This is a genomic window from Mucilaginibacter sp., from assembly GCF_041660805.1.
GTDB lineage: Bacteria > Bacteroidota > Bacteroidia > Sphingobacteriales > Sphingobacteriaceae > Mucilaginibacter.
On the sequence record NZ_JBAZVP010000034.1, the window covers coordinates 1 to 50,532 of the forward strand.

Sequence of the window (50,532 nt, forward strand, 5' to 3'; positions counted from 1 at the left end):
CCATGAGCACACAGCTGCCTATACCTTTTAGCTGGAAAGACGGGTATGTTAACTTTACTGTTAAAGACCTTGATGCTTTTAAATCTGTTCTTATCAACAGGTAAGTTATGAAATATTGATGCAGGGAAAAGTAACTGTTTATACCAAATTAAATTCCTTGTTTAGTATAACGGTTATTTTTTTGAGTGCCGATACCAGGTGGGCATCCACGGTTTTTACAGAGATATTTAAAATTTTAGCTACTTCTTTATAACTAAAGCCATCTTCCTTTATTAATTTAAACACCAACTTAGCCTTGGGAGGCAATTGGTTAATACTCTCTTGTATTTTCTGTTTAAGCTCTGTACTGATCAGGATTTGCTCCGGGTTATCATTATTTAATAAAAGGTCAATATCTATGTCTTCTAAACCTACATTGTCGTATCTCGAATTTTTCTTTTGGATGTTTAATGACAGGTTTCGCGCAATCATAAAAGCATATGCATCAACATTATTAATTACTTCAAGTTCTGTACGTCGTTCCCATAATATAAACATAACATCGCTTGCTACTTCTTCGGCAAGCTCGCGCGATTTAAGCAAGCAAAACGAAAACCGCATTAATGAACGGAACAAATGATTAAACAGAATCTTATAAGCAGTCTCGCTATTGTTTACAGCTAACTCCTTAATAGCTTCTGCTAAGAAAGGAGACTTCTTGAGCATAGGTTAAATATTGGCAACCAAACTTACTGATTTCAGTTCTCTAAAATAGTAGTTATTCGGTAATAAATGTAAATTAAGGCTTCGGTGAAAACCTTTTATGCGATTTTTTATGTTCGGCGATCAAATAATTATAATAATGAAAACAGACCTCACCATAAAAAATGAAAAGCCTTTCAGCTTTTCATTTTAACGGACGTTGTTGTCAGTAGTTTAGCTCCACATCCTATCCCATGAACGCTTCTCATTCCACTCAGGTGTTGGCGCGAAAAAGGTTTTGTCCTTAGGATCAAGATGCTGTTTTAACACTTCTTCATTTAACTCAATTCCCAAACCCGGAGAATTTGGAACGTTGGCAAAGCCATGCTCTATCAATGGTTTTTTATCAACGGTTTTTACATAGCTTTCCCAATATGGCAGGTCTATATTGTGATGCTCAAGCGCCAGTACGTTTTGTGTGGCAGCAGCGCAATGTACGTTAGCCATAAATGCCACAGGTGTACCTGCAAAGTGCATGGCCATAGCTACCCCTTTTTCTTCGGCGTAATCACCAATTTTTTTGGTTTCCAGCAAACCTCCGGATGATGAAAGATCCGGGTGGATAATGTCAACAGCATGGGCATCTACCAGTTTAATAAATTCCTCTTTCAGGTAAATATCTTCGCCGGTGCAAATTGGTGTTTCAACAGACGCTGAAATTTCTTTTAACTGATCTGTAAACTCCCACGGAATAACATCTTCCATCCAGGCTAATCTGTATGGTTCCAGTTTTTTAGCCAGGCGGATGGAGTTGTTCATATCAAAATGGCCAAAGTGGTCTGAAGACAAAGGAACATCGTAGCCAACCGCGGTACGAACTTTATCTACGTACTTTGCAATTTCATCCAAACCTTTATCGGTAATCTGTACCTGGGTAAACTGGTGCTTGGTATTGCCATGTGTCATCGGCCTATCGTTCCACTGGCTGCCTTTGGTTTTCCAAAAGTTAGAGTTAACAGTTGTTCCGGGAATGTCTTTAATTAGTTCAATACCCAAATCCATTTTTAACCAGGTATACCCTTTTGTTACCAGCCTGTCTTTAACCTTAGCGCTAAAAACGTTGCTGTCTTCTTCTTCGGGTGTATCGGCATACAACCTTACGGTATCGCGGTATTTCCCACCCAATAACTGATATGCCGGTACATTATAAGCCTTGCCCGCCAAATCCCACAGGGCCATTTCAACACCGCAAACGCCACCTGCCTGCCTGCCGTGAAAGCCAAACTGTTTTATCGCTTTAAACAGCAACTCAACATTACAGGGGTTTTGACCCAATAAACGGCTTTTAAGCATCAGCGCGTAACGGACGTCGCCGCCATCCCTTACTTCTCCCAGGCCATAAATACCCTGGTTAGTATCTATGCGGATAATTGGGCACCTGCCAACTGTTGTTAGCGGTACGCAATAGCGCATATCGGTAATTTTTAACTCGGAAGGTGAGCTGTTGCGGTTTACCTTAGAGGTAGACTGCGCAAGCGTGTCTTCCATTGGTGCAAACATAAACCCGCTTAGTGCCAAACCTCCGCCCAGGGCAGATTTTTTTAGAAACTCGCGGCGGCCATCAGGTTGCGCTGCAGAATCGGATTCTGTTTGTTTTGATGAATTGCTAGTAAGATGCTTTTTAAATAAGTTTTTCATTGTGTATCAGTTTAAAAAATTACCATATTCTGTTTTCTATTTATCCCAAAAAATGCGGGTTGCCATATTATCGGGGCCATTATGTGTTATAGCCGCCGTATAATTTGCGCTATTTACAGATTGCTCTCTTAAAGGATACTGCAGGCGGCGAATAAACCCTCCTTTAACAGCCGGATCTGCATTGGGGTATGGATTAGGTGTAAGTACAGGAAACCCGCTGCGGCGAAAGTTTGCCCATGCCTCATTCCCATTCAAAAATGATGATACCCAATATTGCGTATTTATTTGCTCTAATGCTTTGGTTGGATCAAACGGGCTTGCAACAAAATAAGCATTTTGCGCAGCAGGCGATATGGTTGCAGTTGCGTCATATTTAGCCAGCTGGTCCATATGTGCCTTCACACCTGCGGCATATAGGGTTGATACCGTGCCTGTAGCCCAGCCCCTTTGTACAGCTTCGGCCAGTAAAAGCGTAGTTTGTGAGTAGGTAACAAAAAATTCAGGAATATCAATTTTACCCAATGTGCGGCGGTTTACCTGCGAATACAGATAACCCGCGCCAGACCTGCCCGGGAAACCCGGAGCACTGGCCATAGTTGATTCATTATAGCCGAAAGGCATACCCTGCTGATCTGCCGGATTGGTATTCTCGGCACCAACAGTAGCTAAAGGGCTGGCCGGGTTGGCATACTTAACAGATATTACATTAAGCCTTGGGTCTGAAGTTGCCTTAAGATAATTTACAAATGGCGCGCCTAAATAAATATTACCACGCTCCGTTGCCTGGAACCAACTACCTGTAGGGTTGTTAAATGTACTGTTGAACTGTATAAAGGCGTTATCATCATTAGATTGCATTAAACCGCCCGCTACTGCTATAGCAACGTACTTTTGTGCTTTTGCAGCATCAACTTTTGTAAAACGCATAGCTGCCCTTAACAATAGGGAGTTTCCCAGTTTTTTCCATTGTGCAATGTTGCCTTTATAAAAAAGATCTGCTGCTTCAATGGGCTTGGTAGCATCAAGCGCTTTAGTGGCCTCATCCAGTTCTTTCAGGATATCGTCATAAATATCCTGCTGGTTATCATACTTAGGCAAGTTAATACCTTCCAGATAGCCTTTCCCTGCCTCTGAATAAGGCACATCGCCATAGGTATCAACCAGTAACATAAATTCATAGGCTTTTAAAATACGCTCCATATTATACAGGTTTGTGCGCAATGGGTTATTCTTAGTTTGCTCTATCGCAGCAATCAATAGTACTACCGGGCCTCCGGATTGGCCTCCGGTTGGGCCTTTAAATAAGTAGTTGAAAACGATATTAGAGTTTGCATCAAAATATACGTTGTGGTTGCCGCCTTCAAGTACACCGGTACTGGGTGTGGTTATTTGCTGTACAATTTCCGGCTGATAATAATACGCTGGCAGCGCAGTATTTAGCTGTGCATTTGAAAACAGATAAACCGGATCTGATGATAGTGCAAGCACCGGATTGGTATTTACTTCCTCAAAATCTTTTTTGCAACTGTTTAATCCTGTTATTAAACAGATTAAAGCGAGTATTATATAATTCTTTTTCATTGGTTTTAATTGAGATTTACAGTTTAACATTTAAGTTAAGGCCAAAGCTGCGTGTGGTTGGCAGCGTGTGCGATTCAATACCCTGCAGGTTATCTGATGCTGAAACGTTAGCTTCAGGGTCAAGGTTATCAACAAATTTTTTGATCATCAGCACGTTATTGACCATAGCCGAAAGATTCATGCTTTTAATAAAGGTTCCCTTAAACAGCGATGACATATCATACCCAAGTGAAACAGACCGCCACCTAACAAAACTTGCGTTGTATACAAATGGGGTAGCAATATTGGTGCTTCTGTATTGAGAGTAAAATGTTTCTGCTTCTACCGCTGTAGTGTTTGGCGTTCCGTCGGCATTTACACCGGGGAATACTACACCGCCTTCGCGGCCGGGTAATGATGCTTTAGATAAACCTTCGCGTAAAAAATTAAGGTTGGAGTTAGATATCAGCTTTGCACCGGCTTTAAAATCAACCTGGGTATATAACCTGAACTTTTTGTACCTGACGGTATTGCTCCAGCCACCAACCCATTTAGGGATACCGCTGCCAAAAGTTGTAAGGGCTCCCTGCTGTGGTAAACCATTAACGGTGATAATACGCCCTTGTGCATCGCGTTTGTAATCATACCCTCTAAGTGAAGCTAATGGTTTGCCCACTTCTTCAGATACAGTACCAAAGTACTCGCCTGTACCTACATCAAAACGTTGCTGCCCGTTGGCAAGTGATAATACCTTGCTGACATTATAAGAACCATTAAAGGCTGTTTCCCAATTAAACCTGGTTGTTTTTACCGGCACTAAAGTTAGCAAGGCTTCAATACCTTTATTTTGCAGTTTACCAATGTTAACCTTTGTTTGGTTAAAGCCGGATGCCGCGGAAATATCAACGTTCAAAATTTCGTCAATTGTGTTTTTCTGATAAAAAGCCATATCAAGGTTTACCCTGCTCTTAAACATGCGCAGCTCTAAACCTATTTCCTTTTCCTTTACTTTTAATGGCCTTAAAGCGTTATTAGGGCTTACATCGCTTGATATATATCCTAAGGCATTTGAATTAAAGGTGTTGGCATTAAGTGCATAATAAAGGCTGCTTGAGTAAGGATCGGTATCACCGCCCACTTCTGCATAAGCTAATCTTAACTTACCATAATCTAACCATGACGGGGTTGATTTGCCCAACAATTCACTAAACACAAAGCTGCCGCTTACTGAAGGATACAGGTAGCTGTTTGTATTAATATTAAGGGTAGAGAACCAATCGTTACGTGCCGTTGCGGTTATATATAAATAGTTTTTAAACGAAAACTCGGCAGACCCATAGAAGGAGTTAACCCGTTTTTTGCCATAAGTGTAATTAGGACTTTTAACCTGCCCGTTACCTATTGTATAAAGGTCCCTCACAAAAAAGTTATTTACAGCGGTAGACATGTTATCATACACCTGCTGCATAGCGTTGCCACCGGCGGTAACATCTATACCAAAATCGCCAAAGGTATGCTTTGCACCCAGTAAAAAATCGAGGTTACGCTCACGGAAGGTCGCAACATCCTGATAGTAATAACCATTGTAGCCAATAGCAACAGCACCAATAGAACGGGTACCTGTAGGCCTGTTGTAGTTATAAGGACGGGTAAAATAATCCTGCCCTACACGTGCCTGCAGATATAGCCAGTCTGTAAACTGATATTTTACAGATGCGTTACCAAAAAGCCTGTCGCGATGTACGTTTTCAAAACGTTGTAAAGTTACCCAATATGGGTTATTACGGTTTGTAAAACGCGCCAGCGGCATTTCGTTACCACCGGCATCTTTATAATTTTTTAACCATTCGGGGTTAATACTGTTTGCTAATGTATAAATGGTGGTGTTAGCATTCATATCCTGTATCCCTATCTGTGGCGGGTTATGATTAAACTCGTTAGAGTAGTTGGCGTTTAGCTGTACAGATAGTTTAGGTGTGAACTTATAATTTAAACCCAGGTTAAAAATTTTCTTGTGATAATCTGAATTTGGCATTATGGCATTGGCATCCATATTATCAAATGATAACCGGAAACTGCCATTATCATTACCGCCTGATAGTGCTATAGAATTTGAGAAATTTGTACCTGTACGATAAAATTGTTTAATGCGGTCTTTAAACGGAGAGTACGGGTGTGTAGAGCCATCAAACTGAATAATTGGCGCGCCATCAAATTTAGCCCCAAAACTATGTACACCAGAACTTTGTGCATCAGCAAGGGTAACCTGCCGTAAACCGTTTTCGCCCTGCCCATATTCGTATTGGAAGTCGGTATAATCCAGTGCCTGTTCAGCCTGGAAATTTGAGTTATATTCAATGCCGATGCCCTGATTTTTAGCCCCGGTTTTGGTTGTTATAATAATAGCGCCGTCCTTAGCCCTAAAGCCATATAACGCGGCTGCGGCAGCACCCTTTAATACTGTTATGGATTCAATATCGTCCTGGTTGATGCTTTGTAAACCATCACCCTGATCTGATGAGCCACCTGTTGGGTTACCAGTTCCGTTTCCGCTTGAGTTACCTGCAGATATAGCTGTATTATTAATAGGGATACCATTCACTACAATTAGCGGTGAGTTATTGCCGCCAAAAGACGATTGCCCGCGGATCCGTATTTTGGTGGAACCACCCGGGCCACCTGCCGGCGGAGACACGTTTAAACCTGCCACCTTTCCTTCAAGGCTGTTACCTACGTTGGTTGTTCTGTTAACAGATAGTTGCTCGGGGTTTACTGTTGAGGTTGCATAACCCAGTTTTTTCGATTCGCGCTTTATACCCAGGGCGGTAACAATTACATCGCTTAACTGGCTGCTGTTTTCCTGCAGCACTATAGTTAAATTGCGCCTGCTGCCAACCAGTACTTCTTGCGCGGCAAACCCTACAAAGGATACCTGCAATACGGCCTGGTCGCCTGCTACCCTGATACTAAAGTCGCCTTTTACATCAGTTGTAGTGCCTTGTGCTGTTCCTTTAATTTTGATGGTAACACCAGGCAAAGGTTCCCCGTTTGGGGCTTTTACATTTCCGGTAACCTGTACAGGCCCATTTTGTGCATATACCTGAACACTCAGGCAAATGCAGGAAAGTAAGAAGATAAATTTTTTGTAAAGTTTTAGCTTCATTGGTTTAGTTTTATTGGTTCAAAAAGTTTATTCGGCAACCGTTTTGCTTTTTAAAGGCAATAAAATGTCCCGCCCCTCCTAAAAGAGGCGCTGTTAAAATTCCGTTAAAAGCAAAAAAGTGGTTTATAATTCCGATCGATTAAAAAAGAGCAAACGTGGCCATCATTTACAACTATTCTAATCTTCATGACAAACTTATGTAATTGACCCCCTACAAAAATTTATTATAAAAGCAAATTATTGTAATATATTAACATCTTCAATTAACCCCCATATTTAGATTTTAGATCACAAAATCAGGGAAACACATACACACCTTACTGATTAACAGCCAGTTAAAAACGGAATAAGTGTTAAAAGTACACTATAAAATAAGCTCGAAGCGGGCACTCTTTTATACAAAATATCTGTTTTTTGTTTAAAGCCTATTTTTAAATCCGATCAATATATCCTAATTTCAGTTTCTTATATAACCGATTTAAACCATGAAAGCTACTTTAAAAAAGGCCACTCCTAACCCGGAGCAGTCTTTTAATATCCATAAAGATACAGGCCATGGCATGTTAAGTCCCTGGCATTATCACCCGGAATGTGAACTGCTTTTAATTAAACGAAGTTGTGGCACATGCCTCATCGGCGATCATGTAGGCCCCTTTAAACACGGAGATCTTTTTCTGTTTGGGCCAAACCTTCCGCATACCTTTCGTCATGAAAAAAAATACATGGAACGGGTGGATGAAAAAAGGGGCGAGACAGTGGTTATATTGTTTGAAAACAATACCTGGGGAGATGCTTTTTTAAGCTTACCGGAGATAAGCCCGATATTTAAATTGCTGAATACCAGCAAACTGGGATTAAGGATAAAAGGTGAAACACGCAAAAAGGTGGCCCGGATAGCGGACGATATGTTGAATGACTGCCCCAGCAGGAAACTAATCAATTTACTATCGGCCCTGGAAATAATTACGGCAACCAAAGAATATGATTTCATATCCTCTAATGGGTTTAACCCCGGAATTAACAGCGTTGATCAGGGGCGTATCAATACAATTTTTGAATACACATTTAATAATTTCCACAAAAAGATAGCATTGGTTGACGTGGCGCAGGCTATTAATATGAGCAAACATTCTTTTTGCAGATATTTTAAGCTAAAAACAAAGAAAACATATATTCAATTCTTAATGGAGGTGCGTATTGGGCATGCTTGCAGATTGTTAGTAGAAGAAGAATACAACATGGCCGAAATTGGGTATGCCTGCGGGTATAATAACATATCGCATTTTTACCATCAGTTTAAAACGCTGACTAAAAAAAACCCGTTGGATTACAGGCACCATTATTTAAAAACCGAAGAAAATAAATTGTTAATATAACACAATCGTTTGCTCTGATAATGATATACCAAATGTTGTAACATTCTTTAATTTTGTGAAGAGATGTTCAGTTGGTTATTGCCCTCTAATAGCCAAAAACATTATGCTGAAGAAAACCATATTAATATTCAAAGATCAATAATTGCTTTCGCCGCTCCAATGATCGTACACATTTTATGCCTTTTTAAAAAGGCTATATGGGCTGCAATGCCTTACTATTTTTTATAGATTAAATAATGCAACAATATATATTAGGGATTGATATTGGTACCGGAAGCACAAAAGGTGTTGCCATGGATTTGGCCGGCAAAGTAATTGGCACCTCACAGCATCATTATGAAGTTTACCACCCGGAACAAGGTTTTAGCGAGCAGGACCCGGAACTGATCTGGGAGGCATTTGTAAAATGTATAAAAGATATAAGTGTTGAACTTGGCGCCCCACCCGATGCAATAAGCTTAAGCAGTGCAATGCACAGTGTGATACCTGTTGATAAAGATGGGCACGCCATTAGCGAAATGATGACCTGGGCCGACGTACGAAGCGAAAGCATTGCCACTGAAATAAGAAATTCCCCGCAGGGAGAAAGCATTTACCATATTACAGGTACGCCTATCCATCCTATGTCTCCGCTTTGTAAGTTGATATGGCTCAGGCAAAACAGGGAAGAAGTCTTTAAAAAGACACATAAATTCATTTCTATTAAAGGGTACATATGGCATAAGCTTTTCAATGAATTCCAAATAGATTATTCTATAGCATCAGCCAGCGGCCTTTTTGATATCATCAATTTGCACTGGAGCGCCGAAGCCTGCCAACTTGCAGGTGTTACCGAACAACAACTCTCCAAACCTGTTAACACAAATTATTCAAGGCATGATATAGATCCAACTATTTCAATTTTGCTTTCCATACCTGCAGATACGCCTTTCTTTATAGGCGCCAGTGATGGTTGCTGCGCCAATTTGGGCAGCCATGCTACAACTCCTGATACGGCAGCCCTAACCATAGGTACCAGCGGAGCGGTAAGGGTAACAAGTCCAGTGCCTATATACAATTATAGCGCTATGACCTTTAACTACCTGTTAGATGAAAAAACCTTTGTAAGCGGCGGTGCTGTAAATAACGGTGGCAATATCGTAGACTGGTTGTTAAAAATGTTTTTGAAAAAAGGGGAAGTAGTCGATCAGGATTATGAAGATTTATTTAATGCTATAGATCTTATACCGGCAGGAAGCTCGGGAATGATTTTTTTACCTTATTTAAATGGCGAACGGGCACCCATCTGGGACGCAAACAGCAGTGGATCGTTCCTTAATATTGGCCCGGAACATGAGCAGGGACATTTTTTAAGGGCCGCTATTGAAGGGGTTTGTTATGCGTTAAATGATGTATTAAAAAGCCTGGAATCTCAGTCTGTAAGTATTAAACAATTAAATGTAAGCGGGGGCTTTATCACTTCAAAAACCTGGCTGCAAATACTTGCAGATATTACCGGTAAAACACTTTTTGTACTTCAGCTTGAAGATGCTTCGGCTATTGGGGCAATATATTTGGCGATGAGAGAACTATATCCCGGAAAGAATTATTCGGATAATAACAACATACGGATTGAGCCAAACAGGAAAAATCATCAATTGTATGCCACTGCCTTTTTATATTATAAAGAGATCTATTCAAAGATAAAGGAGCCCATGAAACAGCTCCATGAGTTAAATTTCTGATTAATTTACTTTTAACCAGCCTGTAATACTCATGCGTGGTTTCGCAGTAATTAGTACCTCATGCTCCAGCTCCGTACTTTTAAAGAATACGCTTTTACCGTTCATTGGCGCTATATGCTGCTCATGGTCATGGTGATGAATGCACAGCTCACCGCCATCTGCCAGTACCCAATCTGCATTTAAATACATGATCATGGAGTACGCCCTGTTACCGTTGTTTTGAAACTGATCCAGGTGCCTGGTATAAAAGCTGCCTTTTTCATAAAGGGTATAATGAAATTCGTAGCCGGTAATTCCGGTGTAACAGGTGCGGTTCAGGTACTCAATAAAACCATCCATCAAATCAAAAAAAGAGTTTTCATGCGGATCGTTATGCTTGCGGTCGAGCCAGTAAATGCTGTCGCCTCTAACCAACTTATTGTGTACAATCAATTTTTCGTTCCCCGTACCTGCCGCGTGTAGCAGTTTATCTTTAAACAAAGCGGTCAGGTTATCCTTTAAATGACCGGATAATGTCGCGCTCAAGAAATTTTCTGATACACCAACATTTGTATCCAGGTAGGTGTCAATAAAAGAACTAAAGGTTTTTTCCAAAGTAGGTGCATCACAGCATGTGATTATGCATTTTGGTGAAGGTATACTTAATAAATGGGATAACCCTTACAGCTGCAACCCATCCGTCAAAACCATTCCCGTCAAAATAAGTTTAACTAACCATATGCAGTATTCATCAAAGCAGCAGGCTACACCATTAATGATAGGTGCCGAGGTTTTTATTGAACCAGGTCAAAAATCAGAAGAAATTGATACCTGGTTTTTGCGGCTAAAAGAAGCCGGGATGACCATTACCCGCATCCGTTTGTTTGAAAGCTACATGCACAAACCCAACAGTGCCTGGGATTATTCTTTATTTGACATGGCCTATAAAGCTGCCGAAAAATATGGCATTAAGGTTTATGGCAATCTGTTTCCGGCTACTGCTTTTACAGACCTGGGCGGATTAAAGTTTCCACGGGATGCGGAACATTTTAACGCCATTGCTGTGTACATAAAAAATGTAGTTACGCATTTTAAACAGTTCAAATCCTGCTACGGTTGGGTGCCGGTGAATGAGCCGGGTGTGGGGCATTTCCCGCAGGAGCAGTTTGCTGCAGATAAATATGCCGAGTGGAAAACCTCACAAACCGTTGCAGAATATAATAGCCAGGGCTATGACCGCTTTGATTTTGCCGATGAGCGTTTTCATCTTCATTATAACACCTGGTTTTTGGAATGGCTTACCAATGAGATCTTGAAATATGATCCCGGCAGCATTATACATGTAAACAATCACGCCATATTTAAAAACGTGGCCGAATATGATTTCCCTGAATGGCGTAGTTTTCTTACCAGCCTTGGTGGTTCTGCGCATGCCAGCTGGCACTTTAATTATTTTAACAGGGAACAATATGCTTTGGCCATTGCCGCCAATTGCGAGATCATCCGCTCGGGGGCGGGCGATATCCCCTGGTTCATGACCGAGCTGCAGGGCGGCAACAATACTTACAGCGGCTTTTTATCGCTTTGCCCAACCGCCGAAGAAATTAGTCAATGGTTATGGATAGCTATCGGGACAGAAAGCAAGGGCGCTATATTTTGGTGCCTTAACCCGCGCTCATCAGGCATTGAGGCCGGTGAATGGGCCATGCTTAACTATCATGATGAACCGTCTGACAGGTTGGAGACGGCTGCCGGGATCACCCGTGTAATTAATGAGCATATCAACTTTTTTGAAAATGCAAAGGAAGTAGAATCCGGCATTAACGTGCTGTACACTCGCGAATCGTTATGGGTAGAAAAGAAATTGCAAACCGGCGGTAAAAGCTACGAAGGGCGCGATGAAGGCGGGGTAATGAAATCGGCGCTGGCCTATTTTGAGGCATTGAGCGAGGCCGGGGTTCAGGCCAATTTTAAAGAAATAAGCGAGTTTGATTTTACAAAGGATAGCTACAACGGCTACTCGATTATACTGGCACACCAGATAGCCATCCCTTCAAAATACTGGAAACCATTGGAAGCTTTTGTGCAAAAGGGCGGCAGGCTAATTGCCGATGGGCTAACTGGTTACTATGATGAAAATGCTGTTTGCCTGATGCGCGTGGGCTTCCCGTTAAGGGATCTGTTAGGTGGCGATGTGCTGGAATACAAGGCCATTGATATAATTGAACAACTGGTTATTGGCGGCATTCCCCTGCCCGCCTACCAATGGAAAGGAATTTTGAAAGCAAGCACGGCAAATATTCTGTCTGAAACTAACAACTATACATCTGCCCTGAAAAACACTTACGGCACGGGCACAGTTTACTGGATGCCATCGCTTATTGGCTTAGGCAGCAGGATACAAAACGACTACACTCCGCTTAATCGTTTCCTGGCAAGCGTATTAAATTACACCAACTTACCTTTTATGTTCGAATCGCCGCAACAAGGGTTGTTAATGAAGGTGCTTTATTTTGAGCAAAGCCTGGTTACCATCGTCATCAATAAATCCGCAGAGAAAAAAGAGTTTAAACTGATAGCGCGAAGTCCCCAATTAATCCCTGCTGTATTATTTGCCAATAAAAACGGATCGGCACAAGGCATGAACATCTGTATTGATACCGAAGAAACCCTGGTGATAAAATGGATGTGAAACAAAAAAAAGGGCGCGATATGCGCCCTTTTTCTTAGTTAAGGAGTCAAGTTTAGTTTGTTTGTTTTTATAGTTCTTCGTCGTGCTGACTAACGTCAAGACCGATCAATTCTTCTTCAGGAGTTACACGTAACGGGCTGATAAGGTCTGTTACTTTTAGCAGGATAAACGCACCTATAAATGCAAATGCAGATACAGCAACCAGGGCTATCAGGTGTTTAACAAATAAAGCTGTTTCGCCATATGCTAAACCCTCAGCACCCGCGCTGTTCACAGCCTTAGTAGCAAATATACCTGTCATTAGCATACCTACCATACCACCTACACCATGGCAAGGGAATACATCTAAGGTATCATCAATGTTGGTTTTGCTTCTCCAGATAACTACCAGGTTACTTACAACCGCGGCAACTATACCAACTATTAATGAACTTGATACGGTGATGAAACCGGCAGCAGGGGTAACCGCTACCAAACCTACAACCGCGCCAATACATGCGCCAACAGCCGATGGTTTTTTCCCTCTCAATATATCAAAGAAGATCCATGACATGGCAGCAGCAGCAGATGCAGTAGTTGTAGTGGCTAAAGCGGTTGATGCTAATTCGTTAGCGCCTAATGCAGAACCCGCATTAAAACCAAACCAGCCAAACCATAGTAAGCCTGTACCTAAAATTACGTAGCTGATACGAGCCGGTGTATGGGCTTCTTCTGTGCCGGTACGCTTTTTAAGATATAATGCAGATGCCAAAGCGGCCCAACCTGCAGACATGTGTACAACGGTACCACCCGCAAAGTCTAATACTCCCATTTTAAAGAAGTAACCTTCTGGATGCCATGTTGCGTGTGCAAGAGGGATATAGATCACAATAATAAATAGTGTGATGAAAATAAGATATGAGTTAAAGCGGATACGCTCAGCAAAAGCTCCGGTTATTAACGCAGGTGTAATAACCGCGAATTTTAACTGGAACATAGCAAACAATACAACCGGGATAGTTCCCCATGATACACCTAAAGTGTTTTGCATCATAAAGAATGATTTTGGGTTACCAATTAATCCAAGGCCGCCAACGTCTTCACCAAATGCCATGCTGAAACCAAATACTACCCATATAATAGTGATAAGGCCCATACATACAAAACTCTGTAACATGGTTGAGATAACGTTTTTCTTACGCACCATACCGCCGTAAAAGAATGCCAGACCGGGTGTCATTAATAATACAAGAGCGGTTGATATTAGCAACCAGGCAGTGTCGGCTTTATCTATTGGGGTTTTAGATGGCGTTACTGTAGTGCCCGGGTACATGAACGCCAGGATAACTACAATGACCAGTAGGCCGAAAGGTACAATTTTTTTCATTTTTTAAGTTTTGTTTTAGTGATAAGTTATAAGTGTGTTAATTGTATTTACATTATTTTAAACAGTAAGCTTACCTAAACATTACCAAAATGAATGGTGTGGCAGCATAGTCACCGGCGCTGGCGCGTATAAGGCCTTGCTTGTATTTTTATTATTTATTAAGTATGACCGCTCTTCTGTTAAAGCAAAAGAATGCCGCTCAACTTTACTTATTTCGCCAAAGCGGAAGTTATTATTCGCATTATTCAACTTTACAACATAAAACTTCGCGGTTTCAGCGGTATTTTTTGCATTTATTTTGCCTTTAGAAGAGAATGCTTTAGTTAAAATAGTTTTTTGTTTAAAAACGGCTGATATGAATATAGTTATTGCATCAAATAGTAAGAGAATTATTAAAATATGTTTTACTTTTTTTAATTGCATAAGATAAAAATATAATATTAAAATCATTTTGTCAATAAAAAACGTAATTTTTTAATATTTTATTTAATAATTACTTTAAAAAATGCGAACATTAACTATTTTTCAATAAAAAACCGACTAAAAAGATGGGTTTTATTGTTAAATTAAAAATTCGTTAAGAATAATGGAGCGGTTGATTTTAAAAGTGAACAGATAGTTGACTTTTATAATTTAAGCTAAAGATTGAACAGTGATAATTGAGAAGATGTGGGCTTTGCGGGAATTTCAGGTAACGTAAAATTTGAAAGTGTAATACCCAATAGCCTTATCCTGCTATTTTCAGGATCTGTGGCTGCCAACAACTTTTGGGCGGTGCTTAATATAGTATCGGTATCATCTAAAAAATATGTGAACGACTGGCTGCGGGTAACCTGCCTAAAATCGTTGTATTTTATTTTGAGGGTAACAGTGCGGCCCTTTAGCTGGTTTTTAACCAAACGGTTATTTACCACCACTGCTATTTTTTCGAGCTCAGCATTCATTTCCTCAATGGTGGTTAGGTCATATGCAAAGGTATCCTCGGCCCCAACAGATTTTGTTTCGCGATGCGGCTGTACTTCGCGGTTATCAATGCCCCTAACTATTTGGTAGTAGAATGTTCCGGCTTTGCCAAAATGATGCTTTATTTCTTCCTCGGTCAGCCGTTTCAGGTCGGCGCCGGTATGCAAGCCCATTCGTTTCATCTTATCCGCAGTAACACGGCCCACGCCATAAAATTTTTCAACCGGCAGGTTCTCAATAAAGCTCTCAACAGCCGATGGGCCGATAAAAGTAAGTCCGTCCGGCTTTTGCAAGTCTGAGGCTACCTTGGCAACAAATTTATTTACAGATACGCCGGCAGATGCGGTAAGGTTCAGCTCATCTTTTATGGCCTGCTTTATTTGCTTAGCAATATCAATGGCCGAGCCTATGTTCATTTTATCCTCAGTAACATCCAGATAAGCCTCATCTAAAGAAAGGGGTTCTATCAGGTCAGTGTACCTGCCAAATATCTCGCGGATGTGCTGTGAAACCTCTTTGTATATCGCAAACCTCGGCCTTACAAAAATAGCTTCAGGACAAAGCTTAAGTGCCTGTTTTGATGGCATAGCCGAGCGCACCCCAAATTTACGCGCCTCATAGCTCGCGGTGGCTACCACACCTCCCCGCCCTTCGGGCAGGCCGCCCACTACTAAGGGCTTGCCCCGGTATTCAGGAAAGTCGCGCTGTTCAACAGATGCGTAAAATGCGTCCATATCAATATGGATTATTTTGCGCCGTGTCTGTATTACATTTTCTTCCACCGTTTATACCTAACAAATATTAAGCTATTTATTTAATTTACCTTTGATAAAGATAAAAAGCAGGTAATATAAATACTATGTCGTCTCACCATATTGTACGCGAAAAACAGGAACCCGCCCTGCTGGTGCTTGGCCTTGATAATTTTTCTGATGAAATGCTGGGCCAGCTGCTGGAGTGGAGCCCAACACTGATCACCACGCCACTTACTGCCGAACAAATAAATTCCCAGGGCATTAAAGTAGATATAATAATTGCTGATGGGGCCGGCCTTAATCTACAATCGGATGTAAGATTGATCCCTGCCGCCAATACCCCGATAAAAGCCGCGCTTGATTTTTTATTAGCGAACGATTATAAGGCGGTAAACATTGTTACAGATAATGTAACATTAAATGAGTTTATACCTTACGCCGATAAAATAAACCTGGTGATCTTCTCCGGCAGCCAAAAGATCTACCCGGTAACCCCCGGCTTTAGTAAATGGAAACCTGCAGGAGAGCTTATTGAAATATTATCTGTTGCGGATAGCTTGGAGGTAACCGGATTAGAACCCATGGGCAATAAGAGCTATAGAACTATTTTGGATGGTTTTTTTACGCTGCGTTTTGATGCGTCTTTTTTATTTATTGCGGAGGATATTTGAGATTTACGCCGCTGGCTTATCCTAATAAAGAAGTATTCAGCCACTGGGTTCCAGCCCACAGATGTTCGGAATATTTGTATTTACACCAAGACTCCTTCCTTGGGGAAGGGTGTGGCTGCCTGTGAAGTGGCGGGTAGGGGTTATTACGCCAATGCCTATCTCATAAACCCCTGCCTGCACCCTCCCATTGGGAGGGAATCGCACATTGCCACCGCTTTTTCGTATTCCGAACACCTGTGGGCTGGAACCCAGCGGCTGAGAATATGTGTTATTTGTCATCGCTAAGCCACTTTGTAAAGCAAGCTATCAGATGGCGGGCTTTTTGTTAAAATATAATTAAATATTAATTAAACCGTTGATGTGTTTTTAAGTCTATAAATGCAATCAGCGCAGTTGGCTGACCTATTATAATTCTTTCATCATGAATATGGCATATAAAAAATTTGTAACATTAGCTTTCAGCGGACTATTAGGTTTGTTTTTAGCTCTTCCTGCCAGTGCCCAACATAGAGGTGGCGGCGGCGGTGGCGGTGGTCGTTCATCAGGTGGTGGCGGCGGCGGTTTCAGTCGCGGTGGTGGTGGTGGCGGTTTTAGCCGTCCGTCAGGCGGTGGCAATATTAGTCGCCCATCAGGTGGTGTTGGCGTAAGCCGTCCATCAGGCGGTGGTTTTAACAGGCCGTCAACATCAGCAGTTGCCCCGCAACGTGGCGGCAACGTTTCACAAGGCGGTTTTAACAGAGGTGTTCGCCCGGGTAACAATGGTGCAATCGCTAATAATAATGGCTTCCAAAACAGAGGTTCATATGGCCGTGGCGGTTTCAATAATGGTATCTCAAGAGGTAGCATAGGTAACCGTTCTGCATTTGGTAATCGTTCTGCTTATGGTTACCGTGGCGGCAATTATGGCCGTAACTACGGCCGTGGCAGTTATGGTCGTGGTGGCTATGGCTACAGGCCGCGTTACTATGGCTCACGTTATTTTGGTTACGGTTTTTATAACTACCGTGGTTACTACAACTCATACTATCTGCCAAGAATTGGTTTTAGCATAGGTGTATTACCTTTTGGCTACTATCCGTTCTTCTATGGCGATTACCAGTATTACTATAGCGATGGTTTATACTATCAGCAATTAAACAACCAATATACTGTGGTTGAGCCACCAATTGGTGCAGCAGTAAATGCATTACCATCAAAGGCTGAACCTATTACTATCAATGGTGAGCAATATTATGAATCAAACGGTGTTTACTACCGTGCGGTTACTAAAGATGACGGTACCGTTGTTTACGAAGTGGCTGGTAAAGATGGCGAGCTGAACACTGATGGCGGTGGCAGCAGCGGATCATATGATGAACCACAGCTGCAGGTAGGCGATGTTGTTAAAGAGTTACCTGACGATAGCCGTAAAATAAAAGTGAATGGCGAAAAATTATATGTATCTCCTGACGGAACTTATTTCCAGGAACAAACAGATGCAGATAATAACAAAGTTTACAAAGTTGTTGGCCTGTCTGGCGAAGAACCGGATGACGATAATCAACAGAAATAATATTTAAGTAATAATTTGTAGAAGGGGTAGATGCCATAAAGGTATCTGCCCTTTTTTATTTATGGTATTGCTGTAAAAGTATTAGTGCTAAACGCGCGGTTTATATAATTTTACCATACCATGATCAAACAGCAGGAGCTTACTGCATATGTTAAAAACCTTAAGGGGTAGTAGCTGTATTTCAAATTTATACAAACATTTTAGGGTAATGTTTATTGATTATTATAACACACAATAATTGATAGATATGGAAAATCATGATCACAGAGCGCTTATCCAAACATTATTGGACTGCGTGGCCGCCTGCGAAAATTGCGCTAGCGCTTGCCTACACGAACAAGATGTTCAGCCTATGGTAAGATGCATTAGCCTTGATCACGACTGTGCCGATATATGTTCGCAAGCTGCAAGGTTGCTTGAACGTAATTCAGAGATAGCCCACCAATACCTGGTACTATGCGAAGAGATATGCCGTATGTGTGCCCGGGAGTGTAGTATGCACCAGCATCCACATTGCCAGGAATGTGCCGAAGCCTGCTTTATTTGTGCCGAAGCCTGCCATGCCCACCATCAACCTATTACACAAGAATGAGCAAATAACAAGCTGTTATAAAAACAAAGCCGCTTTCAAATTGATAAAGCGGCTTTGTTTTTAGTTATAATTATATCAGTTTATCCGCTGTTATAGGCAAATCGCGTACACGTTTACCGGTGGCGTTATATACCGCGTTGGCAACAGCTGCCGCCATGCCAATTAAAGCGATTTCTCCCATGCCTTTTGCACCCATCTTGTTTATTTGAAGATCGGGTTTGTTCACAAACAGGGCCTCTATCTGCGGGATATCAGCATTCACAGGTACGTGATAATCTGCAAAGTTGTTATTCACATAACGGCCATAGCGGTGGTCTATAACCCCCTCCTCCATCAAAGCCATACCTATGCCGCCTATTGCCCCGCCAACTATCTGGCTACGGGCTGTCTTCGGACTAACAATAGTTCCCGAATCAGCAACACAAACTACCTTATCTATTTTAACTACGCCGGTTGTTGGGTGTACCAATACTTTTGTAAAATGCACCGACCATGACTGCATAGAATACTTTTGCCCGTCGGCCCCAAGCGACGATTGTACCGTAACATCTAGCGATGGCAGGTTATGGTCTTTTAGTATTTTGGCGTAATCGAGCTTATCGGCACCACCGTTACCCATTAGTTTCTGAAATTTTTGTTTCAGGTCTGTACAGGCATCGTACACAGCGCCGCCCACAGTGGCAGTAGTGGCCGATCCGCCTTGCATAGGTGCATCCGGCAAAGAAGATTCGCCCATTTCAAATTTAATTTTATCCGGCGAGATACCCATCCGCTCTGCAGCTATCAGCGTCATTGCGGTTCCTGTTCCGGGGCCTATGTCGCTCACCGCGGTTTGCAGGGTAAGTATGCCATCAGCCGCCATAACGGCTTTAACGGTTGCCTTATCGCGGTAAGCGCCAAACATGCCGCCGCCCATTCCGTAGCCAACCAGCCAGCCATTTTGCATAGTTTGTGCCGGCTCTACCTTGCGGTCTTTCCAGCCTATTTGTTTGGCGCCCATTTCGTAAGCTTCATCCAAATATTTACTGCTGTAGGGCTTGCCATTGTCAGGATCTGTTTTTGCATAATTGATCATCCGCAGTTCAATCGGATCAACCTTCAGCTTGTAAGAAAGCTCATCCAGCGCCGATTCTAAAGCGAAAGCACCCGTTGCTTCACCGGGGCCGCGCATCCAGGTAGGTGTACCCACATCAAGCGATACAATTTTATAGTGAGTGGTTACATTAGGGCAGGCGTATAATCCCTTGCTTGTGTTTATTGGGCCTTCAGCAAAATCTTCATATGACGATGTTTGCCCGGCAGCTTCATGGGTAATGCCAACCAGCTTGCCATCCGCGGTAGCGCCAATACCTATTTTTTGCCAGGTATAAGGGCGGTATCCTACAGAGTTGAACATATCCGGCCTGCTTAAAACCAATTTAACCGGGCGCTTAACAACCTTTGCGCCAATTATAGCGGCAACTTCATGTGGCCATACCTGCAAGGCACTACCAAAAGCCCCACCCACAAATTGCGAGTTCACCTGTACATCTTCTTCTTTTAGCTTAAATACTTTGGCAATATCTCCGCGGGTAGCTTTCACGCCCTGGGTCTTGTCCCAAACGGTTAGTTTATCGTCGCTATCCCATTTGGCAATAATGGCGTGCAGCTCCATTGGGTTATGAAACTCGTTTGGGATAGTGTACTCCTGCTCCAATTTGATCGGTGCATTTTGCCAGGCATCCTTTGTGCCACGACTAAATTCCTTGCCGCCCCATGGCTCGGTTCCTTTGCTCAGATCCTTTGGTGGTTTGGTATCATGCGCCTCTTTATTGTAAGTTGCTTTTACTAATGATGCACCATACTGGGCACGCTCAAAAGTATCCGCGATAACCATGGCAACAGGATGGTTATTAAGCATAATTTTATCATCATAAAACACCTTTAGCGGGCCGCTTTTTGCTTCCGGCTTGGCCGGGTTTTTAGCCACCTGATACCCCGGCACCTTGGGTGCATTCAGGTACGTGACAACAGCCAGTACTCCCGGCGCTTTTTCTGCCGCTTTGGTATCAATAGATGCTATGCTGCCCTTGGTTATGGTGCTGCCTACAAGTACCGCGTAGGTCATGCCATCTAACTTATATTCGGCAGAGTACCGGGCGCTGCCGGTAACTTTTGCCCTGCCATCAACACGGCTTAAGCCATCGGCAGAGGTTGGTATTGCTGAAATGGTTGCTTCTTTAATCATGATTTTAAACTAAGCCTGACGCGTGTTTTAACGCCTCGACAATTGTTGCCGGGGCAAGTTTTAATTTAAATGCATTGTATTCGTGGCCTTTGGCGCCCTGCATGGCAATTAAGGCAGCCGTTTTAAAGCTGTCTTCTGTAGCGGGTTTGCCGATAAGCGCTTTTTCGGCATCAAGCAGGCGCCACGGTTTGTGTGCCACGCCACCCATTGCCAAACGCGCCCTTTTGATAACACCATTTTGAATATCAAGCGCAGCAGCTACCGATACCAGCGCGAAAGCATATGACTGCCTGTCGCGAACTTTCAGGTAATAGCTGTTTTTGGCGAAGTTATTATCCGGGATCTCTACCGATAATATCATTTCGCCTGCTGCAAGGCGGTTATCCAGTTCAGGAGTGTCGCCCGGTAAGCGGTGGAATTGGGTAAAAGGAATTCGTCGGATACCTTTTTTGCCGGTTACAATAACCGTAGCATCCAACGCTGCTAAAGCAACGCACATGTCGCTTGGGTGCACCGCTATACATTTATCGCTCACACCAAAAATGGCATGCATGCGATTATAGCCTTCCATAGCGCCGCAACCTGTGCCGGGCGCTCTTTTATTACAAGGCATTGCCGTGTCATAAAAATAAACACACCTTGTACGCTGCATCATGTTACCACCAACAGTTGCCATGTTACGCAACTGAGGTGATGCGCCCGCCTTAAGGGCCATTGATAACAACGGTTGCAGCTTAATTACCGAGGCGTTTTCTGACACCACACTGTTAAGCGCTAATGCTCCAATATGCAGGCCGCCTTTTGTAGTGCTAATCTCTTTTAAAGGGAGTGAATTAATATCAACCAACCTATCAGGCTCGGTTACACCCTTCTTCATCAGATCTACCAGGTTGGTGCCTCCGGCTATGATCTTAGTGCCGGGCTTGCCAATGGCTGTTAGGGCTAATGCCTGTGTGGCCGGTTTTACGTAGGTAAACTGTTTCATACTGATAGCCCTCCGTTCTTCACTTCTAAAATGGCATTTACAATATTTGGGTATGCCCCGCAGCGGCAAATATTGCCGCTCATATATTCTCTTATTTGCCCCTCTGAATTGGCGTGCCCCTCTTTTATACAGGCCACTGCAGACATGATTTGCCCCGGGGTGCAGTATCCGCACTGGAAGCCATCATGTTTCAAAAATGCTTCCTGCATGGGGTGCAGCTCGTCGCCTTTGGCAAGGCCTTCAATAGTAGTAACTTTTTTGCCGTTTGCCATTATGCCCAATGTTAAGCAGGAGTTTACACGCGTGCCATCAACATGAACGGTGCATGCCCCGCACTGGCCGTGGTCGCAACCTTTTTTGGTGCCGGTTAGATCAAGCTGCTCGCGCAAAATATCAAGCAGGGTTGACCGTGGTTCGACTGAAAGTTTGTAAGCTTTGCCATTCACTTCCATCTTAAGCGGCATTTTCTCTAATGCGCCTGCAATTTTCTCGTCAATATGTTCATCAGCAGCTTTTAATGCCGTTACGGGCGTTAAAGCCACGGCAGTTAACAGACTTGATTGCTTTAAAAAATTTCGGCGCGATGGGTCTTGCAGGTCCGGGTCCTGAAGTGTGCCCGGGCAAATTTTTTCATTTTCCATAGGTAATTGGCTTAACAACGTGAATTTACCAGTTTAAAAGCATATAAATCAAGCAAATGTGTTATTTATAATGATACTAAAAAGCACCGCTATGATAATTATTACCTTTGCAATTATGATTGATGTTGTTTTAAAGAAAGGTAAAGAAAAAGCGGTGCTGCACAGGCATCCCTGGGTATTTTCAGGCGCTATAGAAAATGTAAAAGGTAAACCTGCCAATGGCGAGATAATTCGCCTGCTTGATGGCAAAAAAGAATTTATGGCCTACGGCTTTTACAACGATCAATCGCGTGTTGCGGTACGTTTGCTGGAGTGGGACGAGAATACCCCGGTTGATGATAACTGGTTCAGGGAAAAAGTACGGACAGCCGTTGCCGGTCGTGCCCATATTTTAGCGGATGGCAGTACCGATACCTGCAGGCTCATTTTTAGCGAATCTGACTATCTGCCCGGATTGATAGTAGACAAATATGCCGATCATTTGGCTGTTCAGGTGCTAACGTCTGGCATGCAAGCTGCTATGCCGGTTATAATAGATGAATTAAAGGCTTTACTAAACCCCGCCAGTATTTTTGATAAAAGCGACGCGGCATCACGTGCGCACGAGGGTTTGGAAACCACTAATATATTATTGGCCGGGAACGAACCGCCCGAGCTGGTAATGGTAAAAGAGAACGGCATTAGCTACGGTATTAACATCGCCGAAGGCCAAAAATCGGGCTTTTATTGTGACCAGCGGGATAACCGCCTGGTATTGGCAAGCTATGCTAAGGGCAAAAAAGTATTAGATTGCTTTTGCTACACCGGTGGCTTTACACTAAACAGCTTCCAGAATGGTGCCGCGCAGGTTACCAGCGTTGATAGCTCGGCACTGGCGCTTGAAACTTTGAAAGAGAATATCCGCCTGAATGGCTTTGAAGATACTAAGCACGACGCCATAAAATCTGACGTGAACGTACAGCTCAGAAAATTCAGGGACGACGGTGATAAGTTCGACGTGATAGTGCTTGACCCGCCAAAGTACGCACCGTCACGTTCGGCATTAGACAGGGCCTCGCGCGCTTATAAAGATCTGAACCGGCTGGGCATGCAGTTACTGAACAGCGGTGGCCTACTGGCAACTTTCTCCTGCTCGGGCGCTATGGATATGGAAACCTTTAAGCAGGTATTGGCCTGGGCCGCGCTTGATGCCGGTAAGCAGGTGCAATTTATTCACCAGTTTCACCAGCCCGAAGATCACCCGGTAAGGGCATCATTCCCTGAAGGGGAGTATTTGAAAGGGCTTTTATGCAGGGTTTGGTAGCCCCCTGTATAGGATTGTTATTTGAATGGGTATAAATACGGCCGGAAGCCTTACAATATTAGTCACCGGTGGGAACCAGGGTTTTGCAAAAAGAAAACCCATTTATACTTATAGCGTGAAAAATGCCGAAATAAATTCAGCCCGGCTTGATGGTATGCCAACGCAATATCGGACAACGGAGCTTTCACTTCGTTGTTCGATATTGCTGATCCGGGAATTTCATTATAGAAATAAGCAGTAGTATCTAAGTAAAGGTTATTCTAAAGTGATCTGTCTTTTAATGCTTTCCTCTAATGAAATGAACGTCTCTGTGCGTTGTATACCCTTTACGCTTTGGATCTGCTCGTTTAATACTTCGCGCAGATGGTTCGTATCATGGCATACAATTTTGGCGAAAATGCTCCAGCTCCCGGTGGTGTAGTGCAGCTCAACAATTTCCGGAACCATTTTTAGTTGCTTCACCGCTTCGTTATACTGCGACCCCTTCTCAAGGAAAATTCCAAGGAAAGCGGTAACATCGTAACCTAACTTTTGCGGATTAACTTCCAGGCTGGCACCTTTAATTACACCCAATTCCTCCAATTTCTTCATCCGCACGTGTATGGTTCCGCCGGAAACGATCAACTCTTTTGCTATTTCCGTGTATGGAGTGGTAGCATTTTTCATCAATATTGATAAAATCTGAATATCCAGATTATCAATTTCTAAATTTTGGGGTTTCCTGTGAGGCATAAATTTTAATATCTATATTGAAATACAAGTTTAATTAAAATAAAAATAAAAATAAAAATATTTTGTTGAAATATTTGCAAGAAATGATCAACTCTCATAGATTTGTATAAAGCAAATGACAATTGCTCTATCGTTCTTTAAAGACAAACATTGTTGGGTGGTGAAATTTTTGGCAGACACACCTCCTTGTCCCGGTGGCGGAGATCATGGAAAACCCGAAGCGGGCTAACCACTCTGTGAAGGTTCGAACCCTTCCCCAACAGCACTCTAAACGCAAGGTTTAGATTACATCCTGTAGGATGGTGAAATTTTTGGCAGACACACCTCCTTGTCGCGGTGGCGGAGACTATGGGAAACTCTTAGCAATAAGAATAACCACTCTGTGAAGGTTCGACCCCTTCTCCTACAGCTCTTCTCATAATTTAGGTTTATAATTGGTTAGTAAAAGCCCCTGCCCATCAGGGGCTTTACTTTTTTAAAAGATTTTTTAAACCGAAAGAAATAATAATAAGTTTATAAGCATCATTGACAAATCTGCTTACAGAGGCAATATCGTTGTATGCAATAACATTTAAGCATTAGGCCTGCCTGCGTTATACATTAATGAGAAAATTGCTCTTGCCCCCTCCCTGATGCCCTATCGGAATGAAGAAAAAAGCCCCCCGATTATGGGAGGCTTGTAAACAGTAGGTTTGGTAAAAGCTAATCCTTCTGTATCTTATAACCTTCAACAACTCCAGCTTTTTTTATTAAAATAGTATCTCCGGCCATCGTTTTGTCCTTCAATTCAGCAATCCGTGTACGTATCTTGCCATTTTCTTCATAATAAATTATATCCCCAACATTAATCTGCGGCAATTTTATGTTCACAACCGACATATTAGGAGTAGATTTTTGCTGCGCCGCTTTCGATGTGGTTTTGTCAATCGTCATCCTTTTTTCTTTAGCCTCCATAACGATTGCCTTGTTGCTAACCAAGGTCTTCGTTGTTGAAGAATTAGCGGATAAATCTGCGCCGGCATCGCTTGTTAAAGGGTCGTTAAGATTAGATTTAAGAGGCGGTATAAATTCGGTATAAAGTTGTGGTGTAGTAGCAATCAACTTATTTGAAACTACATTCTGTACTCTTATAGAGTCTGTCAGCGGTTGTGAGTCGCTGTTGTCAGCCAGGGATTGGTGGGGGTCAAATGTAGCAGACAACTTACCACGAACCGTTACATAAACCACCAACGCTGAATCTGTAGTAAAAACCTCTGTTACATTAACCGGATCGAAATTGCCGGTCAGATTCATTAGCTGAAGCGGGATTTCAAAATGTTTAATGGTATCTATAATATCTCTATAGTAAGAGTTTACATTAAATTTAGTATTCCTGGCAATTTCCTTGTTAAGCGCTTTTTCAACAAAATCGATCTCGGCAGCGGACTTTAATATTTTTAATAAAACATTTCGGGTTTCAATGGTAAAACCTATTTGATCGAGGTAAAAATAATTTTTAACGTTGTCATACGCCGGTAATGCGGAAAGATAAATAGTAAGTACTTTTTTATTTTTCTTCTTTTTAACGATATCTATTCCGACTATTAATTTTTTATCACTCGGATAAATTTGAACATTGCTCACCCCGAAATTCTTTCTCGTCAAATAGTTTTGTATTATAGGAGTTGACACCCGTATTTGTTTGATAACATTATTAAGCGCTGAATCAACAATAGGAGTGGCTACTGAATAATCAAGATTGCCAGCTACAGAGATATTTACCTGACTATTAATAACCGGTTTAACTGAAAAAGGAATGGGTTTAGGTGTTATCACCAACGGGGTATCTGTGTTATAGTATAGATTAGGTCTGGCGGTTAAACCAATATTAAACAACAACTTATTGTCTGCTCCTGAACCTACACTTGTAAACGGTGACACATATGTTTCAGATATATTTGACACCAGCCAAACCTTCTCAGATACCGCCATTGGTTTCTGAATTGTCATTGTAAGCTGATCGTATTGTTCTTTAAAGGAGAGATTTTCGCTCCCTTTTTTTATTGCTTCCGAGAGTTTCTCATTAATGATCTTATGCACTTGTTTTGAAAGTACCTCTTTTAAAATAAATAATTTAGGATTTAATATAGCCTGAATGTTCAATGCTTCAACCGCTCCGGGAATACAAATTTTGGTGAACTCCAGTTTAGTATCGCCTTCAATAAGGTCAAAATTAAATTGCTTATTGTTATTAATCGATAATTTGCCGTTTACATCAATTTTAGCCTCTACATCGCAGCTTAGGACACCTTTTAGTTTTATTGACGGACCTAATGGAACCGTTGCCTGCTCATAGTCGACACTTATATGCACCTTTATGTACGTGGTTGTTTTTACTACGTTGTCATCAAATCTGATATCTATGTTAGTAATATCAGCATTGTACTTTACTTCTCCACTGGTTGGATAAACCTTGTCGATGAATTTAGTTATTGGTTGTGACACATAACCATATACCGCCACCTGCGGTTCAATCCACACCTTTGTTGCCTTCCACGCTTTTTTTATCACATTTTTCCAACATTTATGCCACTTCCATGGTGTTGTCCAACACTTAAAACTTTCTTTCACTGTTTCACTAACCTCTACCATTACATCCTTCCAGTATCCCGGTTCATATGGCTTAAGAAGAGATCTTACCATCTCTTCAGCGGTTATTTGTTCTGTGGCTAACAGCTTTATATTGATTTTTCCTGAGCTGCCTTGAGCTACCGGGTTGTGAATTTGGTTGAAAACCTCTCGCCTAACGTCGTGAGCAGCTAAATATACACTTGCCTGGATTACGGAACTATCCAATTTGGGATAAGCTGCAGTATTACTCGAGCGAGTAGGTTTGGCTATTTTGTAGCTGCAAGAAGCCATGAATACAACCACAATTAAAAGTAAGTAACTCTTTTTCATACATTTAAATTAAATAATGTAGGAATAAAGCTATGGGACTTCCTGATATTTATTGCCCGTGTTTTAACGGTATTGAACGAGTAATATCACCCATAAAATGATGATCACGGACACGAGGGCACAAAAGAAAGCAATGCATTATGCAAAACGTTCGCATCCGGCAAGACGATTGCCACGTCGCTACGCTTCTCTCAATGACATTTAGGTGGATATATAACAAAAAAGCTCCGGTAAACATACCGGAGCTTTGCATTTGAAACTATTATCAGTTTAAAAGAACTTAAACCCAACCGTTAATGCCCAAAGATTTTGGCGCTGGCCGTAGCTTTCGTTTATTTTGGTGAGGCCGCCTTCATAGCGCAGGTCGGCAGTGATGTGGCCTATGTCTACTCCGGCACCAGCCTGGTAACCTAAGGTGCTTTTGCGATAATCGCCAAAGTCATTAAAAGCACCGTTTACATTATCGCTAAAATTTTGATTTTTATCCAGCACATAGCTATAAACCGGGCCGGCCATTATTCTGAAATTCAGGTTATCGCCTCCAAACCCCTTGCCTATTAATAAAGGCACATTTAAAGTTGTAAAGGTTACCTTTCCGTTAGCGGTAACGGTACTATTGCTGTTTTGAAAATCAAATTTACCGCCACTGCTACCTAAATAAAGTTCGGGCTGCAGGTAAAGGCTTGTACCAAAGCGGGCAAATAAACCTGCCTGGTAACCGGTAACTGATGATTCACTTACGTTATCAGTATTAATTTTTGAAAAGTTAACACCGGCCTTAACGCCTAATGATTGTGCTTTAGCCCCAACTGTGGCCGCTACTATTACAATAGCTATGCATAAAAAACGCTTTTTCATAGTTTTAAGTTTGGTTAAACATATTGGTTGAACAATATAAGTATAGATGTGGTTTGCTGCTAAAAGTTTAACAGAGCCAGCATATTAAACGTGAGCAGCAGTGTATTTTTTATATTTTTGCTAAAATAATTTGTTTATGGCAGAGATAACTATCAGTAATAAAGATTGGGAACGCATTAAAATTAAGGTGCAAAGAAAATATAACCACCTTACAGATGAGCAGTTACAATATACCGAAGGACAGGAAGAAAGCCTGATTACCCGGATAATGGAGCTGGTTAACCGCGACAGGAATTATGTGGTGTTCACCCTTAAAAAAGCGTTGGTGAATATTGATAATAACCGCCTTTAAAATAAGTTAATGATTATAAAAATTAAAAGGCTTTTTGTATTTTTATAATTCAATGGGTGTAAGGATGTTAAAGGACAATAAGATTAAGAAGAATTACGGGAAGCCGGCGCTGTTTGCAGGTGTGTTGATATTGGCTACATTAACATGGAGTTTTAATGACGACCTCTTCCAGATATCTAAAAACCTGGATGTTTTTGCTTCGGTTTATAAAGAAGTGAACATTAATTATGTTGATGATATTAATTCGGCCAAGCTGGTTAAAACCGGCGTTGATGCCATGCTGGATGGCCTTGATCCCTATACCGAGTTTGTACCTGAATCTGAAATAGAAGATTATAAGCTGCATTATGTAAGCACCCAATACGGCGGGATAGGCGCCAGTATTTTCCCCCGCGACAACAAAATATTCATATCTGATGTATTCACCGGCTTCCCGGCACAACGGGCAGATATTCGGCAGGGTGATCAGCTGGTGAAAATTAATGATATTGATCTCACAGGCAAGAACAACGATCAGGTTAGTCAGCTGCTTAAGGGCTCAAAAGGTGCCAGCATTAAATTAATGATGAAACGTGATGGCGAAGCGGCTGTTGAAAAAAATCTTGTCCGCGATGAGATAAAACAACCAAACGTAGTTTATTCCGGCATGGTTGGCGGCAATATGGGTTATATAAAACTGAATAAGTTTTTAGAGAACTCGGCCGATGAAGTAACCAACGCCTTAGTAGATATTAAAAAGAACAACCCTAACGGAGTAATATTGGATCTGCGATCAAACGGTGGTGGTATTTTGCAGGAGGCTGTTAAAATTGTAAACCTGTTTGTTCCAAAAGATGTAACCATAGTATCGCAAAAAGGAAAAATCAAGGAGAAAAATTTTACTTACACCACCGTAAACACACCTGTTGAACCTACCTTGCCCTTAGTGGTATTGGTTAACAGCCGTTCAGCGTCAGCATCAGAAATTGTAGCCGGGGCATTACAGGACCTTGACCGCGCTATTATTATTGGCCAGCGCAGTTATGGCAAGGGGCTGGTACAGCAAACGTTTAACCTGCCTTATAATAGCCTTGTTAAAATTACAGTTGCTAAATACTATGTGCCGTCGGGCCGTTGTGTACAGGCGCTGGATTATACCCACCGTAAGGATGATGGCAGTGTTATAAAAGTTGCCGATTCATTAATACATGAATACAAAACAAAAAATGGCCGCTCTGTTTACGATGGCAGCGGTATTTATCCTGATATTTTTGTTAAGCAGGACCGCTTTGCCAATGTTACCCAAACACTGGTTAGCAAACTGCTGATATTTGATTATGCCACTTTATACCGCAATTCGCACCCTAAACTGGCCGATCCTAAGCAGTTAAACCTAACTGATGCCGAGTATAATGATTTTATAAAATACCTGGCAGGTAAGAATTATACCTACAGCACTGTTTCAGAAAAATTACTTAATACCCTTAAAACAGAAGCCACCCGCGAAAAACAATACAACGAAATACAGGCCGAGTATGATGTTTTGAAAGCCAAACTGGCGAGCACCAAAAAGAACGACCTCCTAACGCATAAGGCCGAAATAAAACAAGTTCTGGAGAATGAAATAGCATCCCGCTATTTTTATGAAAAGGGCCGCTATGAGGCTAATTTCAAGTATGATAAAGAACTGGCCCAGGCCATAAAAACCATGCAGGACAAAACGCAGCTGGCATCTATATTAAAGGGCGAGGGCAATTTTAAGGTTATTGGCAAACCGGTACTGGCCATGGCTGGTAAAAATGCAGCAAAAGATACCACTATAGCAGAGTAAGTTTGGAAAGTAAGGGTTATTTCCGCCTGATTTCCTGTCTTGCTTCTTGGATCCTGTCTCGTGTATCTTAATTCTTGTTTCTTGTACTTCTCTCTGTAATATCGCTGTTATAATGATGTTTGGTTAAACTATGCCGGTTATTGACTGTCATACCTACCAAACATACAAATTATGAAAAAGATCATTTTAACAGCCGCAATATTCGTAAGCCTTTTAACAGTTAAACAGGCAAATGCGCAAATAAGTATTAGCTTAAACATTGGTAGCCAGCCCGAGTGGGGCCCAACCGGTTATGACCATGCAGATTATTACTACATGCCTGATATTGATACCTATTATGATGTACCAGCACATCAGTACGTATATTTAGAGAACAATATATGGGTACGCAGGGTAGCATTGCCACCACGTTACAGCAACTATAACCTATATAGGGGTTATAAAGTAGTAGTTAATGAACGCAACCCTTGGTTACGCAACAATGTATACCGCACTAAATACGCGAATTACAGGGGCCGTACTGGTCAAACTATCATCCGCGATAGCCGTGATGCCAAATACCGTAACCATTGGACAGGCGACCGCAAAGAGATACGCAAGGACCGGAAAGAAGTACGCAACGACAGGAAAGAACTGCGTAATGATCGTAAAGATTATCGCAAGGACCGGAAAGACGACCGTAAAGATGACCGTAAAGACAATAAACAACATGGCCGTCCGTAATTATATAATATGTTAAAAAAAAAGCAGGCTCCTTTTTGGAGCCTGCTTTTTTTGTGTCGTAATTGTAAAGAGATCCTTAACCCAGCCCAGGATCGGGCAATCCCATAAACGCATCTATCGCCGCTACTGCCCTGTCATACCGCTCAGGGCCTGTGCCTGATATCAGCACGTAATTAGCATTAAGATCTACCAATTCCTTATGCCAAACCGCCATAAAATGTTCGCGCATGTGCGGGAAATCACGCAGTGGGTCTTCCTGCCAGGGCAAATCAATGTTTAACAACAAGTACAGATCATACGGGTGCCTGGGTAATTCATCAAGCACTTCCTGCGGCGAACGGCCAAACATTTGGTCGCTCCATATTTTTACGGTGATGAAGGTAGTATCACAAATCAGTATTTTATCCGCCTTTGGCGCAAGTTCTTTTTCCAGCTCTATTTGCCCGAAAAACATATTTATCTCATCCTGCCAGGTAGGCGGTTCAGTAAGTCTGGCGCAATAATCACGGGCATATTCCGGTACCCAAACCGTATTATAATGGTTGGCTAAATAGGCTGACATGGTAGACTTACCCGTTGACTCCGGACCAACTACAGCTATTTTTTTTACGTCGAATTTCGAACTTTCAATTTCGGATTGCTCCATTCTGTACTAATTTATAATCTTCATAATATCTTCAAATCCGAAATTGAACATTCGAAATCCGAAATCAGTTCACCTGTCTCTTCCAGTCCTTCTTCCAGTCAATATACCCCATAATGGCAATGCCTACATATATGGCGTACATTACTGCGGTAAGGTGCAAATCTTTATAAATGTATACCCCTATGTAAATAATATCTACAAAAACCCATATCAGCCAGTTCTCTATCACTTTTCGTGCTAAAAGCACCTGGGCAACAAGGCTGCAGGCGGTACAAAAGCTATCAATGTAAGGGTACGATGCAGTGGTATATTTTAATAACGACCCTAATATAAAGGTGAACAGTAGTATAGCCGGTATGGCAATAATTATTTCTTTTTGGGTAATGCGTGTTACAGGAGGCTTTTTTTCGCCCGCGGGTTTTTTGCTCCAATAATACCAACCATAAATATTCACTACAAAGAAATATACCTGCAGGCCCATATCTGCAAAAAGCCTCGCCTCAAAAAAAATGAAAATATAAATGGTAACACTGATGATAGCAATGGGCCAGTTCCAGATGTTGTTAATGGCAGCCAGGTAAACGCACAATAAGCCGGTTATTACACCAATTACTTCCAGCCAGTTTTGATGCTGCCACCAATCCTGCAGCATATGTACAATTTGCATGGTGTAAATATAAGTTTTTGTATGGCCCAAATAACAGAATATGTAAATGTGGGCCAGGTTGCAATCCTTTTACCAATACATAGCCGCTTAGCATGTGAGGCAAAATCATTAACCCGCTTTAAACAAAAAGCCCGGCTTTTGGCCGGGCTTATATTAACTTAAATCACTTGCTTAATTATTGTACTTCAAAAACGTTACTGAAGCTTCCACCATCAGGATAGTAACCGGTGATGATCAGTCGTCCGTTTCTTAGGTTGGTAATTACCTTGTCCATATCAGCAACGCTGCTTATTGGCTGTTTGTTGATAGAGGTAATGATTGACCCTACCGGAATTTCGGTATCATCAAAAATACCACCCGGGCGAACCTGGGTAACCATAACACCTGAGTTTACTTTGAATTTAGCTTTTTGAGCCTGGCTTAAAGGCTGGAAGCTTGCACCCAACTTGTTAAACAATTCAGATGCTGATTTTGACACCGCTGCGGCTTTTGGTGCAGGGGCATCAGCTTTAAGTGTAACGGTAAAATTTTTCTCGCTGCCGCCTCGTAAAACGGTCAGGTTAATTTTATCGCCCGGCTGTAAGCGGCCAACACGTTCTTGCAAATCTGATGATTCGTAAACGGTGTTTCCTTCAACTTTAGTGATAATATCACCTGTTTGTAACCCTGCTTGTTGTGCACCACCACCCGGTATCAGGCTATTTATGTATAACCCGTTTGTTTTATCGGTTTTAATGCTTTGTGCAACTTCTGCATCGCTTAGGTCGGCAAAGCTTATACCAATGTATCCGCGTTTAACAGAACCGAATTTTTTAATGTCATTTAAAACCTTTTTAGCCAGGTTAACCGGGATAGCGAAGCCATAACCCTCATATGAGCCGGTATGTGATGCAATAGCCGCGTTAATACCTATCAATTCGCCGGCTGTGTTTACCAATGCACCGCCGCTGTTACCAGGGTTAATGGCGGCATCGGTTTGAATGAATGACTCAATACCTTTTTTTAACGAAGGCTCTTGTTGCCTAACCGGGAACGGGCTGTCTTCATCGTCGTTACCGCGGCCAACAATACCAAGGTTACGGCCTTTAGCACTAACAATACCTGCGGTTACTGTTGAGTTAAGCTTAAAAGGGTTACCTACGGCTAACACCCACTCACCCACTCGTACAGCATCAGAATTACCTAATTTTACTATCGGCAGGTTGGTTGCCTCTATTTTAATAAGGGCAAGATCCGTGTTAGGATCGGTACCAATTACTTTGGCCAAAAAACTACGGTGATCGTTGGTAACAATCGTAATTTTCTCTGCTTTTTCTACCACGTGGTTATTAGTTACAATGTAACCATCAGGAGAAATTATAACACCTGATCCTGATGCCATCTGCGGGCCCCGGGGGCGCATACGCTGGCCGAACATCTGTCCAAACATTTGCTCGAACTGATCCTGGCTATCTTCTGACTTACTTGCATAAGTTGTACGAATGTAAACTACCGCGGGTGTAACCTCGGCTGCGGCCTGTGTAAAATCAACCGAACCGGCTGATGATACCATTGCTGTTGTTGACGGATTAACCGAATGGTTACTGGCAAAATATACCTTTTGTTTGTCTTCAAGGCTCATATTGTCGGCATACTTGTTCTCAATAACTTTGTATACGCCTAACGCCATGGCACCACCTACAAAGGCGGTTAATAATGTTAAACCAATTTTTTTCATATGTTTATTCACTTTCCTTTTACGGTTTGTATTATTTGTATAACAAATTTAATACCATATAGACGATATTATCAATGATAAGTTATATCCTATTTTGTTAAAATTTGTTAAATTGAAATAAACCTAACCTAATTTTTGTTACGCCCTGTTATAGTTATCTTTGCTGCATACTAATATAACAAACGCTGTGCATTTAAAGTTTTATAAATACCAGGGAGCCGGAAATGATTTCATCTTAGTTGATAACAGGCAAAATGCTGCAAATCAGCTTAGTAAAGAGGTTATTGAAAAGCTATGTGACCGGCGTTTTGGTGTAGGTGCCGATGGCCTGATGCTATTAGAGGGCCTGGAAGGTTACGATTTTAAAATGGTTTACTACAATGCCGACGGTAACGAGGGCAGCATGTGTGGTAATGGCGGGCGCTGTATTGTTGCTTTTGCTAAACACCTGGGTATTATTACAAAAACGACAAAATTTCTTGCGACCGATGGCCCGCATCATGCCAAAATTTCAGAAGATGGCAAATGGGTAAGCCTGCAAATGATAGATGTAAAAGAAATTACCCGTGACGGTGAGGCTTATGTATTAAACACAGGTTCACCACATTATGTAAAATTGGCAGCTGATCTTGCAAATAAGGATGTTTACAGTGAAGGCCACGCTATCCGTAATAATGCCACTTATAAAACAGATGGCATTAACGTAAACTTTACTGAAAAGGATGGCGATAGTTATTTTGTACGCACATTTGAACGGGGTGTTGAAAACGAAACCTATGCCTGTGGCACGGGTGTAACCGCTGTTGCATTAGCTATGGCAAAACATAACCAGCAGTTTGGTACTATAAGCACGCCTATAAAAGTTTTAGGCGGCAAGCTCAATATCCGCTTTGATCACAATGGTGACGAATTCAGCAATATATTCCTGGAAGGCCCTGCGGAGTTGGTTTTTGAGGGAGAGATAGATCTTTAAGAGATCATTGGGCAAATTTCTATGGTGCTTTCCTGGAGCGTTAATGATCTGATAATGTAATGATCTTAAAAAATTCATACCCGAAAATTTTCAGGTATGGATTTTTTAGTTTACGTTTGAATTTTTTGTTGATGTAGCTTTCATTAATTTTTTACCTAAAGAAAGTTAATGTTACGCGTAGACAGCAGCAAACCATGCCAAATAATTTATGCCATTGCCCGGCATGATTACCTGTCGTACGTTATTGAGCCGCATGTTGTACAGCTTAATCCCAACGGAGAATTTTCATTTACCCACCAGCGTTTATTCAGTAATACAGCCGAAGAATTTGCACAATGTATTGATGATACCGACCGTAAGCTGATCAAGATCCTTGAAGATATTGAGCAGGGTAACATCATTAAAAAATTCTATAAGAAACCTATCCGCCCGTTTGAATTTTTTGCCAAAGTTTTTAACGACCAGCTTTTTGATATCATCCGCCCAAAAATGGAAAAAAAGTTATCAGAGGCTTTGGGCTTGTTATGCAATAAGCAAATTTACCTGATGAGCAAGGAAGGTTACCCGGCCGGCCGTAAACTGCAGATAGCCGATGAGGCTGCATCAGTACTATTCCACTTTAGGCGAAACGAGGAAGAGATCCGTTATTTCCCAACTATTAAGTACCAGGGCATGCGCATCGAATTTATGTTTAAGGATGCCGAGATCATTTGCAACCATCCTGCCTGGATGCTGCTGGACGATACCCTGTACTATTTCGACAAAGAGATTGAGGGCAAGAAACTACTTCCTTTCCTTAACAAGCGTTATATCTCTATTCCCAAATCATCAGAAGTATCTTACTTTGAAAAATTTGTGGCCCCGCTTATAGAAAAACATAATGTATACGCCGAGGGCTTTACCATCAATACTGAAAAACACGAAGCAACTGCGGTTTTAAAACCTATATATGTAGAAGGGGGCACTTCACAGCTGCAGCTTTATTTTAAATATGCGGGCTATGTTTTCCCTTACGGGGATGGCAGGCATGTATCGGTACGCATGGAACGTAATGGCGACGATTACCTTTTTCACCGTATAAAACGTTCTGTAACCTGGGAGAAGGGCAAACTACAGCAATTGGAAGCCATGGGCCTGCAAACGGTATCAACCCTGTTCCAAAACCTGGAAGTTGCCGGGCATGATGAAGAGGGCGACCGCTCATTCCCCGTATTTGAGTGGCTTAATCAGCACCATGATCAATTAATTGAAATGGGCTTTGAACTTGAGCAGCCCGACGGGCAAAAACGCTACGTTTTTGGCAATACCAAGATAGACCTGGAGATAACCGAAAATAACGATTGGTTTGATATTAATGCAGTGGTGTATTTTGGCCCATACCGGATCCCGTTCATCCAGCTAAAAAATCATATCCTTAATCACAAGAAGGAATTTGTACTGCCATCTGGCGAAATAGCGGTTATACCTGAGCAATGGTTCTCGCAGTATGGCAACCTGCTGCATTTTAGCGAGGGTGGCGATCATTTAAAACTGCGCAGGCATCATTTAGGCTTAGTGAATGAACTGCAGGATGGCGAGATGGCAGAGATAGCCATGAGCCGCAAGCTGCAAAAACTTACTGATTTTGAAGAGACCGAAGATGTGCCTATGCCGGTAAACTTTGCAGGTAGCTTAAGGCCATACCAAAAAGCGGGCTACAACTGGTTCCACTTTTTAAAGGAGTACCATTTTGGGGGCTGCCTGGCAGATGATATGGGTTTAGGAAAAACGATACAAACCCTTGCCTTGCTGCAAAAACACAAAGAGGATACGGAAGAAGCCGGTAATAAAAGCACATCGCTGGTTATTATGCCTACCTCGCTTATATATAACTGGTTGAACGAAGCCAAAAAATTTGCTCCGCAGCTTCGCTTAATGGTGCACACCGGCGCGTTCAGGTACAAATCTGCAGAGGTATTTGCCAATTATGATGTGGTGATAACCACCTACGGCATTAGCCGGATAGATATTGAAATGTTTAAGGCATATTACTTTGACTATGTAATATTGGATGAGAGCCAGAATATTAAAAACCCCTCATCAAAATCATTCCAATCGGTAAGGCAGTTAAAATCGAGGTTTAAACTGATACTGAGCGGTACACCGGTAGAAAACTCGGTGAACGATCTGTGGACGCAGATGTCGTTCATTAACCCCGGCTTGTTAGGTGCACAGCAGTTTTTTCAGAATGAGTTTGTTACCCCGATAGAAAAGAAAAAGGATGAAGATAAAGCCCGAAAGTTGCAGGCAATTATCAAACCTTTTGTGCTTCGCCGTACCAAAGAGCAGGTGGCAACAGAGCTGCCGCCAAAAACGGAGACCTTGTTTTATTGCCAGATGAGCGATGAGCAGGCCGAAGTATATGACAAGGTAAAATCTGAATACCGCAATGAGCTGTTAAAAAGCCTGGAAGATGGCACTTACGCCAAAACGCAGATACAGGTATTGCAAGGGCTAATAAAGCTGCGGCAAATTGCCAATCATCCATCAATGATAGATGCGGATTATGAGGGCGACTCGGGCAAGTTCGAGAATGTGGTGCATACGCTTTCCAATGTTTTAGATGGCGGGCATAAGGTGTTGATATTTTCGCAATTTGTAAAGCAGCTAACCATTTACCGTAATCACTTTGATAAAGAGGGCATCCCGTATGTGTACCTTGATGGCAGCACCCAAAACCGTGGCGATGTGGTTAAGCAGTTTCAGGAAGATAAAAAGACAAGGGTGTTCCTGATCTCCATAAAAGCCGGTGGCGTGGGCCTTAACCTAACAGAAGCCGACTACGTATTTATACTTGACCCATGGTGGAACCCTGCTGTTGAACAGCAAGCTATTGACCGTACCCACCGCATTGGCCAAACCAAAAACGTGTTCATCTATAAATTTATCACTAAAGATACTGTAGAAGAAAAGATATTGGCTTTGCAGCAGCGTAAGCTAAGTGTTGCGCGCGCGCTTATCACTACCGAAGAAAGCTTTATCAAATCGCTGTCTGCAGAGGATATAAAAGAGATTTTGGGATAGTAGCGGCAATTAGGCGATTTTTAAGCTATCGGCGGATTCAAAAACAGGTTCTCACGTATCTCCGGAATAATGCCTTTTTCTAATGCGGTATCAAATAAGAGTTTAACGGCCTTTTTTCCTTCAGCACCTAAATCAACCGAGAATTGATTGACGTAGAGCTCAATGTGCTTGTACATTACTTCTTCGCTCATTTCCTGAGCATGTGAACGGATATACTCCAATCCGGATTTTGGATTAGCAAACGCGAACTCAACCGAACGTTGCAATACCCGGTTTATTTTATGCTGCACATCTAACGGCAAATTGCGGTTAGCCACAATACCGCCAAGAGGGATAGCACAGCCGGTACGTTTTTCCCAAAAATCGCCCAGATCAATTATCTTATGAAGGCCTTTATCCTGATAAGTAAAGCGGTTTTCGTGAATGATGAGGCCAATATCAATGCGCCCATCTAAAACAGCGTTTTCAATATCAGAGAATACGATCTCCTGCTTGTTGGTAGCATCCGGAAAAGCCAGGCTCAGTAAAAAATTAGCCGTAGTGTATTTGCCGGGGATACCGATTAGCGGATTTACGATTTCGGATTTACGATTTACGATTTGCCCCTTCTCTAAATCCGAAATTGAAATTTCGAAATCCGAAATCAACAGCGGGCCAACACCAAAACCAAGCGCGCTGCCTGCATCCAGCAAAATATATTTATCGGCTGCGTAGGCAAAGGCATGGTAGCTTAACTTGGTAATATCCAGTTCGCCACGGAAGGCCTTTTGGTTTAGCGTTTCTACATCATCATAAAACACTTCAAAATCCAGTCCTTCGGTATCAATTTTATGGTGGATAAGTGCATCGAAAATAAAAGTATCGTTAGGGCAAGGCGAAAAGCCAATGGTTAGTTTCATGGTGTTTGGTTGTAAAAGTTGTAGTTGTTGTAAGGGTTAAAAAGGGCGAAAATTAAAACACTCCAACCTTTATAACGTTTTCAACCTTTTCAACAACTCCACAGCAAATGTATTCAGATTTTTAACGGCAAGCCCTATCTGCCAATTATCGCGGTTGCGTTTTTCAACATAATTTGACACTGCCCTGATCTGCAGACAAGGCACACCAGCTTCTTTACAAGCATAAAAAAAGGCGGCGCCCTCCATACTTTCTGTTTGCGGGTTTAAGCGCGTTTGTATTTTTTGAATAGATGCCTCATTGCCGTGTACGGTGTTTACGGTTATGGCGGCAGCTTGTTTCAGATTGCATCCCCCGTAAATATTAGCAAGGTTTTCAGTTGCTGTAAATGTACTTTCTCCAAACCCCATCTGGCTGATGGGAAGAAAAGTGTCATCATCTTCAGCACCTAATTCAGCAAGTGTATCTTCGGTAATTTCAACAACATCTCCCAGGGCAATGTTGCGGTCAAAGCTGCCGGCAATACCAAGGTTTATAGCCAGGTCATATTGGTTTGCGGCCAGTTCGCGGCCCAAAGCATAGGCTGTTGCCACCATGCCTACGCCCGTTATGAGAAGTTGAAAGTTGAAAGTTGAAGGTTGAAAGTTTGTGGCATTTTGTAGGCTTTCCACTTTTAACTTTAAACTTTCAACTTCAAAAGAAGTTGCTGCTACAAACAATATTCGCATATATCGTTTTTTTTGACAGCTAAGATAAAACAACTCGCCTGTTTTTGTTTTGTATATTTGCACCATTAATTGCTATGATGATACATATTACGCGCAAAGAACATTTTAACGCGGCACACAGGATGTACCGTGAGGAATGGAGCGCAGAGAAAAACTTTGAGGTGTTTGGCAAATGTGCCAACCCTAACTGGCACGGCCATAATTACAACTTGTTTGTAACCGTAAAAGGAGAAGTGACCCATGCAACCGGTTATTTGATAGATCTGAAAGAATTGAAGATCATCATTAATGAGTATGTGATAGAAAAGCTTGATCATAAGAACATTAATAAAGATGTTGATTTTATGGCAGGCAAAATGGCATCAACCGAGTTGCTCACTATTGAGATATTTAACCAGTTAAGAGGGCCTATAGAGGCCTATCCGGGTGTATTTTTGCATTCGGTTAGATTGTACGAAACAGAAAATAATTCTGCCGAATACTTTGGCGGATAAACCTAATCCATGATCAACGACGATAACATTCCAGACAGGGACGCGGGCATTAATGGCTACCAAAAAATTGACCGCTATAACCCGGAGCTGATACAAAACCTGTCTGCCAATTACCTTGAGGTATTAAAACAGATAGGCGAAAATCCAGGGCGCGAAGGTTTGCTGAAAACGCCCGAACGTATAGCCAAAGCCATGCTTTATCTTACACATGGTTATGATCTTGATGCAAACGAGATAATGAAATCGGCCATGTTTAAAGAAGAATACAGCCAAATGGTGATTGTAAAAGACATTGAGGTATACTCTATGTGCGAACACCACATGCTGCCATTCTTTGGTAAAGCGCATGTGGCCTATATCCCTAATGGCTATGTTGTTGGCTTAAGCAAAATACCGCGTATAGTTGATGTATTTGCCCGCCGTTTACAGGTGCAGGAACGTTTAACCAACGAAATACGCGATTGCATACAAGAAACGCTAAACCCAATAGGTGTGGGTGTGGTTATTGAATGCCGCCACCTTTGCATGAGTATGCGTGGCGTACAAAAACAAAACTCGGTAACTACCACATCGGCATTTACGGGCGAGTTTTTAAAAGAAAAAACCAGGACAGAATTTTTAAATCTGATCTCGTCGAGATTAAGTTAGTATAGAAAATGGTTGATTGAGAGAATGGTTAACGCTTTTAACTATTCACTTAATCAACTTTAATCAACCAATAACCAAATAAATGAAAGCATACATTTTCCCAGGGCAGGGCGCCCAGTTTCCGGGTATGGGCAAGGACCTTTACGAGCAAAGTGAACAAGCACGTGAATTATTTGAAAAGGCTAACGAAATTTTAGGGTTCCGCATAACTGATGTAATGTTTGATGGTACCGAAGAAGACCTGAAGCAAACCAATGTTACACAGCCTGCCATATTTCTGCACTCGGTTATTTTAGCCAAAGTTTTAGGTGACGATTTCGCACCTGAAATGGTTGCAGGTCATTCACTGGGCGAATTTTCAGCGCTGGTTGCGGCCGGTGCATTGTCGTTTGAAGACGGCTTGCGTTTGGTTGCGGCGCGCGCCAATGCTATGCAAAAAGCCTGCGAGATCCAGCCCTCAACAATGGCTGCTATTTTAGGGCTGGATGATTTTACGGTTGAGGATATTTGTCAGCAGCTTACCGATGTTGTTGTTCCGGCAAACTATAACTGCCCGGGCCAGCTGGTAATATCGGGCACAATTGCAGGCGTTGATGCTGCCTGCGAAAAAATGACCGCAGCGGGCGCTAAACGCGCTTTAAAATTAAACGTAGGCGGTGCTTTCCATTCGCCGTTAATGGAATTGGCACGGGTTGAATTAGAAGACGCCATTTTACAAACAGAATTCAAAGAACCCATTTGCCCTGTATATCAAAATATTGACGCCAAGCCATATACCGATATTGAGCATATAAAGCATAACCTTATAGCCCAGCTAACCGGGCCGGTTAGGTGGACACAAACAGTAATGCATATGCTGGATGACGGTGCAACCTCCTTTACGGAAGTAGGGCCGGGAAAAGTATTGCAGGGCCTGGTAAAAAAGGTAAACAGAGAAGTAGCCACAGCAAGTGCTGCCATACAATAAATTACAAAGCCATCGTTATGATGGCTTTAGTTTTATAAACGTTTTTTTAAGTAGATTTAAACAGAGTGACCACCGCCGGAAAAATACGTATACTGCTGGTTGTGCTATTTGCCAGTTTATTGTTTACAGCAATTGTTGTTGAAAAAACATATACACCTGCAAATAATCTTGCGCAAACAGCACGCGTACTCGAAAAAAATCTACATGAAAAAGAAAACTACGTTTATGACATCATAAACAATAAAAAGTCTTTTGATGAGATAAAGCAGCTTTCTTTTAACTCTCCAAATGCGGCAAATTTTATTAATGATTATACTATTATTAAAAGAATTTGGGTCCTCACGTATAAAAACGACCAACTATATTTTTGGAGCGGCGTTAAAGCATTGCCCAACCCCAATAAGATAAAAGAAGGTTGTTCGTTTATGAAACTTCCAAACGGATATTATGAGGTCATAAAAAAAACGCAGGGAGATTTTAAGGCACTGTTTCTTATCCCTGTAAAAAACAATTACGCGTTTGAGAACAAATACCTCGAGAACTCTTTTGCCACCGGCATTAGTGATGACAAGAACATTGATATAGCCGATTTTATTGATAGGGATATTTATGCGATACATGATGTAAATGGCACCTATCTTTTTTCGGTAAAGCTGATTAAAGGCAGGGTTAACAACCATTTTTTTTACTTTGAAATATTTATCTGGGTTACATCAATACTCACCCTTTGCATATTTATACATAATATTATAACCTACCTGGCCAATAAAAAAAACCATGTGTACCTGTCGTTATTGGTTTTGGCTGTATTTATTGTACTCTTCAGGTTTGTTAATCTGCATTATGGCTGGCCATATTTTACACAGCAGCTAACGCTGTTCAATCCTATATTTTATGCATCAAGTTATGTATATCCTTCGTTAGGCGATTTATGCATTAATATATTAGCTATATGCTGGTTTGTGGGCTTTTTATACACACAGCGCAATAAGCTCATTAGCAATGTTCCGGGTAAGGTTAGCAGTTATTTAATATTTATTACCAGCCTGCTTGTACTTATCGTTACTTCAACAATGCTGCTCAACCTGTTTTACGGATTGGTTATCAACTCCAAGATCAACTTTGATGTAAACAATGTTTTAAACCTTACCACATTTAGCTTACTTGGTGTGTTAATGTTGTGTTTTGGCTTCCTGATATTTTTTTTACTAAACGAGGTAATACTTACAATTTACACTAAGCTGGATATCCCTCCATTACAGCAGGCAATAATGCTGTTAGCAGCACTTGTTATTGCTACTGCTGTGGCAACCTATTTAAATGGCTTTACTTTGTTTTACATACTTTGGGGGGCATTGGTTTTTATAAGAGGATATGCGTATGTGTTTTATGACAGGAAGTTTAGCGCGGCATCTTTTATTAGCATCGTATTAATATGCGCTGTTATATCAGCTATAAAGCTTAATTATTTTGAATCGATTAAGGAACGGGAAACCCGCAAGGTATTGATACAACGGCTGGAGATACCGGATGACCTAACTGCCGATATCCTGTTTAAAAAAGTAGAAAAACAGATAATTATTGACCCTTTTATTGCCAGGTATTTTATTACTAATGACCATGATAACGATTACCTGAAAGTACGTTTACAAAAACTGTATTTTGACCGGTACTTATCTAAGTACGACTTTAAGGTTCATGAATTTAATGAATTTAACAAGCCAATATCTGCAGATAAAAGCTACTCGCTTGAGAACTTTAAGGATCTGGTGGTTTATAGCTCATTTAAAGTATCTGATTATTTTTACCGGGAGAATGATTCGTTTGGTATTCAAAGCTACTTTGCCATATTACCGGTAATTGATAACGGTAAAAACTTAGGCACAATAGTAATTGAACTACGATCAAAACCATTTCTTGCTGCCGGAACTTTTCCGGAGCTATTAATAGACAAGGACATTAAACCAGAGAATGAATTTAAAGATTATTCTTACGCGTTTTATACTGATAACCGGCTGATAGGGCAAAACGGCAGCTATATTTATAGTGTAATTAACAAAACCTTTAAAGGGGAGTTAAAAAAATACACCATTCAAACCAATAGAGGCGTTGATTCTGTTGGTTTTGATCAGTTTACTAAATATAGCCACTTGCTATACAAGCCCAGCGAACGTAATTTAATTGTTGTTAGTAAAGAAGAAAATGCCTTCCTGTCAACCCTTACTGCGCTTACTTTCTTTTTTGTTTTCTTACTGGTATTTAGCGCGGTTGTTATTTTAATACGCTTGCTGTGGGTAAAAGTGAAGATATTTAACATTAATAATAACCGTATAAACTGGAGCTTTAAAATAAACTTTGATAGGATATTATACAAAACGCGCATACAGTTTTCTATGATATTTGCAGTGGTAATAACGCTTGTACTGGTAGGTTTTATAACATTTATATCAATAAGCACCCAATACCAGGTGCAGCAGGATAGGCTCATCCGCTCTAAGATCATGCAGCTTGCCGCTGCATTAGAAATTGGGCCGTTAAAAAACTATATTAACAATATTACTGAAGAAGGCAGGGTAGGATTTGATCAGTTATCATCCACCTATTCGGCAGATATGACCCTGTTTAATTTGAATGGGACGCCGTTAATATCAACGCAACCAAAAATATATGAATATGGTTTACTTGCGCGCAGAATTAATGCAAAGGCTTATATCGCTTTAAGCGCCCAGCAAAAATCTGAGGTAATTAATGAAGAAAAAATTGGCGGGTTAAAGTACAAAGCGGCTTATGTACCAGTAAGGAATGTAAAACACGAAACAATAGCCTACCTGCAGCTGCCTTATTTTGCCAACGAAAGCGATTATACCGAACGTATTGGCTCGCTGCTTAACATTATGATAAATGTTTATGCATTGGTATTTATTGCTATTGGTTTATTTGCTGTAATTATTGCCCGCCAGATAACCGCCCCGCTAAACTTCATACAATACAACTTAAGTAAAACCATATATGGCAAAAAAAACGAGCCTATTATGTGGGAACGTAATGATGAGATAGGCGCACTGGTTAAAGAGTATAACAATATGATTGCCGCACTGGAAAACAGCGCCATAAAGCTGGCACAGTCTGAAAGGGAAAGCGCGTGGCGCGAAATGGCTAAGCAGGTTGCCCATGAAATAAAAAACCCTCTTACGCCTTTAAAACTGGGTTTACAGCTGCTGGATAAATCATGGAAGGACAAAGACCCTAAGTTTGACCAAAAGTTTGAACGCTTTAGCAAATCATTTGTTGAGCAGATAGAAAGCCTTTCGTCCATCGCATCAGAGTTTTCGGCCTTTGCAAAGATGCCTGATACACGTATTGAGCGGATAAATATTTTTGAAATGCTGAACCAGGCAGTAACCATATTTAAACATATGGATAATGTTACCATACAGGTACAGCTTCCCGAAAATGCTTTTTATATAGGTGCAGACCGTGACCAGTTATTGCGTTGTTTTAATAACCTTTTAAAAAATGCTATTGAGGCAACCCCGCAAGACACACAATGCATTATCGGGATTGAGTTTCTGATCACGAGCAAGAACATACTGCTTACCATTAAAGATAATGGCAACGGCATACCTGAAAACATGCGTGAGAAGATCTTTGAGCCTAACTTTACCACCAAAAGCTCGGGTACGGGGCTGGGCCTTGCATTTGTTAAAAACTCAATAGAGAATGCTAACGGTAAAATTTGGTTTGAAACCACCATTGGCATAGGCACTACATTTTATCTAAGCTTTCCCGCTGCAGATGTGGCATAAAAAAACCCGGTTATGCAAAACATAACCGGGTTTTTAATATCAAAGCCCTTGCTTATTTAAGCGTAATTTCTGTTTTACCCATTGTAAAGCCATCGGCATACAGTAATACGGTGTAAGTACCTTTCTGAAAAGGCGATGGATTAACCCAGTCAATAATATAACCGCTGCCATCATCTTTAAAATCAATAGCTGTTTTATAGGTGTATTGCAGGTCCTGGCTATCGGCATTAAATGTGCCTGAATCAGGTTGAGTAATGAGGTTACCTGTTGGGTCTATAATACGCACATAAATATCATGCATGCCTTTTTCTGCAACAGCATTGCTGGCAACATTAAAGTTTATTTTTATTTTTTGGGCCTGCTTGGCCTTGGTCACGTCAGATTCTTTACCGCTGTTCTTTACCTTATAGGCAACAACATTAGCACTGCCAATTTTTATTGCCGATGCTACTTTTACCTTGGTATCAAGCTCCTGGTTTTGTTTTTCAAGTGTGGTAGCTTTTTCGCTTACACTGGCCAGGTTGGTTTTTAAGGTATCGCGTTCGGTAGCTAAGGTTACGTTTTCCTTTTTCAGCTCTTCAATATCGGCAGTGTATTTAGTTACAAAATACCTTAACTGTTTAATATCTTCCTGCGCTTTATTCAATTCGGCAACTGTTAGTTTACCTTTTGCCAGTTCACTTCTTAAAACCTTAATTTTAGCCCTCAGCGAATCATTTTTGGCCTGCATTGCTACAGTCATTTTTGCACGGCCGGCATTTACCTGCTCTATTTGGGCCTCAAGGCTGTCAAGTTCGGTCTGCAATCTTGTTTTTTCATCGTTCTGGTAAACGATTTTTGTATCCGATTTATTTTTTTGAGTATATAAATATACATCTGTACCTAACAACGCCACCACTACGGCTATAAGAAAGTAAATAACATTCGAATTTTTTTTAGGGGCTTGTTCTGGTTGGGGTTGGTATTCCATGGTTTAATAATTAAAGTTATTAGCAACAACGGGTTGTGTCAATTACTATGGTTTCTTTTTTTATCTAAATTAAATATAAGCAAAATAGAAATAAAAAATATAAAAATCTGTTTGCCTATGTTACAATTGTATTGCGGGCTAAAGTAACTACAATATGACTAAAACACAAAATGCCTGTTTTTATTATATTAATAATAAAACTGCTAAACAATCAGTTTATATATTTGCAACTTTTAATAAAACATCTGCTTAATGCATTTATACAAATACCTTCTGTCTTTAGTTTGCTTTTCACTAACATTCTCATTAACATTTGCTCAAACAGTTACACAAGAGGAGATTATTAAAACCGAACCCAAGCGCGAATTCCGGGGTGTTTGGATGGCCACCGTAGTAAACCTGGACTGGCCGCAAAATGCCAAAGCTACAACAGAAAGTCAAAAAAAAGATCTTACAGATCAGCTAAACTCTTATCAGCAAACCGGTATTAACGCGGTAATGTTTCAGGTGAGGCCCGCTGCCGACGCTTTCTACGCGAAAAGCCGTGAACCGTGGTCAAAATATTTAACCGGGGTACAGGGCCGGGCACCAAATCCATTATATGACCCGCTGGAATTTGCCACAACCGAGGCGCATAAACGCGGGATGGAATTGCATGCCTGGTTTAATCCATACCGGGCTACTTTTGATGGTAAGTTTAATACCCTTGCGCCAAACCACATCACCCGCACCAAGCCAGAGTGGTTCTTTATTTACGAAGGCATAAAACTATTTAATCCCGGTTTGCCTGAAGTGCGCGAATATATAGTTCAGGTAATATTGGATGTGGTTAAGAATTACGATGTTGACGGCATTCATATGGATGACTATTTTTATCCGTATCCCATTAAAGGACAGATTATTAATGATGCTGATGCTTACGCCAAATACGGCGAAGGCTTTGATGATATACGCGACTGGCGGCGGGATAACGTTGATAAGCTGATTCATATGCTTGGCGACAGCATTCATAAATATAAACCGAACATGAAATTTGGTATCAGTCCCTTTGGGATCTGGGCCAATATAAGGCAACACCCTGATGGTTCTGAAACCGCCGGCGGCTCATCATATTTTGAGAACTTTGCAGATTCACGTAAATGGATGCAAGAAGGCTGGATAGATTACATAAACCCACAAATTTACTGGCATATTGGCTATCGCCCGGCAGCATTTGATAAGCTACTGTATTGGTGGAGCAATAACACCTACAACCGGCATTTATATATTGGGCAGGCGCCATATAAATTTTATGAAGCCCGGAGCCCGGCTTTCAAAAATCCGTCTGAGATACCTAACCAGCTGCGGCTGATCCGTGCAAACCCACGGGTACAGGGGAGTGTATATTTCCGGTCATTAAACTTGGTAGCCAATGCCAACCATTTGTCTGATTCATTAAAGAAAGACTTTTATCGTTATCCGGCATTACCACCACCAATGCTATGGCTGGATTCTGTGCCGCCAATGCCTCCTCAAAATTTCACAGGGAAAACAGAAGGCAAAGGTGTTTTATTAAAATGGGAAACACCGTTAATTGCCCAGGATAACGAACCGGTTTATGGTTATGTAATATACCGCTTTGGCGAAAACGAAAAGTTTAATATGGAGGATCCAAAGAATATTTTACACATTCAATACGATACCACAGCCATTTACCAGGATACAAATGTGCAAGCCGGAAAAACGTATTTTTATGTAGTGACCGCCATTGATAGGTTAAAGAATGAAAGTGAGCGGTCGCCAACTATAGTGGTGGCGGCGAAGTAGCTATCGTTCAAGTATATATCCGCGATGGGCAAGATAGCTGAGATAGATATCCAGCTCACTATCACCCATCCCATAGATCTTTTCGGTTTGCCAAAAGGCGCTATAGATTTCGTGTTTATTGGTGATGCCGCTTTTATAAATATCAAGCAGTTTTTGATGGATGTAATTCAAACCATTTTCATTAACCTGTAAGCGTTTCAAATGCGCCTGCATTGCCAATTTCAATTGTTGCAGGTTTCCCCAAAATAGTGTTTCATTCAGCCATATTTTTAAGGCTTCGGCATTATTGTTTACATATAAATTCCATGCCTGGGTGGCAAGGGTAAAGTCATATTTCCCTAATTGCACCCGGATGGTATCATACAGGTATTCCAGCTGTTCGCCGTTTAATTCGCCCATTCCGCCAAAGTTTTCGATGCCCGGAAATTCGGCCGGACAAATGAGGTAAATGGCCGGTGCAGATAAATTGGTTTGCTGCTCAAGCAGCATCATGGCGCCTAACAGGTTTATTTGGCAATGCAGATCATACTCAAACCACAAGTTTATTTCATGATAAGGCTCGTTTAATTTTTCAAGATGAACAATCACCCTATCATGATAGTGTTCGGGTGTTTCATCAAATGTTTTGCAGATAAATTCAGAACGCTTCTCCCAAAAATCAGCAGAAGAAACATTTTTTGATACCGGGCCTTCAGATAAAACCTCGCGCCAAATCATTGTATCACCATCAAGACCCGTTTGTTCAAAGCCACTTAAGGTAGAATCTCCGTTCAGTATGTGCAGAATCTCATTCATTTAACAAGTTTGCCACTAAAATAACTATATTTAAGTCAACAGCAGACAATCACCTTATGAGTTTTTTCAGGAACCTTTTTCGCCAAAAACAACCACTTGCTAAACCTACCTCAATGATAGACAAGGTTAAGGCAATGACAAATCAAGAACTACGTGACGCTTCAAGTCTTAGTAAATTAAAAATTGATTTATTAACAAAGACAATAAGCGCAGTTGATTTTGATTCCAATGAAATAGGTTTCTTTACTCTATTCAAACTGTCGAAAAAAAACATTGATACGGGAAAATTGGAGGAGTTTAATGAGTTAATTAATAAATACATTAAAACGGAGATGTCTTTTCTATCTTCCGTAAGGGCTTTTTCTGAACTGCCAGAAGACAGCTACGATACCTGGATAATTTTAGAGATTATAAAAATTATAAGGCCCGATGTTGATATCAATCATATTACACCTATAATCAATAATGATAGAAAGCAAAGGACAAAACTTCGCAAAATTGAAAAGTTCATAATTGATAATTATATTCAATTCCGAGAAGGTGATTTACTAAAGAATACGAATGAATGGGAGCGTGTTGAAAAAGAGTCCTATAGATCTTCTATGGAGGTAATGTTTCATTTAAGCACTTAGTTTCTATTTATTCATTTAATAAAGCTTTTAAACTCTCTAATGTATCGGCTTCTTCTTTGGGCTTATCGTGCCGCCAGCGCAATATACGCGGAAAACGCAAAGCAATGCCCGATTTATGGCGGGTTGATCTATTAATCCCTTCAAACCCTATCTCAAAAACCAGCTCGGGTTTTACCGTACGTACCGGGCCAAATTTTTCAAGAGTATTCCGTTTGATGAAATAATCTACCTTGTTAATTTCCTGATCAGTAAGGCCGGAGTAGGCTTTAGCAAATGGCACCAGTTTATCGCCATCCCATACGGCAAAGGTGTAATCAGTATACAAATCGGCACGCCTGCCGTGGCCCTTTTGGGCGTATATCATCACCGCATCAACAGAC

Annotated in this window: 39 protein-coding genes, 1 tRNA gene and 1 pseudogene; 19 read left to right on the forward strand and 22 right to left on the reverse strand. The window is 41.4% G+C overall.

Features of this window, described 5'->3' with window-relative positions; all coding sequences use genetic code 11:
• Nucleotides 1-138 precede the first annotated feature (138 nt).
• From WC743_RS24620 to WC743_RS24635, 4 genes are all read right to left on the reverse strand, one after another.
• Nucleotides 139-705 (reverse strand): RNA polymerase sigma factor, encoded by a 567-nt coding sequence (locus tag WC743_RS24620; protein ID WP_373016209.1) that lies wholly within the window; start codon nucleotides 703-705, stop codon nucleotides 139-141.
• Between the two features lie 210 nt (nucleotides 706-915).
• Complete coding sequence (locus tag WC743_RS24625; protein WP_373016210.1) at nucleotides 916-2,379, reverse strand: mandelate racemase/muconate lactonizing enzyme family protein; 1,464 nt, start codon at nucleotides 2,377-2,379, stop codon at nucleotides 916-918.
• A 36-nt stretch (nucleotides 2,380-2,415) separates the two neighbouring features.
• The gene (locus tag WC743_RS24630) at nucleotides 2,416-3,960 is read right to left on the reverse strand and encodes a SusD/RagB family nutrient-binding outer membrane lipoprotein (protein WP_373016211.1); all 1,545 of its coding nucleotides are present in this window, start codon (nucleotides 3,958-3,960) and stop codon (nucleotides 2,416-2,418) included.
• 16 nt (nucleotides 3,961-3,976) lie between these two features.
• Nucleotides 3,977-7,102: a SusC/RagA family TonB-linked outer membrane protein gene (locus WC743_RS24635; RefSeq protein ID WP_373016212.1), complete on the reverse strand. Its 3,126-nt coding sequence runs from the start codon at nucleotides 7,100-7,102 to the stop codon at nucleotides 3,977-3,979.
• Between the two features lie 485 nt (nucleotides 7,103-7,587).
• Between WC743_RS24635 and WC743_RS24640 the strand changes: the two genes are divergently transcribed.
• Nucleotides 7,588-8,478, forward strand: coding sequence for an AraC family transcriptional regulator (locus tag WC743_RS24640; RefSeq protein ID WP_373016213.1), 891 nt, complete (start codon nucleotides 7,588-7,590; stop codon nucleotides 8,476-8,478).
• 236 nt (nucleotides 8,479-8,714) lie between these two features.
• Complete coding sequence (locus tag WC743_RS24645; RefSeq protein WP_373016214.1) at nucleotides 8,715-10,202, forward strand: gluconokinase; 1,488 nt, start codon at nucleotides 8,715-8,717, stop codon at nucleotides 10,200-10,202.
• On the opposite strand, the gene WC743_RS24650 is transcribed toward WC743_RS24645, so the two are convergent.
• Nucleotides 10,203-10,796, reverse strand: coding sequence for a 2OG-Fe(II) oxygenase (locus WC743_RS24650; RefSeq protein ID WP_373016215.1), 594 nt, complete (start codon nucleotides 10,794-10,796; stop codon nucleotides 10,203-10,205).
• 124 nt (nucleotides 10,797-10,920) lie between these two features.
• Between WC743_RS24650 and WC743_RS24655 the strand changes: the two genes are divergently transcribed.
• Nucleotides 10,921-12,873 (forward strand): beta-galactosidase trimerization domain-containing protein, encoded by a 1,953-nt coding sequence (locus tag WC743_RS24655; RefSeq protein ID WP_373016216.1) that lies wholly within the window; start codon nucleotides 10,921-10,923, stop codon nucleotides 12,871-12,873.
• Nucleotides 12,874-12,940: 67 nt separating this feature from the next.
• On the opposite strand, the gene WC743_RS24660 is transcribed toward WC743_RS24655, so the two are convergent.
• The 3 genes from WC743_RS24660 to dinB all read right to left on the reverse strand — a co-directional run bounded on the left by WC743_RS24660 (nucleotide 12,941) and on the right by dinB (nucleotide 15,984).
• Nucleotides 12,941-14,239, reverse strand: a complete 1,299-nt coding sequence (locus WC743_RS24660; protein ID WP_373016217.1) for an ammonium transporter — start codon at nucleotides 14,237-14,239, stop codon at nucleotides 12,941-12,943.
• 81 nt (nucleotides 14,240-14,320) lie between these two features.
• Entirely contained in the window at nucleotides 14,321-14,662 is a 342-nt protein-coding gene (locus WC743_RS24665; RefSeq protein ID WP_373016218.1) for a hypothetical protein, read from the reverse strand.
• Between the two features lie 215 nt (nucleotides 14,663-14,877).
• On the reverse strand, nucleotides 14,878-15,984 hold the full coding sequence (gene dinB, locus WC743_RS24670; RefSeq protein ID WP_373016219.1) for a DNA polymerase IV: 1,107 nt from the start codon (nucleotides 15,982-15,984) through the stop codon (nucleotides 14,878-14,880).
• A gap of 77 nt (nucleotides 15,985-16,061) precedes the next feature.
• On the opposite strand from dinB, the gene WC743_RS24675 reads away from it, so the two are divergent.
• The 3 genes from WC743_RS24675 (at nucleotide 16,062) to WC743_RS24685 (ending at nucleotide 18,772) form a co-directional block, all read left to right on the forward strand.
• The gene (locus WC743_RS24675) at nucleotides 16,062-16,628 is read left to right on the forward strand and encodes a thiamine diphosphokinase (protein WP_373016220.1); all 567 of its coding nucleotides are present in this window, start codon (nucleotides 16,062-16,064) and stop codon (nucleotides 16,626-16,628) included.
• Nucleotides 16,629-17,049: 421 nt separating this feature from the next.
• Nucleotides 17,050-18,180: a DUF6515 family protein gene (locus tag WC743_RS24680; protein ID WP_373016221.1), complete on the forward strand. Its 1,131-nt coding sequence runs from the start codon at nucleotides 17,050-17,052 to the stop codon at nucleotides 18,178-18,180.
• A gap of 352 nt (nucleotides 18,181-18,532) precedes the next feature.
• Nucleotides 18,533-18,772, forward strand: a complete 240-nt coding sequence (locus WC743_RS24685; protein WP_373016222.1) for a four-helix bundle copper-binding protein — start codon at nucleotides 18,533-18,535, stop codon at nucleotides 18,770-18,772.
• Between the two features lie 70 nt (nucleotides 18,773-18,842).
• On the opposite strand, the gene WC743_RS24690 is transcribed toward WC743_RS24685, so the two are convergent.
• Genes WC743_RS24690 through WC743_RS24700 form a run of 3 tightly spaced genes read right to left on the reverse strand, consistent with a single transcriptional unit; the run spans nucleotide 18,843 to nucleotide 22,625 of the window.
• A complete protein-coding gene (locus WC743_RS24690) occupies nucleotides 18,843-20,999 on the reverse strand; it encodes a xanthine dehydrogenase family protein molybdopterin-binding subunit (RefSeq protein ID WP_373016223.1) in 2,157 nt (718 codons plus the stop codon).
• Nucleotides 21,000-21,003: 4 nt separating this feature from the next.
• The gene (locus WC743_RS24695) at nucleotides 21,004-21,984 is read right to left on the reverse strand and encodes a xanthine dehydrogenase family protein subunit M (RefSeq protein WP_373016224.1); all 981 of its coding nucleotides are present in this window, start codon (nucleotides 21,982-21,984) and stop codon (nucleotides 21,004-21,006) included.
• Nucleotides 21,981-22,625 (reverse strand): (2Fe-2S)-binding protein, encoded by a 645-nt coding sequence (locus WC743_RS24700; RefSeq protein ID WP_373016225.1) that lies wholly within the window; start codon nucleotides 22,623-22,625, stop codon nucleotides 21,981-21,983. Before WC743_RS24700 ends, WC743_RS24695 begins: the two co-directional genes overlap by 4 nt.
• Before the next feature lie 115 nt (nucleotides 22,626-22,740).
• Between WC743_RS24700 and WC743_RS24705 the strand changes: the two genes are divergently transcribed.
• Nucleotides 22,741-23,928 carry a class I SAM-dependent rRNA methyltransferase gene (locus tag WC743_RS24705; protein ID WP_373016245.1) on the forward strand — a complete coding sequence of 396 codons (1,188 nt, stop codon included), beginning with the start codon at nucleotides 22,741-22,743 and terminating at the stop codon, nucleotides 23,926-23,928.
• 255 nt (nucleotides 23,929-24,183) lie between these two features.
• On the opposite strand, the gene WC743_RS24710 is transcribed toward WC743_RS24705, so the two are convergent.
• The gene (locus WC743_RS24710) at nucleotides 24,184-24,660 is read right to left on the reverse strand and encodes an Lrp/AsnC ligand binding domain-containing protein (RefSeq protein ID WP_067188338.1); all 477 of its coding nucleotides are present in this window, start codon (nucleotides 24,658-24,660) and stop codon (nucleotides 24,184-24,186) included.
• 151 nt (nucleotides 24,661-24,811) lie between these two features.
• Between WC743_RS24710 and WC743_RS24715 the strand changes: the two genes are divergently transcribed.
• Nucleotides 24,812-24,923 (forward strand) — tRNA-Asp (locus tag WC743_RS24715).
• 439 nt (nucleotides 24,924-25,362) lie between these two features.
• Here the strand turns inward: WC743_RS24715 and WC743_RS24720 are convergent.
• Both WC743_RS24720 and WC743_RS24725 read right to left on the reverse strand, forming a co-directional pair.
• Nucleotides 25,363-27,600, reverse strand: coding sequence for a DUF4403 family protein (locus WC743_RS24720; RefSeq protein ID WP_373016226.1), 2,238 nt, complete (start codon nucleotides 27,598-27,600; stop codon nucleotides 25,363-25,365).
• A gap of 270 nt (nucleotides 27,601-27,870) precedes the next feature.
• On the reverse strand, nucleotides 27,871-28,458 hold the full coding sequence (locus WC743_RS24725; RefSeq protein ID WP_373016227.1) for a porin family protein: 588 nt from the start codon (nucleotides 28,456-28,458) through the stop codon (nucleotides 27,871-27,873).
• A gap of 136 nt (nucleotides 28,459-28,594) precedes the next feature.
• Here WC743_RS24725 and WC743_RS24730 point away from each other — a divergent pair, with 136 nt between their 5' ends.
• From WC743_RS24730 to WC743_RS24740, 3 genes are all read left to right on the forward strand, one after another.
• Complete coding sequence (locus WC743_RS24730) at nucleotides 28,595-28,810, forward strand: hypothetical protein (RefSeq protein ID WP_373016228.1); 216 nt, start codon at nucleotides 28,595-28,597, stop codon at nucleotides 28,808-28,810.
• A 64-nt stretch (nucleotides 28,811-28,874) separates the two neighbouring features.
• Nucleotides 28,875-30,620 (forward strand): S41 family peptidase, encoded by a 1,746-nt coding sequence (locus WC743_RS24735; RefSeq protein WP_373016229.1) that lies wholly within the window; start codon nucleotides 28,875-28,877, stop codon nucleotides 30,618-30,620.
• 171 nt (nucleotides 30,621-30,791) lie between these two features.
• Complete coding sequence (locus tag WC743_RS24740) at nucleotides 30,792-31,343, forward strand: hypothetical protein (protein ID WP_373016230.1); 552 nt, start codon at nucleotides 30,792-30,794, stop codon at nucleotides 31,341-31,343.
• Between the two features lie 76 nt (nucleotides 31,344-31,419).
• Here WC743_RS24740 and WC743_RS24745 read toward each other — a convergent pair whose 3' ends face one another.
• The 3 genes from WC743_RS24745 to WC743_RS24755 all read right to left on the reverse strand — a co-directional run bounded on the left by WC743_RS24745 (nucleotide 31,420) and on the right by WC743_RS24755 (nucleotide 34,373).
• Entirely contained in the window at nucleotides 31,420-31,989 is a 570-nt protein-coding gene (locus WC743_RS24745) for an AAA family ATPase (protein WP_373016231.1), read from the reverse strand.
• Between the two features lie 64 nt (nucleotides 31,990-32,053).
• Nucleotides 32,054-32,656: a nicotinamide riboside transporter PnuC gene (gene pnuC / locus WC743_RS24750; RefSeq protein ID WP_373016232.1), complete on the reverse strand. Its 603-nt coding sequence runs from the start codon at nucleotides 32,654-32,656 to the stop codon at nucleotides 32,054-32,056.
• 175 nt (nucleotides 32,657-32,831) lie between these two features.
• Nucleotides 32,832-34,373, reverse strand: coding sequence for a Do family serine endopeptidase (locus WC743_RS24755; protein ID WP_373016233.1), 1,542 nt, complete (start codon nucleotides 34,371-34,373; stop codon nucleotides 32,832-32,834).
• Nucleotides 34,374-34,560: 187 nt separating this feature from the next.
• On the opposite strand from WC743_RS24755, the gene dapF reads away from it, so the two are divergent.
• Together dapF and WC743_RS24765 are read left to right on the forward strand one after the other, a co-directional pair.
• Entirely contained in the window at nucleotides 34,561-35,346 is a 786-nt protein-coding gene (gene dapF, locus WC743_RS24760) for a diaminopimelate epimerase (protein ID WP_373016234.1), read from the forward strand.
• A 168-nt stretch (nucleotides 35,347-35,514) separates the two neighbouring features.
• Entirely contained in the window at nucleotides 35,515-38,409 is a 2,895-nt protein-coding gene (locus tag WC743_RS24765; RefSeq protein WP_373016235.1) for a DEAD/DEAH box helicase, read from the forward strand.
• Between the two features lie 20 nt (nucleotides 38,410-38,429).
• Here the strand turns inward: WC743_RS24765 and WC743_RS24770 are convergent, their stop codons facing one another.
• Together WC743_RS24770 and mqnB are read right to left on the reverse strand one after the other, a co-directional pair.
• On the reverse strand, nucleotides 38,430-39,308 hold the full coding sequence (locus tag WC743_RS24770; RefSeq protein ID WP_373016236.1) for a menaquinone biosynthesis family protein: 879 nt from the start codon (nucleotides 39,306-39,308) through the stop codon (nucleotides 38,430-38,432).
• Nucleotides 39,309-39,377: 69 nt separating this feature from the next.
• Nucleotides 39,378-40,034, reverse strand: coding sequence for a futalosine hydrolase (mqnB, locus tag WC743_RS24775; RefSeq protein WP_373016237.1), 657 nt, complete (start codon nucleotides 40,032-40,034; stop codon nucleotides 39,378-39,380).
• A 77-nt stretch (nucleotides 40,035-40,111) separates the two neighbouring features.
• Between mqnB and WC743_RS24780 the strand changes: the two genes are divergently transcribed.
• From WC743_RS24780 to WC743_RS24795, 4 genes are all read left to right on the forward strand, one after another.
• Nucleotides 40,112-40,528 carry a 6-pyruvoyl tetrahydropterin synthase family protein gene (locus WC743_RS24780; RefSeq protein WP_373016246.1) on the forward strand — a complete coding sequence of 139 codons (417 nt, stop codon included), beginning with the start codon at nucleotides 40,112-40,114 and terminating at the stop codon, nucleotides 40,526-40,528.
• Between the two features lie 9 nt (nucleotides 40,529-40,537).
• Nucleotides 40,538-41,176 (forward strand): GTP cyclohydrolase I FolE, encoded by a 639-nt coding sequence (gene folE / locus WC743_RS24785; RefSeq protein ID WP_373016238.1) that lies wholly within the window; start codon nucleotides 40,538-40,540, stop codon nucleotides 41,174-41,176.
• Nucleotides 41,177-41,258: 82 nt separating this feature from the next.
• Nucleotides 41,259-42,143 carry an ACP S-malonyltransferase gene (fabD, locus tag WC743_RS24790; RefSeq protein ID WP_373016239.1) on the forward strand — a complete coding sequence of 295 codons (885 nt, stop codon included), beginning with the start codon at nucleotides 41,259-41,261 and terminating at the stop codon, nucleotides 42,141-42,143.
• Nucleotides 42,144-42,208: 65 nt separating this feature from the next.
• Entirely contained in the window at nucleotides 42,209-45,949 is a 3,741-nt protein-coding gene (locus WC743_RS24795) for an ATP-binding protein (protein ID WP_373016240.1), read from the forward strand.
• A gap of 52 nt (nucleotides 45,950-46,001) precedes the next feature.
• Here the strand turns inward: WC743_RS24795 and WC743_RS24800 are convergent, their stop codons facing one another.
• Complete coding sequence (locus WC743_RS24800; protein ID WP_373016241.1) at nucleotides 46,002-46,919, reverse strand: hypothetical protein; 918 nt, start codon at nucleotides 46,917-46,919, stop codon at nucleotides 46,002-46,004.
• Nucleotides 46,920-47,171: 252 nt separating this feature from the next.
• Between WC743_RS24800 and WC743_RS24805 the strand changes: the two genes are divergently transcribed.
• Nucleotides 47,172-48,725 (forward strand): glycoside hydrolase family 10 protein, encoded by a 1,554-nt coding sequence (locus WC743_RS24805; protein WP_373016242.1) that lies wholly within the window; start codon nucleotides 47,172-47,174, stop codon nucleotides 48,723-48,725.
• Here the strand turns inward: WC743_RS24805 and WC743_RS24810 are convergent, their stop codons facing one another.
• Complete coding sequence (locus WC743_RS24810; RefSeq protein WP_373016243.1) at nucleotides 48,726-49,520, reverse strand: hypothetical protein; 795 nt, start codon at nucleotides 49,518-49,520, stop codon at nucleotides 48,726-48,728.
• Between the two features lie 113 nt (nucleotides 49,521-49,633).
• On the opposite strand from WC743_RS24810, the gene WC743_RS24815 reads away from it, so the two are divergent.
• Complete coding sequence (locus WC743_RS24815; protein WP_373016244.1) at nucleotides 49,634-50,152, forward strand: hypothetical protein; 519 nt, start codon at nucleotides 49,634-49,636, stop codon at nucleotides 50,150-50,152.
• A 7-nt stretch (nucleotides 50,153-50,159) separates the two neighbouring features.
• Here WC743_RS24815 and WC743_RS24820 read toward each other — a convergent pair.
• Nucleotides 50,160-50,532: pseudogene (locus tag WC743_RS24820) on the reverse strand (ATP-dependent DNA ligase); the annotation flags it as partial.

Bases quoted from the DNA above. Each gene is read 5' to 3' on its own strand.
- WC743_RS24620 (WP_373016209.1), bottom strand. From the start codon at position 705: ATGCTCAAGAAGTCTCCTTTCTTAGCAGAAGCTATTAAGGAGTTAGCT.
- WC743_RS24625 (WP_373016210.1), bottom strand. From the start codon at position 2,379: ATGAAAAACTTATTTAAAAAGCATCTTACTAGCAATTCATCAAAACAA.
- WC743_RS24630 (WP_373016211.1), bottom strand. From the start codon at position 3,960: ATGAAAAAGAATTATATAATACTCGCTTTAATCTGTTTAATAACAGGA.
- WC743_RS24635 (WP_373016212.1), bottom strand. From the start codon at position 7,102: ATGAAGCTAAAACTTTACAAAAAATTTATCTTCTTACTTTCCTGCATT.
- WC743_RS24640 (WP_373016213.1), top strand. From the start codon at position 7,588: ATGAAAGCTACTTTAAAAAAGGCCACTCCTAACCCGGAGCAGTCTTTT.
- WC743_RS24645 (WP_373016214.1), top strand. From the start codon at position 8,715: ATGCAACAATATATATTAGGGATTGATATTGGTACCGGAAGCACAAAA.
- WC743_RS24655 (WP_373016216.1), top strand. From the start codon at position 10,921: ATGCAGTATTCATCAAAGCAGCAGGCTACACCATTAATGATAGGTGCC.
- WC743_RS24660 (WP_373016217.1), bottom strand. From the start codon at position 14,239: ATGAAAAAAATTGTACCTTTCGGCCTACTGGTCATTGTAGTTATCCTG.
- WC743_RS24665 (WP_373016218.1), bottom strand. From the start codon at position 14,662: ATGCAATTAAAAAAAGTAAAACATATTTTAATAATTCTCTTACTATTT.
- WC743_RS24675 (WP_373016220.1), top strand. From the start codon at position 16,062: ATGTCGTCTCACCATATTGTACGCGAAAAACAGGAACCCGCCCTGCTG.
- WC743_RS24680 (WP_373016221.1), top strand. From the start codon at position 17,050: ATGAATATGGCATATAAAAAATTTGTAACATTAGCTTTCAGCGGACTA.
- WC743_RS24685 (WP_373016222.1), top strand. From the start codon at position 18,533: ATGGTAAGATGCATTAGCCTTGATCACGACTGTGCCGATATATGTTCG.
- WC743_RS24690 (WP_373016223.1), bottom strand. From the start codon at position 20,999: ATGATTAAAGAAGCAACCATTTCAGCAATACCAACCTCTGCCGATGGC.
- WC743_RS24695 (WP_373016224.1), bottom strand. From the start codon at position 21,984: ATGAAACAGTTTACCTACGTAAAACCGGCCACACAGGCATTAGCCCTA.
- WC743_RS24700 (WP_373016225.1), bottom strand. From the start codon at position 22,625: ATGGAAAATGAAAAAATTTGCCCGGGCACACTTCAGGACCCGGACCTG.
- WC743_RS24705 (WP_373016245.1), top strand. From the start codon at position 22,741: ATGATTGATGTTGTTTTAAAGAAAGGTAAAGAAAAAGCGGTGCTGCAC.
- WC743_RS24710 (WP_067188338.1), bottom strand. From the start codon at position 24,660: ATGCCTCACAGGAAACCCCAAAATTTAGAAATTGATAATCTGGATATT.
- WC743_RS24720 (WP_373016226.1), bottom strand. From the start codon at position 27,600: ATGAAAAAGAGTTACTTACTTTTAATTGTGGTTGTATTCATGGCTTCT.
- WC743_RS24725 (WP_373016227.1), bottom strand. From the start codon at position 28,458: ATGAAAAAGCGTTTTTTATGCATAGCTATTGTAATAGTAGCGGCCACA.
- WC743_RS24730 (WP_373016228.1), top strand. From the start codon at position 28,595: ATGGCAGAGATAACTATCAGTAATAAAGATTGGGAACGCATTAAAATT.
- WC743_RS24735 (WP_373016229.1), top strand. From the start codon at position 28,875: ATGTTAAAGGACAATAAGATTAAGAAGAATTACGGGAAGCCGGCGCTG.
- WC743_RS24740 (WP_373016230.1), top strand. From the start codon at position 30,792: ATGAAAAAGATCATTTTAACAGCCGCAATATTCGTAAGCCTTTTAACA.
- WC743_RS24745 (WP_373016231.1), bottom strand. From the start codon at position 31,989: ATGGAGCAATCCGAAATTGAAAGTTCGAAATTCGACGTAAAAAAAATA.
- pnuC (WP_373016232.1), bottom strand. From the start codon at position 32,656: ATGCAAATTGTACATATGCTGCAGGATTGGTGGCAGCATCAAAACTGG.
- WC743_RS24755 (WP_373016233.1), bottom strand. From the start codon at position 34,373: ATGAAAAAAATTGGTTTAACATTATTAACCGCCTTTGTAGGTGGTGCC.
- WC743_RS24765 (WP_373016235.1), top strand. From the start codon at position 35,515: ATGTTACGCGTAGACAGCAGCAAACCATGCCAAATAATTTATGCCATT.
- WC743_RS24770 (WP_373016236.1), bottom strand. From the start codon at position 39,308: ATGAAACTAACCATTGGCTTTTCGCCTTGCCCTAACGATACTTTTATT.
- mqnB (WP_373016237.1), bottom strand. From the start codon at position 40,034: ATGCGAATATTGTTTGTAGCAGCAACTTCTTTTGAAGTTGAAAGTTTA.
- WC743_RS24780 (WP_373016246.1), top strand. From the start codon at position 40,112: ATGATACATATTACGCGCAAAGAACATTTTAACGCGGCACACAGGATG.
- folE (WP_373016238.1), top strand. From the start codon at position 40,538: ATGATCAACGACGATAACATTCCAGACAGGGACGCGGGCATTAATGGC.
- fabD (WP_373016239.1), top strand. From the start codon at position 41,259: ATGAAAGCATACATTTTCCCAGGGCAGGGCGCCCAGTTTCCGGGTATG.
- WC743_RS24800 (WP_373016241.1), bottom strand. From the start codon at position 46,919: ATGGAATACCAACCCCAACCAGAACAAGCCCCTAAAAAAAATTCGAAT.
- WC743_RS24805 (WP_373016242.1), top strand. From the start codon at position 47,172: ATGCATTTATACAAATACCTTCTGTCTTTAGTTTGCTTTTCACTAACA.
- WC743_RS24810 (WP_373016243.1), bottom strand. From the start codon at position 49,520: ATGAATGAGATTCTGCACATACTGAACGGAGATTCTACCTTAAGTGGC.
- WC743_RS24815 (WP_373016244.1), top strand. From the start codon at position 49,634: ATGATAGACAAGGTTAAGGCAATGACAAATCAAGAACTACGTGACGCT.